We start from the raw sequence: 57,671 nt of genomic DNA on the forward strand, positions 1-57,671 counted from the left end.
TTGGGATTTGTACTCGTTTCTTTAATTTATTTTTATCCTGTATTACAAGGAAAACAGATTTTTCAATCGGATATTGCACAATATGCCGGAATGGCCAAGGAACAAAATGATTTCAGAGCAACTGAACATTCTGAACCATATTGGACAAATTCGGCTTTTGGCGGAATGCCAACGTATCAATTAGGAGCTAATTATCCGCATGATTATGTAGGTCAGATAGATGATGCTTTACGATTTTTACCTCGTCCGGCAGATTATCTGTTTCTATATTTCTTAGGGTTTTATGGTTTGTTATTGGTTTTGAGAATCGACCCGCTTAAGGCTTTTATCGGAGCATTAGCTTTTGGGTTCTCTACTTATTTAATTATTATTCTAGGAGTTGGGCATAATGCCAAAGCGCATGCTATTGCGTATATGCCACTGGTTATCGCCGGATTTATACTCGTATTCCAGAAAAAATACATTCTCGGAGGTTTGCTCACCATGTTTGCGGTAGCGTTAGAAATTAATGCTAACCACTTCCAGATGACGTATTATTTATTGATATTCTTATTGATTCTTTCAGGATATTATACTTTCAATTTTATTAAAGAAAAAGAATATAAGCCACTTTTAATTTCATTTGGAGTTTTGGCAGTAGCCGGTATTTTTGCTTTAGGCGCAAATGCTACTAATTTATTGGCTACTAGCGAATATGCTAGTTTTAGTACCAGAGGAAAAAGTGAACTAACATTTAATCCAGATGGTTCAAAAAGTAATACAAACGGAAGCGCATTAAGTCGTGATTATATTACAGAATACAGTTACGGAATTGCTGAAAGTTTTAACTTAATTGCACCAAGATTATTTGGTGGTTCTAATAGTGAAAATGTTGGTACAGATAGTAAGATGTACGAATTCATGATTGGACAAGGTGTTCCAGAAGGTCAAGCTCAGGATTTTGTTTCGGCAATGCCAACGTATTGGGGAGATCAGCCTATTGTAGCTGCTCCAGCATATATAGGTGCTATTGTTTTCTTTTTGGCAGTTTTGGCTTTGTTTATTGATGACCGAAAAATTAAATATGTATTCTTTTCGGGAGCAATGGTTGCTTTAGTGCTTTCTTGGGGTAAAAATTTTCCGATATTAACTGATTTCTTTATCGATCATGTTCCTATGTATGATAAGTTTAGAGCAGTTTCTTCTATACAGGTTATTTTAGAATTATGTTTCCCTGTTCTTGCAATTATAGGATTACAATCTTTCTTTAAACTAAAAGACATTGACCCAAAACTACAGCAAAAAGGATTGGTGCAAACAGGAGTATTTAGTATTGGAGTTTTACTAATATTAGTTTTCTGCAAGAGTATGTTTAATTTTTCAGGAGGTAGCGATAGTTATTTCTTAGAGAATTACGGACCTGATTTTGTAGATGCATTAAAAGAAGACAGAAGAACATTATACTCAGCAGATTTGTTGCGTTCTGGATTCTTTATAGTAGTTACTTTTGGAGTATTATGGTTCTTTATTAAGAATAAATTATCTCAAAATGCAGCATTAATTATTGTGAGTGTTTTTATGATTTTTGATTTGTTCTTTGTTGATAAAAAATATGTTTCAGCCAAAGATTTTGTAAGCGGAAGAGAAGTTGCAGTTCCTTTTCAGGAAACACCTTCGGATGTACAAATTTTAAAAGACACTACACATTATAGAGTTTTTGAAGTAAATGGTAACTTATCAAGTGCTAGAGCTTCTTATTTCCATAAATCAATTGGTGGATATCATGCTGCAAAACCAAGAAGAATGCAACAGTTATTTGACTATCAGATAGCCAAAAATAATATGGAAGTATTGGATATGTTAAATATAAAATACATTATCCAAACAAATAAAGAAGGACAAGAATTCCCGACAATAAACCCAAATACTAACGGTAATGCTTGGTTTGTAAAAGATGTAAAATTGGTAAATACTGCCGATGCCGAAATGAAACTTTTGGATCACTTAGATACTAAGAATGTAGCAGTGTTTAATATTCATGATCATGGTTCTAAATTTAAAAGTGCTCGATTAAAGAAAAAATGGGATGCAAGCGGAACTATAAAATTAGACGTTTATAAACCAAATTATATTAAATATACATCGGATAACTTAAATGATGGTTTAGCAGTATTCTCTGAGATTTATTACGAAAAAGGATGGAATGCTTACATTGATGGTAAACTTACAAATCATTTTCCTGTAGATTACGTGTTAAGAGCTCTTGAGGTTCCTGAAGGAAAACATAAAATAGAATTTAAATTTGAGCCAGAAGTTGTTAAAACTGGTAGTATGATTACACTTGCTAGTTCAATAGGTGTGCTAGTTCTTTTGATCGGAGGAATTTATTTTGAAAGAAAAAAATCGATTGGCGTTAAGTAATCAGATTTTGATTTTAGCTTGACAATAATGATTTTAAAAATTCTTAAAGTATTTCTTCTTGTATTCCTGGATGTAGCAATACTCATTTTCTGTGGTATTTATATGATGGGATATGATGACTTTTATGAAGAGAGTCAAGGAGAATATTTTAGTCTTTCAAGTATGGAAACTAAATATAAGATCGTTTGGATTTTTTATAATTTTTGGATTGTTTTAAATTGGCTTATTTTATTCTATATTTTATTTAGAATATTTAAGAAAACTATTTCGAAATAATTTTTATGAAATTGTATTTTTTCTATTAACTGTTAAATTTGTAACTTTAAACATTAAACCACTTTTTTCTTGGAACAAAAGAAACTCCTAATTATAACATATTACTTTCCACCAGCTGGAGGGCCTGGCGTGCAACGTTGGTTGAAATTTGTAAAATATTTGCCCGAATTTGGTGTTCAGCCAATTGTATATGTACCAGAAAATCCAACATATCCTATTGTTGATGAAGGTTTGATGAATGAAGTTTCGGATCAGGTAATTGTTATCAAGAATAAAATTATTGAGCCTTATCAATTAGCTTCATTTTTTTCGAAAAATAAAACAAAGAAAATAGCTTCTGGAATTATCCCGAATCAGAAAAAGCAATCTTTTCTGGATAAAACATTCCTTTGGATTCGTGGTAATTTATTTATTCCTGATGCTCGTGTTTTATGGGTAAAGCCATCGGTTTCTTTTTTAGAAAAATATATTGTTGAAAATAATATTGATACGATTGTAACTTCTGGGCCACCACATAGTTTGCATCTTATTGGTTTAGAATTAAAGCAGAAATTAAACGTAAAATGGTTTGCCGATTTTCGTGATCCATGGACTACGATAGGTTATCATAAATCATTGCGTTTATCAAGTTATGCTGCTAAAAAACATAAGAAATTAGAACATCAGGTTTTAAATACTGCCGATACTATTCTTGTTACAAGTAAAACTACCAAAGCAGAATTTCAGGAAATAACAACAAAACCTATTGAAGTTATTACCAATGGTTATGATGTAGAAAATGTAGAGAAGCAAACATTAGATACCAAATTTACTTTGGCGCATATTGGTTCTTTTTTATCCGAAAGAAACCCTCTTTTTTTATGGGAATGTTTGGTTGAGTTATTGCAGGAAATCCCTGAATTCAAACAACACTTGCAGGTAAAACTAATTGGTGCAGTTAGTCAGGAAGTATTAGAAACAATCGAGAAGTTCAAACTGAATGATTACCTGAATAATTTAGGTTATGTTTCGCATAACGAAGCTATTGCTCATCAAAGAAAATCTCAGGTTTTATTGTTAATCGAAATAAACTCAGAAGATACAAAGAGTATTATTCCAGGTAAGTTGTTTGAATACATGGTTTCTAATAGACCAATAATTGCAATTGGACCTAAAGGTTCTGACTTCTCAGATATTATAACTCAGACAAATACAGGTGTGTTTTTTGACTATTCTGAAAAAATGAAATTAAAAAGTGTAATTTTGGATTTTTATAATCAATTTTTAGAAGGAAAACTACAATCAAACGGAGTTGGATTGCAGCAATATTCTAGAAAAAACCTAACAAAACAGTTAGCACAATTGATTAAATAGAATACTTTTTAAAATTTCAATAAAAAACATAAATACCTTCAATGGGCATAGTCTTAAATCAGTCTTTTAAAAATACTATTATAACATATATTGGTTTTGGTATTGGTGCAATAAACACGCTTTATTTATATCCGATTTATTTAGGCGAAACTTATTATGGTTTAACAAATTACGTTACTTCAGCGGCAAATGTTATCATGCCTTTGTTTGCTATCGGGATGCAAAATACATTAGTCAAGTTTTATTCTCAATATAAAACAGAAGAAGAGAGAGAGCAGTTTTTGTCCTTTACAGCACTATTTCCTGTTTTAATGTGTATTCCTTTGGGAATAATTGGACTTTTCTTTTTTGATGATATCACGGCTTTTGTATCAAAGAAAAATCCTGTTGTAAAAGAGTTTATCTTACTGATTCCTTTTATCGGAATTTGTATGGCTTATTTCGAGATTTTTTATGCTTGGGCAAGAGTACATATGCATTCCGTTTTTGGTAATTTTATCAAAGAAGTTGGTTTAAGATTATTTTCTACGCTTGCTTTGGTAGGATTATATTTTGATTGGATAACCTTAATTCAATTTGTATATGTGACGGCTGCAATTTATTTTATAGCTTTTATCGTAACGATGTTTTATGCTTTTAGTATTAAAAAGCCTAAGTTTCAGATTACAATACCTGCAAATGTAAAAAGTGTAATGGAATATACGTTTTACATAATCCTTTCAGGAAGTGTAGCCAATTTGCTTTTGGATGGAGATAAGCTTATGCTTAATCAGTATATGAAAATTGAGAATATTGCTTATTATTCGGTAGCAACATATATAGCCTTGGTAATCTCGGTTCCAAGTCGTGCCATGCATCAAATTGTATATCCTATTACTGCAAAGTTAATGCACGATGATAAACACGATGAGTTGAATGATTTGTACAAAAAGACATCTATTAACTTACAGATCGTTGGTGGATTTGTGATGTTGTGTATTTTCGTAAATATTAATCAGTTATACGAAATCGTTCCTGAGGAATATAGAGGAGGAGTTCCTGTTGTTTTTATGATTGGATTGTCTAAATATTTTGATCTTATTTTAGGGAATAATAATGCTATTATTTTTAATACAAAATATTACCGAACGGTATTGTTCTTAGGATTAGGTTTAGTTGTTTTAACCTTTGTTTTGAATATAATTTTTATACCGATTTATGGTATTACAGGTTCTGCATTTGCAACGTTGCTATCTATTACAGCATACAGTTTGGCAAAATTACTTTTTGTAGTTAAGAAACTTCATTTGTATCCTTTTACTAAACAAAACTTGTATTCATTACTGGTTACAACGGTATTGTTTCTATTGTTTTACTTTTGGGAATTTCCAGTCTATCCGTTAATCGGAATTGCTTTAAAATCTGCTATTGTGACGGTTTTTTATGTGTATTTAAACTATAAATTTGCCATCTCTAAAGAGATAAATCAAGTAATAAATAAGTTTATAGGCAAGCTTGGAATTAAAATTTAGTAAGAAATAAGGTCACGAACTAAAAGTGATGCATTTTGTTTTTATATTTGTTATAGCCGCTTGTGGTTTTATTACATACAAATATGAAAAAGAGAGTAATTGTTTTTCTGTTTATTTCGTTGCTATTAGTTTCACAAGTTAGTTTTGCTCAAAAGGCAAAAAAACAACCTGAAAAAGAAATCGTTCAAAGTAATACTGTCGATACGATTGCTAAAAATAATTTAAAAGGATATCCCGTAACGCCTTTTAAAGACACCCTTTTTTATGTTTATAATAAAGTAGGTTCATTTTCTGCCGAGAATAGAGCCAAAGCTATTTCGGACAAAATAAAAAAGATTTATGAAGATGCTTTTTTTGTAAGCGATTCTCTAAAAATTATTCCTTCGGATATAAGTTTGGATATTGTTTACGAAAGTGATTTTGTTATAATGTCGATTCTTGAAGCGGATGCGAAATCAGAGAATATGCCTGCTGCCAATGTTGCCAAGCGTAATTTTACGGCAATAAAAAGAGCTATTCTTTTCCAGAATGAAAACTATTCTTTATTACCAAAAAGACTTGGATTTACGGCTCTGCTAATATTAATTCTTGGTCTTGTATTGTTTTTTGTAGGCAAACTTTTTAATAAAGGAAGTCTTTATGTATCCAGAAATAAAAAAAAGTATTTTACAGGATATAAATACAATGAGATAACTATTCTTAGTCCGCAAAAGCAACACTTTTTGGCATTACGATTAATAGGAGCTATAAAGGTTTTCGTTTTGTTATTAATTGTGTATTTATCTTTACCAATACTCTTTAGTATTTTTCCTGCTACCGAAGGTTATACAACAACTTTATTACGATGGATTCTTACGCCTGCAAAATTGGCTGTAATGGGTTTTCTGGCATTTCTTCCTAATTTGTTTACAATACTTGTAATTGCATTTATTTTTAGATACACCTTAAAAGGGATTAAGTTTTTTGTAGATGAGATTAGTAAAGGGAACATAAAAATAGATGGTTTTTATAGTGATTGGGCAAAACCAACCTTTAATATCATCCGCTTTTTAATGTATGCTTTTATGTTGGTTATTATTTTTCCGTACTTACCAGGTTCAGATTCACCTATATTTAAAGGAGTTTCAGTTTTTGTGGGAATCTTATTTTCATTAGGATCGTCTAATGCAATTGCTAATATGGTTGCAGGACTTGTAATAACCTATATGCGCCCTTTTAAAATAGGAGATTTTATAAAAATAGGAGATGTAAGCGGAGAAGTAATTGAAAAAACGGCTTTGGTTACGCGTGTAAGAACACCAAAATTTGAGGATATTACAATACCAAATTCAACTGTTTTATCGAGTACATCGACTAATTATTCGGCAAATACAAAAGAAGATGCAAGAGGATTGGTTATGCATTCTACAGTTACAATTGGATACGATGTGCCTTGGAGAGATGTTCATAAAGCATTAATTAATGCAGCTACAAAAACAGATTTTATAGAAACTACTCCGGCTCCGTTTGTTTTGCAAACAAGTTTGGATGATTTTTATGTTGCCTATGAAATTAATGCTTATACCAAAGAACCTCAGAAACAACCTCAAATTTATTCATCCTTACATCAAAATATTCAGGATAGTTTTAACGAAGCTGGTATCGAAATTATGTCGCCACATTATAAAGCGCTGCGTGATGGAAATAAAACGACAATACCCGAAGACTATTTAGGTAATAATTACGAAACTCCTACGTTTAATATAAATGGTAAGTTATAATTTGTTTAAAAGGAATTAGATAGCTAAAAAAAAGTGAATTGCCTTATGCGCAATGAAACTTTTAATAAGGGACTCTATCTTGTGGAATTAATATTTTTTAGTGTTTTATGATGAAAAATTAATTGTAATATCACTAAAAGTGGGTATTGTGTAGTTTCTGATTGTGAGCTAATTTTGCTTTCTAAATTCCCCAAATAAATTATTAAAGTAAATAGCTAAAATAATTTTAATTAACGATTATGAAAAGCCCACAGTTTACACAAGAAGAAAGTCTACAAGTATTTTCGAATATAATTTCAAATAAAATACATAACGGTTTTATCTTAGAAGAAAGAAACGATGAAATGCTTTTTGCGGTTTTATCAAAAGGGGAGAGAGTAGTTGATCATAGTTTTAATTTCCTGATTTGTTGCTTAACATTCGGATTATGGTCTATTGCATGGTTATATTTAACCATAGAATCATCTAAAAACAAAAAGATATTAGTTGCCATCGATGAAGATGGAATTCCTTTTGAAGATAAATGTTACTACGAATAATTTAAGATTACAGTTTGTCTTTTAGATAAATACCTGTTACAGATTTTTTTACTTTAACGATTTCTTCCGGAGTTCCTTCGGCCAATAGTTCTCCACCATTTTCTCCACCTTCTGGACCTAAATCTATTATCCAGTCGGCACATTTTATAAGGTCAAGATTGTGTTCAATAACAATTATAGAATGACCTTTGTCTATCAATGCATCAAATGAAGCCAATAATTTCTTGATATCATGAAAATGAAGTCCAGTTGTAGGTTCATCAAAAACAAATAAAGCTTTATCTTTTGTCGCTCCTTTTACCAAGAACGAGGCTAGTTTTATACGTTGTGCTTCACCACCAGAAAGAGTCGAAGACGATTGTCCTAATTGTACATATCCTAAACCAACATCTTGTAGAGGTTGCAATTTTTGAGTAATCTTAGTTTGGCTGTTTTTAGAAAAGAAACTAATAGCATCATCAATTGTCATGGTTAAGATGTCATTGATGTTTTTGTCATCAAAAGTAATTTCTAATACTTCTTTCTTGAAGCGTTTTCCGCCGCAAGTTTCGCATGGTAACTGTACATCTGCCATAAAAACCATCTCGACGTTAATAGAGCCTTCACCTTTACAAGTTTCGCATCTTCCACCATCTACGTTAAAAGAAAAATGTTTGGCTTGGTAACCTCTTATTTTTGAAAGTTTTTCTTTGGCATATAATTCTCGAATATCATCGTAAGCCTTAATGTAGGTTACAGGATTAGAACGCGAACTTCTTCCGATAGGATTTTGATCGACATATTCGATATGTTTTATTTGCGAGAAAGAACCTTTTATTTCGGTAAATTGACCTGCTTTTTCGGCTGCATTATCTAGTTTTTTCTGAATTGCAGGGAACAAAATCTTTTTAACAAGCGTACTTTTTCCGCTACCAGAAACTCCCGTAATTACAGTTAAAACATCTAATGGGAAAGTAACATCTATATTCTTAAGGTTGTTTTCGCGAGCACCAATAACCTGTACGAAATTTTTAGATTTACGGCGTTGTTTAGGAACAGTAATTTCTAAATCGCCATTTAAATATTTAGCCGTTAGAGAAGTTGATTTTAATATTTCGTCATACGTTCCCTGAGCCACTAATTCTCCTCCAAAAGTTCCTGCTTCAGGACCAATATCGATGATCATATCGGCAGCTTTCATGATGTCTTCATCATGTTCTACAACAATTACCGTATTACCTAAATCACGAAGAGAAAGTAATACTTTTATCAATCGTTCAGAATCCTTAGGGTGCAAACCAATACTAGGCTCATCTAGAATATACATAGATCCAACCAAACTACTTCCTAGCGAAGTTGCCAGATTGATACGCTGAGATTCTCCACCAGAAAGAGTCGAGGAATTTCGGTTTAAAGTAAGATAAGATAATCCGACTTCCGTTAAAAAGGATAATCTATTATTAATTTCGACCAATAAACGTTTTGCAATTTGTTTTTCGTAAACGTTAAGATCTATTTCGTTGAAAAAAGTAACTAAATGCTGAATTGGTAAATCGACTAAATCTGAAACCGTTTTGCCATTTATTTTTACATAAGAAGCTTCTATTCGTAAACGTTTTCCTTTACAAACATGGCATTTTGTTTTTCCGCGGTAACGCGAAAGCATTACTCTGTTTTGAATTTTATAATTTTTCTCTTCTAGTTCTTTGAAGAAATCATTTAAACCTTCAAAATATTGATTTCCTTTCCAGATTAACTCTTTTTGTTCCTCGCTTAATTGAAAGTAAGGTTTGTGTATAGGGAAATCGAATTTATGAGAATTATTTACCAACTGATCACGAAACCAACTCATGCTTTCGCCACGCCATGGGAAAATAGCATTCTCGTAAATAGATAAAGAAGTATTAGGAACGACTAAATCGGCATCGATACCAATAATATTTCCATATCCTTCGCAAGCAGGGCAAGCCCCGTATGGATTATTGAAACTGAATAAATGCGGATTTGGTTCTAAGAATGTGATTCCGTCTAACTCAAAATTATTAGAATAGCTGAATCTTTTATTGGTGTTTAATTCCTGTAAAAAACAAATTCCTTTTCCTTCAAAAAATGCAGTTTGAACAGCATCCGAAAGACGGTTGAAAAACTCTTCTTCGTCTTTTACAACGATTCTATCAATAATCAATAATATATCCTGATCCTTTTTCGCGTCAAGCGAAGAAGCAAATTCATCAAGACGAACCATTTCGTTATCGATTAATATACGAGCAAAACCTTGTTGTAATAAAACATTAAGTTTTTCTTCTAGTTTTCTTCCTTTTTCAAGATGAATAGGAGCTAGAAGTAACCATTTGCTATCTAAATCGAAGCTTTTTACTTCGGTAACAACATCGGTAACTGTATTTTTTTTGACTTCTTGACCAGAAATAGGAGAGTATGTACGACCAATTCTTGCAAAAAGTAACTTTACATAATCGTAAATCTCTGTAGATGTTCCTACAGTCGAGCGCGCATTGGTAGTATTTACTTTTTGCTCAATAGCAATTGCAGGAGCAATTCCTTTTATGTATTCGACTTTTGGTTTATCTAATCGACCTAAAAACTGACGTGCATACGATGACAAACTCTCGACATAACGACGTTGTCCTTCAGCATACAAAGTATCAAAAGCCAAACTTGATTTTCCAGAACCCGAAAGTCCCGTGATAACAACAAGTTTGTTTCTTGGAATGGCAACATCTACATTTTTTAAATTATGTACCTGAGCACCTTTAATGATGATATTTTTCTTTGGGTCGAGTGTAGAAAGGTCAATTTGCATACAAAAAATCAATTTCCACAAAAGTAATCAATTTTCATTTGAGTTATGTTAAGGATAGGGACTCAATTTGTTTAAAATAATGTGATAATTATTGTTTTAGAGTTTAAATAAGTGCAATAAAATACTATTTGTATTTTTATTTCATTTTTTGCCAAAATAGTGTTTTATCAGTTAATAATGATTTATTTTAGTGCAGTTTTAATACTAAATTAATACCACAGATACCATTGAAATCGAAATTTTACCTTTTGTTCGTTTTTTTATATTGTAGTGTTTATTCTCAGGAATTACCGCCTATAATTAAGTATCCTCCCAGCGTTTACGGAGCAGGTAATCAGAGTTGGATGATTTCGCAAGATCAAAAACATTCTTTATTTTTTGCTAATAATGAAGGTCTTTTAGAATTTAATGGAACCAATTGGGAGTTATATCCATCTCCTAACGAAACGATTATTCGATCTGTAAAAGTTATCGATGATAAAGTTTATACTGGTTTTTATATGAATTTTGGTTTTTGGACAAGACAACCAAATGGAAAATTAAAATATACTTCGCTTAGTGATTCTATAAAAAATAAAATTCTTGACGACGAACAGTTTTGGAATATCTTAAAATACGATCAATGGATTCTGTTTCAATCCTTAAACAGAATTTATATTTATGATACTAAAACTAAAAAGTTTCAGATAATAGCGCCCAAAAATGGTGTTGTTAAGTCATTTAGAACGAATACTTCGATTTACTTTCAGACAATGAAAGAAGGCCTTTTTGAAATAGAAAGTGGCAAAAAAGTCTTGATTTCGGATAATCCAATTTTAAAAAATAATACCATAGTAAATATTTTCTCTGTTGATGAAGGTTTGCTAATTCAGACGCAATTAAGCGGATTTTATAAGCTAATCGGGGATAGTTTAACCAAAGTTCATACAGAGATAGATAATGAATTAGAAGCTAGTTTTGTTTATAGTAGTCAGCTGCTTTCGGATGGTAGTTTTGCACTTGGAACGGTATCTGATGGGATTTTTATAATCTCGAAAGAAGGCAAGCTCAAGTATCATATTTCTCAAAATAAAGGACTGAGTAATAATACCGCTTTGTCATTGTTTGAGGATGATGATAAAAATCTTTGGGTAGGATTAGATAACGGTATAAACTGTATTAATCTTCAGTCGCCCATTCATAGTTTTACCGATGATACTGGGATTCTGGGAACGGTTTATGCCTCGGCAACCCACAACGGAATTTTATATATAGGAACAAATCAAGGGTTATTTTATAAAAAGTACCAAAGCACCGAAGAGTTTAAGTTTATAAGCGGAACCAAAGGTCAGGTTTGGTCTTTGTTTACCTATGACGGAACTTTATTTTGTGGACACGATTCGGGAACATTTGTTATAGAGAATAATATTGCTAAAAAGATATTCTCGGCGTCTGGAACTTGGAAATTTGAAACAATCGCGAGTCATAGTAATTTATTGATGCAAGGTAATTATTATGGTATTTCGATTCTGGAAAAGCTTAATAATCAGTGGGGATTTAGAAATAAAATAATAGGATTTGATTATTCGTCACGCTATTTTGAAATTACTAAGAATCTGGAGATATATGTAAGTCATGAGTACAAAGGTATTTTTAGGTTACAACTAGATAATGAACTAACAAAAGTTAAAACATTTTTTGCGTATGCATCGCCCAAGAAAGGGAAAAATGCGAGTTTAATTAAGTTTAATAATTCTATTTATTATGCTTACAAAGGAGGGATTTTTAAGCTTAATAATGCAACAAAACAGTTTGAGAAAGACAAACTGCTAAGTTCTGTTTTTGAGAAAGACGAATATACTTCGGGGAAATTAATTGTAGATAATTCGAATAGAATATGGTTGTTTTCTAAAAACTACATTCATTATTTTTCGGCAAGTAAACTAGGAAGTGAGCTTAAGCAAAATGTTATTCCGATTCCTGCATCGTTAACCAACTCCATGTTAGGATTTGAGAATATTACACAGTTATCCAAATCAGATTACCTCATCGGTACAACAGATGGTTATTATACGTTGAATATTGATGATTTGAGTTTTAAAAATTATGTAGTTTCTATTGCTGCCATTACTACAAATAAACTTAATGAACGAATTGCCAATGAATCTATTCTTGAAGAAGGAAGTTTTAAATCTGACGAGAATAATATAACTTTTAATTATACGGTTCCTGAATACAATAAATACATTAACTCAGAATACCAATATTTACTAGAAGGTTTTCAGGATGATTGGAGCGAATGGAGTGTAAAACCAGCGGTGAATTTTAAAAACCTTCCGCCAGGAAATTATACATTTAAGGTAAGGGCAAAATTTGCCAATAAAGTATTAGAAAATACAGCAACATATTCGTTTACGATATTAAAACCCTGGTATCTTACCAATGTAGCTTATTTTATTTATTTGTTATTAGCATTAATCGTAGCTTATTTTATAAATAAAGCCTACAGGAATTATTACCATAAACAGAAAGAAAAACTAATAGAAGAAAACAACTTGTTATTAGAGATTAAAGAGCTTGAAAATGAGCAACAATTAATGAAGTTGCGAAACGAGCAATTAACTCAGGATGTAGATAGTAAAAACAGAGAATTGGCAGTTTCTACAATGAGTTTAAATAGCAAAAACGAATTGCTGGCTTTTATAAAAGAAGATCTAAAGAAAACATCGGAAGACGGGGATAAAAATATAAAATCGGTAATTACGACCATCAATAAAAATATCACCGAAGATGATTCCTGGAACGTGTTTAAAGAAGCATTTGACAATGCTGATAAAGATTTCCTGAAAAGGATAAAACAACTTCACCCTTTATTAACTCCAAATGATTTACGACTTTGTGCATACCTGAGATTGAATCTGTCGTCAAAAGAAATTGCTCCATTACTAAATATCTCGGTAAGAAGCGTGGAGATAAAACGTTACCGTTTGCGTAAAAAAATGGATTTGCAGCATGAACAAGGCTTAGTCGAGTATATTCTTGCTGTATAGGAAGCTACTAAACAGAAAATTTCACCTATACATCACCACAACATTAACGTTATTGTTGTGGTTTTTTTATGATTTACATTAATATTTTAACATAATTTAACATTGCTGATTTACTATTAATACTGGTAATTTTTTATGTTATATTAAAAATAAATAGTCTTTTTTGTGATTGTATGTTTTTTGTAAAGGTTGTTTTTGAATTATTATCAGTGAATCCGAATAAATTTATCTTTCAATAAAAACTAACTAATTATGAAATCTAGATTATTACTAATGGTATTGTTACTGTTTACATCTTTTGCGTTTTCGCAAGCCTTTGATGTAAAGGGAACTGTACTCGATGGCTCAGGTTTATCATTGCCTGGCGTAAATGTAAAGGTTAAAAGTTCGTCACAAAGTACAACCACCGATTTTGACGGATCTTTTAAGTTATTAGGTATCCCAAAAGGAACCACAATTGTTTTAAGTTATATTGGTTTTCGAACACAAGAAATTGTGGTTTCGAGCAGTATAATTACTGTAAAGATGAGTGATGATGCCAGATCGCTTGATGAAGTTGTTGTATTAGGATACAGCAGCAAAAAGAAAAGAGATGTAACAGGAGCAGTTTCTATTGTATCTAGTAAAACTATCGAAGATTTACATCCTATTAAAGTAGAGCAAGCCTTGCAAGGAACCGTTGCAGGTGTTAGTGTTACTGCGCAATCGGGTTCTCCGGGAGCAGCTATGGATATACATATTAGAGGTGTTGCCACCAATGGGAATAATGCTGCAACTGTATTTATAGATGGATATCAGGGTGATTTAAGTATTTTAAATCCTAGTGATATCGAGTCGATTACGGTTCTTAAAGATGCGCAAGCAGCAATTTATGGAGTATTAGGAGCTAACGGAATTGTTTTAGTAACTACAAAAACGGGTAAAAAGAATTCTAAAACCAAAGTTTCTTTTAATTCCTCTTTTGGTACACAGGAAACAACCAAAAAAATGTCGGTATTAAATGCTACAGAATATGCATTACTACTAAACGAAAGTTATGCCAATGGCGGACAAACATTGCCTTATCCTAATGTTTCGGGTTTAGGAAAAGGAACAGATTGGCAAGATGAAATTTTTAATCCAGCTCCTATAATTAATAATGATATATCAATATCAGGAGGTTCGGATAAAATCACATATACATTTAGCGGATCAGATTTAAGCCAACAAGGTATTATTGGAGGTTCTAAATCTGACTTTAAAAGAAATACAGCAAGATTGTCTTTAGGAGTCGATTTATCTAGTAAAATAAAACTACAAACCAATATAATTTATACTTACCTAGATAGAGATTCATTAAATGAAAACGGATTGGGTTCTGTGCTTTTTAATGCTATAAATACACCTTCGACTTTACCAGTTCGTGACCAAAACGGGAATTATACATTAGTTCCTAGTACACCAGGTTACGGAGTCGAAATTATTAATCCGCTTGCACAAATAGAGAATACATACAATGATTATAAATTAAAAAAACTGAACGGAAGTGTTAGTCTTACTTATGATGTAACCAAAGAGTTTAAACTTACATCACGTATCGGGTTTAATACAGGAAATAGTATTAGGAAAAACTTTTCAAAGCAAATAAGTTATGGAGGAAAAGTGTTTGATATTTCCCGAAGCAGTGTTACTCAAAACACAGTAAACGATAATGATTATACTTATGATTTTTTGGCAGAGTATAAAAAGACACTTTTTGACAGTCATAACATCAAAGCAATTTTTGTATCAACAAGTTATAAAACTTGGGGATCAGGACTTGGAGCAACAGGTTATGATGTACCTAATAATTCATGGCAATATGCCGATATAAATCTGGCTAAAGGAACAAGCCCGGCTGGAGGTCGTGATGTTTCGTCTTACAACTACGATGAAAGAAGAATCTCTTATGTTGGAATTTTAGAATATGATTTTAAAGGGAAATACCTTTTTAGCGGAGTAATCAGAAGAGATGCTTCGACCAAATTTGGACCAGATAACAGAGTAGCATTCTTTCCGTCATTTACTGGGGGATGGGTAGTCTCAGAAGAGTCATTTTTAAAAGATAACAGTTTCATTAATTTCTTAAAACTAAGAGTAAGTTATGGAGTTTTAGGAAACGACTTAATCCCTAATAATGGTTATGCAGGATTGTTAGATGGAGAAGCGACTTACGTATATAATGGAGCTTTAGTAAACGGAACCGCAATTGGGGCGTTACCAAATTCAAAATTGCAATGGGAAGAAGCCAAAAAGTTTGATGTGGGATTAGATTTTCGATTATTTAATGAAAAAATAGACTTTACAGCAGATTACTTTATAGATACACGAGATAACTTATTAATCCCAAGAATTCCAGTATCGGCAATAACAGGAGTTTACGCTCCGGGAGCTTCTCCGCCTACTATGAATGCAGGTTCGGTAAGAAATAAAGGATTTGAGTTTGCTATTAATTACAAAGACAAAATATCTGATAGTTTTAATTTTAATATCGGATACAATATAACAACGATCAATAATGAAGTTTTAGAAGTAGCAAATAGTACAGGTTATACCGATGCAGGAAGTTTTGGAGTAGGGCAACCGCTACCTCCGTCAAGAATGGAAAAAGGACAGCCAATAGGTTATTTTTATGGATATAAAACTGATGGAATCTTCCAGAACCAAGCCGAGATTGCAGCGCATCCATCGCAAGCAGCTTTAGGTTCGGTTACAACAGCTCCAGGAGATATTCGCTATATAGATTTAAATAATGATGGCGTAATAGATAGTAGAGACAGAACCAACATTGGAGATCCAATTGCAAGTGTAATCATGGGATTAAATTTGACTTTTAATTACAAAAACCTTGACTTTCTTGCTTATTCTTATGCATCTATAGGAAATGATATGGTTAGAAATTACGAACGTACACTTACAGATGTAAATAAATCTAATTATGTTTTAGGAAGATGGACAGGCGAGGGAACAAGCAATACAGTTCCTAGAGTAACAACCGGAGCTACAAACAACACCCTCTTTTCAGACTATTATGTAGAAGATGCTTCTTTTTTAAGAATCCAAAACGTGCAATTAGGCTATACATTAAACAAAGCATTCTCGGATAAAATCGGAATCTCAAAACTACGCTTGTATATGGGAGTAAACAATTTGTACACATTTACCAAGTACAGAGGTTTTGACCCAGCAGCTTTATCAGGACCATTAAATGCTGATAATGTTTCGCAATCGTCAGTGGGATCAGGAATCGATAACGGATTTTATCCAACACCAAGGATTTATACAATGGGATTAAATCTAAATTTTTAAAATTAAGAAAATGAAAAAGTATATTATAAATATAGGATTAGGAATCGTGCTTTTGGGAGCAATAAGTATTTCTTGTACAGATAGTTTTGTCGAGCGTGATCCAGTATATTCAATAGATTCTGAAAATTATTTTAATTCAGAATCAGATTATTACAATGCCTTAATTGGAGCCTACGATTTATTACAATCCTCTTATGTAAATGTTTTGTTGGGCGAGATAGCCTCAGATAATACATTTTCGGGAGGAGAAAGTGCCAGTGATGTAATAGGATTCCAGCAAGTAGATGATATGACACACACAGCTGTAAATAGTAATATAAAAGATGTTTGGAACTGGATGTTTGCGGGAGTTAATAGAGCAAGTTACATTTTAGAGTTTAAAGACAAAACAGACTTCCCAGGGAAAAATCAAATATTGGCCGAAGCTCATTTTTTAAGAGCCTATTATCATTTTGAATTAGTAAAATGGTTCGGGGCTATTCCGCTAAACGGAGACAAGAGATTTAAATTAAATGATGAGAAAACAATTCCGCGTTCATCAGTTCCAGAAGTTTATGCTTCTATAGAAGCCGATTTGCTTTACGCAGTCTCTAATTTAAACCCGAATGCTCCAGAGGTAGGAAGAGCGACTAAAGGTGCAGCACAAGCACTATTAGGAAAAGTGTACTTGTATCAAAACAAATATTTGGATGCATCCAAAGTTTTAGATAAAGTAATCGAATCAGGTAAATATTCATTAGTGACAGATTATAATACAATCTTTGAAAATGCAGGAGAAAACGGAAGAGAATCTGTGTTTGAAGTACAATATAGCGATGCCGAAGGAGCAAATTTTGGATGTTTACAATGTAGCGAAGGTAACGTAGCAGTAGGATTTAACGGAGTAAGAAACTATGTAGGACCATTTTTTGACTCAGGATATAGTTTTAATATACCAACTCCAAAAATTGCAGATGCATTTGAGGTAGGCGATAAACGTAAAGATGTTGCTATCCTGGATATTGTTGCTTGGGCTGCAGCCAATAATGCCACTTATGGAGTAGGATATAAACACACAGGATATTTTAACCGTAAATATTTACCACGCCAAGGAGATGCTAATATTGGGGATCAAAACCTAACAAATCCTAATAATTATAGAGCAATACGTTATGCCGATGTTTTGTTAATGGCAGCAGAAGCTTATAACAGAGGAGGATTAGACGATGCCAAAGCAAGAACATACTTAAACGAAGTAAGAAGACGTGCATTTGGAGATACAAATCATGATATATCGGCTTCAGGACCAGCCTTAACAGATTTTATCTGGTCAGAAAGAAGATTTGAATTTGTTGGAGAAGGACTTCGCTTTTTCGATTTAGTACGTACAGGAAAAGCAGCACAAGAAATTGTAGGTTTTAAGGTTGGAAAAAATGAAATATTTCCAGTTCCTATCGAAGAGATTCAATTCTCAAACGGAAACTGGCAGCAAAATCCTCAATATTAAAAAATAGTATCATGAAAAAATTACATTTTATTATAAGTCTGTTCGTTTTAGCAATCGCAATAGGTTGTTCTAATGACAGTAGTGGCAGCGATGTCGATATAGATTCGGTAGGAGCGCCAGTAAATATATCGGCACTTACAACAATTGCACAAGATAATTCAGGAAAAGTTACTTTTTTGCCAAAAGGCGAAGGAGTTACACAATATGAAATTTATTTTGGGCACGGAGCCACGCAGCCCGTTATTGTAAATCCAGGAGCTACAACTACACATACATATCCCGAAGGAATATATCAGGCAAAAATTGTAGCAATGGGAATTAATGGAAAAAAGACAGAAATAACGCAAACACTTACAGTTTCGTTTTTGGCACCAACAAATTTACAGGTAACATTAGCGCATGTAGTTGGCGATAATTTATCGGCATCTGTAAGCGCAAAAGCCAATTTTGAAACCTTCTTTCAAGTTTATTTTGGCGAAGCCTCAAATGAAGTTCCTGTTGATTTTATGGAAGGAGAAACAATTAAGCACACTTATGCAAACGTTGGGACTTATGAAGTAAAAGTTGTCGCTTTAAGCGGAGGAGTAGCAACGACTACGCATACAGAATCTATTACAATTTCGAACCCAATTTTGCTACCAGTTGATTTTGAATCGGCTACATTAAATTATGCATTTAATAATTTTGGAGGAGCACTTACCGCTGTAGCCAATAATCCTAGTGTAGATGCCAGTAATGTAAGTGCAAAAGTGGCTAAATTAACCAAAACAGCGGGCGCAGAAGTTTGGGCAGGTTCTTTCTTAGAACTAGGGGAACCAATTGATTTCTCGACATTGAAAAAAATCAGAATTAAAGCTTGGTCTCCAAAAGCAGGAATTGTGGTTAAAATGAAATTAGAGAATTTAACCAATCCAGATATTAATACCGAAGTAGATGTTACTAATGCAGTGGCAAATGGTTGGGAAGAACTTACATTCGACTTTTCGGCTGTAGATAATGCCAATAAATACCAACGAGTAGTTCTTTTCTTCGATTTTGGTAATGCAGGAACAGGAGCCGATTATTACTATGATGATATTCAGTTAACCTCCGGAGGAGAATCTCTAGTGCTGCCATTAACATTCGAATCGGCTACATTAAGTTATGCTTACGGAAATTTTGGAGGAGCTAGCTCAGCAGTCATTACAAATCCAGATAAATCGGGGATAAATACATCAGCAACGGTTAGTGCTTTAACAAAAGGAAACGGATCCGAAGTTTGGGCAGGTTCATCATTAGCATTAGATACTCCGATAAATTTCTCCACATTTAAAAAACTAAAAATGAAAGTTTGGTCACCACAGGCTGGAATTATTGTGAAATTTAAATTAGAGAATCTGGCAGACTCGAATATAAATAAAGAGATAGATGCTACCACGACAGTTGCAAATGGTTGGGAAGAACTCACATTTGATTTTGCAGGGATTGTAAATGCCAATAATTATCAGAGAATTGTAGTATTCTTTGATTTTGGAAATAGCGGCACAGGCAAAACATACTATTTTGATGATATAAAACAATCCAACTAAAAATATAAGGAATCATGAGTAAAAAAATAATTATAAATATCGTGTGCATACTCACCATGCTTCTTATGGTAGGTTGCCAGGAAGATGATTTAAAATTTGGAGAACTACAAGCGCCAACAAACCTTGTAATTACTGCCGAAATTGTAGGTAAAACGGATGCAGATCCTAACGGAGACGGCTCGGGATTGGTAAAACTTGTCGCTACTGCAAATGATGCAATCTCATACAAGTACGCCTTTAGCGACGGTACATCGTTAAACTCGCCAACAGGTAAAACCGAAAAGCGATTTACTAAAACAGGATTAAATACCTATACAGTAACTGTAATAGCAACAGGAACAGGAGGAATACAATCAAGCACCTCGATAGAGGTTACCGTACAAAGTGATTTTAGTGATCCCGATGCAGTAACGTTCTTAACAGGCGGAACTTCTAAAAAATGGTATTGGTCAGCTTCAGAACCAGGTCATCTAGGTGTTGGACAAAATGATGGCGACGCAACCAAGAATTATTATGCCAACTATTATACAGCAGGACCATTTGAGAAAGCAGCTTCACCAGTAAGTAGTTGTTTATATGATAATGTATTGACTTTTTCGCTAGACGGAGAACAAATAAAATACCAGCTGGATAACGGAGGAGCAACATTCTTTAATGCAGCTTTTGCAAGCGTAGCAGGCGGAAGCTCGCCAGACGATGCATGTTTAGCATACAACTCAAGCGGAACAAAAATAGTATCATTAAGTCCTTCAGAATCGGTTATTATGGGCAATCCAGACCATTTAACACAAACAAGAGGAACAACAATGAATTTCTCTGATGGAGGATTTATGGGGTATTATATAGGTCAGAACTCATACGAGATAATCTCCATAACAGCAAACAGAATGGTTGTAAGAGCAGTTATGGGAGGTAATCCGGCATTAGCATGGTATCATATATTTACCACAACAAAACCTACTCAGGCGCCTCCTACTGATTATACCACCTTAGTTTGGTCGGATGAATTTAATACCGATGGAGCACCAAATCCTGCAAATTGGGTAAATGAGTTAGGGACTGGCGACAGCGGTTGGGGAAATAATGAAAAACAAAATTATACCAACAGTCCAAACAATGTAATAGTGCAAGGCGGAAGTTTAAAGATAACTGCCAAAAAAGAAACTTCAGGCGGAATGGCATATTCCTCGGCACGATTAAAAACAGATGGTAAATTTAAATTCACCTATGGTAAAGTTGAGGTAAAAGCCAAGTTGCCAATAGGAGGAGGGACTTGGCCAGCAATCTGGATGTTAGGACAAAATTATGCAACAAACTCATGGCCCGCTTGCGGAGAAATAGATATTATGGAGCATGTAGGCAATAGCCAAAACCTAATTCATAGCACATTGCATTATCCAGGACATTCAGGCGGAGATGGAAACACAGGTTCAACAACTATTGCAACAGCATCATCAGAGTTTCATGTTTACAAGGCAGTTTGGAGCCCGGAATCAATTAAGTTTTATGTAGATAATGCCTTGTTTCATTCTTTTGCCAATGATGCAACAACACCATTTAATAAAGATTTCTTTCTGATACTAAATTTTGCAATGGGAGGAAACTTTGGCGGAGTCATAGATCCAGCATTTACACAATCTACAATGGAGATAGATTATGTAAGAGTATATCAATAATATAAAAGTTAAAGTTAGTCGGAATAAGGAGGTTAGCGGCACATTTGCTAGCCTTCTTATTTTTAATGATAAATAAAAGAAATAAAATGAAGAGAATTTTAATCCTATTATTAATAGGTAATTTAAGTTTTGCACAACAAGCAAAAAGGAAACTGGTTTGGGAAGAAAATTTTAACGGAAAAACCCTAAACGAAACCGTTTGGAATTACGAACTCGGAGACGGTTGTCCTGATTTATGTGGTTGGGGTAATAACGAAAGACAAATTTATACCAAGACAAACCATCAATTAAAAGATGGAAACTTAATTATTAATGCAAGAAAAGACGGAAACGTATATACATCTACACGTATTACAACCAAAGGTAAAAAAGAGTTTAAATACGGACGCATCGAAGCCAGAGCCAAATTACCAGTTGGTCATGGCCTATGGCCAGCATTCTGGATGTTAGGAGCAAATATAGATCAGGTAAACTGGCCAAAATGTGGCGAAATAGATATCTTAGAATATATAGGCAGAGATCCACACATGGTTTATACCACTTTGCACACCCAAGATAGCCACGGGAATACAATTAATACCAAGAAAACTGCATTTCCAGATATCGAAAAAGGATTCCATGTATTCGCAATAGAGTGGACAAAAGACAAAATCGACTTTTTTGTAGACAAAGATTTAGTGTACACATTCGAACCAAAAGATAAAAATGAAGATGTTTGGCCTTTTGATAAGCCATTTTATATATTAGTTAATTTGGCAATAGGAGGAAATTTTGGAGGACCCGAAGTAGACGATACTGTTTTTCCACAAGATTTTATTGTCGATTATATTCGGGTATATCAGTAATTAAAGATTGCAAAAAAAAGAAGGTTAAATCGTAATTACTTTATTTTGTGAGATTTAAGCTTCTTTTTTAACTGTTGTAACCAAAATGTTAATTTATTGTTTCTTGGTCTTTTTTTAGAAATCATTGACTTTATTTTAATGTTTCTCAGTTTTTTGTGTTAATTATTCTTAATTTAATTTGCTTTATAAAATATTTATTTGTTAAATTTGAACACTTAATTAACACTTTAAAAATCAGAAGCCTATACATTAAAATTACTTTTTAGAAAATTACTCCAATTCAAAACTAAAACTAAAAGGTAGTATTATGGCTAATCTGCAAATTCCTGACGCTCTATTGGTGAAGAACTATGTTGAAGGTAACGAAAGTGCCTTGTCAACATTAATAAAAAGACATGAATCTAAGATTTATGGATTCATATATTCAAAAATAGCAGACAGAGATATATCAAATGATATTTTCCAAGATACATTTATAAAAGTAATCAAGACATTAAAAAGCAATTCTTATAACGAAGAAGGCAAATTCCTTCCTTGGGTAATGCGTATATCACACAACTTAATTGTGGATCATTATCGAAAAAATAAGAAAATGCCAATGTATAGAGAAACCGAAGAGTTTTCGATATTCTCCATCATGTCCGATGATTCCTTAACGATAGAGAACAAAATGATTATGGATCAAGTTGAGGTCGATTTAAAAAAATTAATCGAAGAACTTCCAGATGATCAAAAAGAAGTACTCGTAATGCGTATGTATCAAGACATGAGCTTTAAAGAAATATCCGAAATAACCGGTGTAAGTATTAATACAGCATTAGGTAGAATGAGATATGCATTGATGAATATTCGAAAAATTATAGAAAAACATCAAATTATTTTAACTAATTAATATACTAAATTGAGCAATAGGTCGTTGTTATATAAAATAAACATTTATTAGCATGGCAAAAATTTACTCAAAAAAAGTGATGATTAGTAAAAATCTAAAACCAAACAAAGAAGTAGTTTCTTTTTTATTGAGCTATTCACAAGCCTTAACAGTAGTGAAAATCGAAGATAAAAGTTTTGAGATTATAGCTAATTAAACAGCCCACAGCAACTGTCGGATGTTTTGAAAGTAAATGAAATTAATCAAATTGGTCGTTTGATTAAAAAATCACTAAGGGCAATATGCAATTAGTGATTTTTTTGTTTTTTAGAAGACTGATTTTCGTAATACTCATCAATAACCGATTTTCTTCCAATAGTCTTTGTGATAATATCTTTATCAAGATCCCATCCTCGAGCAGGCGAATATTCACGACCGTACCAAATAATTTCAAGATGCAAATCATTCCAAACCTCCTCAGGAAAAAGACGTTTAGCATCCTTTTCAGTTTGAGTTACATTTTTTCCGTTAGATAAATTCCATCTATACATCAACCTATGAATGTGAGTATCTACAGGAAATGCAGGAACACCAAAAGCTTGCGACATAACAACACTTGCTGTTTTATGCCCAACAGCAGGCAATTCCTCCAGATATTCATAACTCTGAGGAACCTCTCCGCCATGTTTATCAATCAGGATATGTGATAAACCATAAATACCTTTAGCCTTCATAGGCGATAAACCACAAGGACGAATAATATTCTGAATTTCTTCAACCGACATTTTAATCATATCATACGGATTATCAGCCTTTGCAAACAATATAGGCGTGATCTGGTTCACGCGAACATCGGTACACTGAGCCGACAATAAAACAGCAATTAATAAAGTATAAGGGTCTTTATGATCTAGAGGGACAGGGATAGTAGGATATAATTCTTTTAACGTATTTATAACAAAAGTTACCCGTTCTTGTTTATTCATTTCCGTAAATTTAATCCCGTAAAAATAGTACAAATTTTATCATGAGCCTAATCCAGCTTTCCGTTACAACACCTCATCGAGGCAGTAACATTTTTAAGTATTCGCAAGAGCTTCCGCTGGTCGCTTTGCCAATACATAAAATGTAAACCACCACAATTCCGGGGTTTTCACTACAATCTGGGCTAACAAATCAAGAATTATGGCAGATGAGTTAGGAATTATAAGTCATGAATTATTTAAATTTGCTATCAAAATTCTAAGCGAGTCTAAAACTCTAAGAAGTCTAAGAAGTCTAAGAAAGTCTAAGAAAGTCTAAGAAGTCTAAAATTCTAAGTCAGTCTAAAAAAAACAAAAATCTAAAATAAAATGACAACATTACAAATAGGAGATAAAGCACCAAATTTTTCAGGAATAGATCAGGACGGAAATACACATAAACTAGCCGATTATGCAGGCAAGAAATTAGTAGTATTCTTTTATCCAAAAGCAAATACACCAGGATGTACAGCCGAAGCTTGCGATTTAAGAGATAACTACGAACGTTTTCAAGCAAACAATTATGCTCTTTTGGGAGTTAGTGCCGATGCACAAAAAGCACAAGCCAAATTCAAAGAAAAATACGATTTCCCTTTCCCGTTATTGGCAGATGAAGATAAATCAGTAATTCAAGCCTTTGGAGTTTGGGGACCTAAAAAATTCATGGGCCGTGAATACGACGGAATCCACAGAACAACTTTTGTTATCAATGAAAAAGGAATTATCGAAGATATAATCTCAAAAGTAAAGACCAAAGAACACGCCGATCAAATCTTAAAGTAGCGATTACTATTTCGGTTTTTAAACTCAGTTTTCATAAGATCTTTGTCAAGGTTCAAAACTTTGACAAAGATTACCATTCGTTTTTTATTTGTTGAGGTTTAGCAGTTTTTTACAAACTTGACATTTTTACTTGAGTAAATAAATAGCAATACAACATAACATAGAGTAGATACTCTCATTCTTGTCATCCTGAGCGGAGTCGAAGGGACTTAGCTTGACAATATTGCGATAATTTTGTACATAAACAAAACCTCAGTTACTTAGTATCTCAAATCCTCCCAAAACAAAAAAAGCACCAGTTATAAAACTGATGCTTTCCTATTTAAAACCTTTGAACCTTTATTTCTCAGAACCTTAGTTCCTCAGAAAACTAATTAGACTCTTTTAAAACTTTATTCGGTTCATAACCAAATAAGTGATGTTCTTTTATAATTTCGGCAATACCTACAGGAAGCATTGGTTCCCATCCAGGTTTTCCTTGACTAATCATTTTTAATACCTCTCTCGAGAATACTTCTAATGTATGAGGATCGAAATCGGCTACATCGACAACTTTACCATTGAATTTAAAGAATTTGTACAATTCTTTCATTCTAGGATGTACTTTTAAATTAGTCGAATTCATGATAGTACCATCTTCATCAATCATAGGATATAAGAATACTTTCATATCGCGGTAGAATAATTTTCCGAAAGCTTCAAGAATTCCTCCACTTAAATGGCGGTAGTATTTCTCATCAAAGATGTCGACTAAATTGTTAACACCCATTGCTAATCCCATTCGGGCTTTAGTATAATTCGCAAAATACTCAACAACTTTATAATATTCCTGGAAGTTCGAAATCATTACAGTTTGTCCTAACGAACAAAGTAATTCGGCTCTATCCATAAAATCGCGTTCATCGATTTCTCCATCAGAACGAAGATTAGATAAAGTGATTTCAAAAATTACCAGCGTATTGTCTTTTTCGACTTTATTTTCTTCGAGAAACATTTTTAATGATTTCTCATACATATCCATATTAACCTTCGTTACAGGACGAAAACTCCCGCGTAAGGCAAGAATATTCTTTTTGTATAAAATGGCAGCAGGAAGGATATTTTTACCTTCAGGATTGAACATTACGGCATCAGTCATTCCGTTTTTTACCAATTGTAAGCTAATCAATCGATTATCTACATCGGCAAAACGTGGACCAGAAAAGTTAATAGTATCAATTTCTAGTTGATCTTTATCTAAATGATCATATAAATAACGAAGTAATCTTTTAGGATCATTGTATTTATAAAATGCTCCATAAATTAAGTTTACCCCAAGAATACCTAATGTTTCTTGTTGTAATCGAGCATCAGTTTCTTTAAAACGAATGTGAAGTATAATTTCATTATAAGCTTCATCAGGTTCAATTTGGTATCTTATTCCTACCCAACCGTGACCTTTAAATTGTTTTGCAAAATCTATTGTTGCAACAGTATTAGCGTAGCTAAAGAAAAGTTTTGTAGGGTGTTTTTCTCTGCTTAAACGTTCTTCAATTATTTGCCCTTCAAGAGTTAACATTTTCTTTAATCTCTCTTCAGTTACATAGCGGCCATCACTTTCAATTCCGTAAATGGCATCACTAAAATCTTTGTCGTAAGCAGACATCGCCTTCGCAATTGTTCCAGACGAACCACCAGATCTAAAAAAATGTCTTACCGTTTCTTGCCCCGCACCAATCTCTGCAAAGGTTCCGTAAATATTTTCGTTTAGATTTATGCGTAGTGCTTTGTCTTTTATGGATGGTATCTGAGCGATGACTTTGTCACCTTTAAGTTTTATTTCTATACCCATTTTATTTTAAATATGGCTGATTTGTTACAAAGTTAGTAAATTAGGCTTCTAATGAAAGATAATTAATCCTATTTTTGTAAAAAAATAAAGTACAATTGAAGGTATATTTTTTAGGCACAGGCACATCACAAGGCATTCCGATAATAGGGGTAGATCATCCTGTATGCAAAAGTACTGACGCTAAGGATAAAAGGCTTCGAGTATCGATTTGGATTAGTTGGGATGACCACTCTTATGTTATAGATTGTGGTCCTGATTTCAGGCAACAAATGTTATCTTGTAACTGTCAGAAATTAGATGCAATTTTATTTACACATGAGCATGCAGATCACACTGCAGGTTTGGACGATATACGTCCGTACAATTTCAGACAAGGCGAAATGCCAATTTATGCACACGAGCGTGTTATTGGTAACTTAAAAAAACGTTTTGATTATGTTTTTGAAACCGTAAATAAATATCCAGGAGCACCATCAGTAAAAACAATCGAGGTCGTTAATGATAAACCATTTGCTGTGGGTGATAAAATGGCAATTCCGGTAAATGTTATGCACGGAGATTTACAGGTTTTTGGGTATCGAATAGATGATTTTGCTTATTTAACAGATGTAAAAACTATTGAAGAAGTCGAAATCAAGAAACTAAAAAACTTAAAAGTATTAGTGATAAATGCATTACGTGTTGAGCCACACGATACACATTTTAATTTGCAGGAAGCCCTAGATTTTATAACTTTGGTTCAGCCAGAAAAGGCTTATTTAACACATATTAGTCATGTATTAGGATTTCATGAAGAGGTACAAAAAATGCTGCCTAAAAATGTTTTTCTAGCCTATGATAATTTAGAAATCACAACTTAATTACATTTAAAAATGAAAAAATCCCTATTGCTTTACCTTTTTATCATTGCGATACTTATGAATATATTTACCTATATGTTTTATAGTAAAGAAGTAAAGTTTGAACAGGAACGTTATGTTAAAACAACTAAAAAGCTTAGAGATAGCCTTAATTTAGTAGAAACTAAATTAAACGAAGCCAATTACTTTTCATTAGAGAATAATCAAAACGCCCAAAATTACTTTGATTCAGCAGATGCTTCTAAAACTATTCAGTACGAGAAACTAATTCCTATTGTTACTGAGAAATTAATGGATCTAAATGCGAATCCAAAAGGGAATCCATATACAGGACAAGACCAAATAGGCGCCAATAAATTTATCATCAATAAAGTTAAGATTTTAAATCACAGATGGATTATTGCAGACTTTAGTGATGGAGAAATATGGGGAGAAGTCTTGTTAAAATACTTTGTTAATAATGATGAAAGTATTACTTTTGAAGTAAATCAATCATTATTATACCAAAAATAGTATTCCTAACACAGTGTAATAATTGTAACAACTAATAAATAGAACATATGAAAAAAGTATTTTTATTTTCGATTATTATAGGTCTTACATTTTCTTGTGCTAAAAAAGTTTCTCAGGAAGAAACAAAACCTATTAAAGAAGAAGTTAAACCCGAGCGTATTGTAGGAGGAGATTCAGATGCACATGGATGTAAAGGATCTGCTGGTTATACTTGGTCGGTTGTTAAAAATGAATGTGTACGATTGTTTGAAGTAGGTACAAAGTTAGAGCACGCCAAAGATGGTAAAACGTATTCGACAGTTGCTTATGTTATTTTTGAAAACGACGGAAACAAAGCCGAACTTTTTCTTGATACTGAAGATGGAACAATTATTTTAGAGCGCAAAGCCGAAGGAGAACCTTGGATTAAAGGAGATTTAGAATTAATCCCTTGGAAAGGTTATGTACTTAAAAAAGCTGGAAAGATTATTTATACAGGAGAGTAAAATTTGCAGTATCTAGTTGCAGTTTACAGATTATAAAAAAGACAAAACAAGAAAGGCGAGAAGTAATTCTCGCCTTTCTTATTTTTATGTAGATCTGTTGCTTTTCTGCTTCAGATAAAGATTTTAAAACCTTGCGACCTTTGCGTATCCCGACGCTTCGGGATTGCGCGCTTTGCGGTTAAATTTTCTCAGTCTAAATATTCTGTTTTATAAAATCGGTTGTTACTACTTGAGCAAATTCTTCGTTTAAACTGGCAAGAGCAGTTTCGTGAATTGTCTCGGCACTAAATTCCTGTCCATTCAATCCCTTTTTATTAAAAGTGGCAGTTGCATCAGAAATTAGAAAGGTATTATAACCAAAATTCCCAGCCATTCTTGTAGTTGTCGAAACACAATGATCAGTTGTTAAACCTACAATAACAAGCGTATCGATTTTATCATCATCAAGTTGTTCTTTTAAATTGGTGCCAATAAAAGCACTATTTACATTCTTCTGAATTACGTTTTCTCCTAAATAAGGTTTTACAATATCTTTAAATGCATTTCCAGGATTGGTTTCATGGAGCAATGAATTGGGATTAGAGGAACAATGCTGAATATGGAAAATAGGTAATTTATTAGCTCGCCAGATTTCGAGAAGCTCACTTGCATTTTTTTCAGCATTTGGATTATTGCGTTCTCCGCCCCAATATTCTATATTATCAAAACCTTTCTGGATATCAATTAGTATTAATGCGGGATTGTCAAGTTTAGATATTTTCATTTTTATAGTTTAGTTGATGTTGTAAAAAAGTAAAAAGTGAGATGAAAATCAAATTTTCACACAATAAAGTCAACACTGTTTTTATCATTTTTTAGTTCAAAAGGAGATTGTTATGCGTTATTTTCCTTTTTGAAGTTCTTCCAGTTTTTGTTTCGTTTCGGCACTTTCCTTGTTGATGGATAACGCTTTTTTGTAATTGCTTATTGCATTAGTTTTATCATTCACTTGTTTATAATAATCTCCTAGAGAATCATATACGTTAGCGCTTTCTGGATAGTTTTTTACATTTAGTTTGAAAAAATACTCAGCTTGAGCTAAGTTCTTTCTGCCTAGGGCCATATATCCACATTGATTAATAGGAGCTTCGGGAGGTGGTATTTTATACCCCATTTTTTCGGAAACATTTTGATAATGTTTTTCAATTTTTGTAGGTAATGCCATCCCTGTTTCCATTAAATCAGTAATAGTCAAGTTCAGATTATAGAAATCAAAAATGAATCTAAGTGCGTCATATTCGGCAATAAACGGAACAGAACCATGACTGTCTTTATCATAATATTTGTATTCAAAGTGTAATTGGTTTTGTTTGTTCTTTTTTAAATCATTGGCTAAATCTAATATTGAACGAATGTGTCTTGTAACTTGAGTAGTATCTTTCTTTACTCTAAGAGTGTCCATTCCGGCTTCCATCGTGTTTGCAATACCTAAAAATAAACTAGTGTTTTTGAATTTTTTCTCAGCAAATGTTTTTTTGCTTTGCTCTAAAAATTTCTGTTTGTCCCACCACATACTTGGGTCGATAGCAACATAAGAATTAAATAAATTAGTATGATTTGCAAGTGTATTTATAACTGTTAAACCGCCAAAAGAATGACCAATTAGCATTTTGTATGGAGCAGTAGGATAGTTGGTTTCAACGTATGGTATTAATTCTTTTTCAATAAATGCAATAAAATTTTCATTTCCGCCACTAGTTTTACTCGCTTCACTAGTCATCATTGGTAAATCAGATTCGATATGAGTAGGAGTTAAATCACGGGCTCTGTCAGTATTGAGTATTCCCACTACAATCATTTTTGGACAAATTGTGTTACCGTTCATGGTACTTAATTGCTCCGTCATACCAACAATAGAAGTGAAATGTACGTTTCCATCTAATAAATAAAGAACGGGATAATTCTCAGTTTTGGGTGCGCCTTTGGTATAACCATCTGGGACATATATCCAAACTTTTCGATCTTCATTAAGTATTTTAGAATGAATGGTTTCAATCGTACCAATAGTAATTTTGTTATCCGATTGTGCTTTTGCGAAAAAAGAAGTGCCAATAAAAAGCAGTGAAAATAATAGTTGTTTCATGGTTAGTTAAATCAGGTTTATCGAGTTAGTCTTATACTTTGTTATTTGTTACAAAGTATAATAGTTTAAAGATAAGATGATTTATTATTATATGTAAAAAGTGAGAAGTAAAATGTAAAAAAAAGCAAGAAGGTGAAATGTGTGTTGTAAAAAGGAAATGTAAAAAGTGAGTTTAAATTCCTATTCTTGAATTGCCTCCTGCTTTAGTTCGATGTCATTAAGTTAAGCTTTTTTGAACTGATCATGGTTAATTATTTTCTCGCAAAGTCGCAAAAGCGCAAAGATTTTATGATTAAACTTGGCGACTTTGCGAGAGATTTATTCAGTACAGTATTAAAAGTTTTTTTCTTAACTTAATGACATTGTGCTTTAGTTGGAGGTTTAAGAATTGTTTATAAATGTGGCTTTAGTCAAAATAACGGGGCATTTTGACTAAAGTCAATATATTATTACTCCAGCTAAGGCTCGAGACAATTCAAAATATCAAAACTGATATTAAAGAAAAAATAGAAGATATAACTTCATTAATAAATTTAGAATCCCTAAAATGAATAATATCTTCCAGTATTTTTTAGAAGTTTGGAAGTTCGGATTTTCAGTGTTTTTTATAAAAAGACCACTGGCAATTAATACTATTGGTAAAATAAAACCAATTAAACTTTCTATTCCCATAATTGTGTTTTTTGTTATTGTTTTAGAACCTGAATTAAGTAAAAAAATCTTATTTCGAGTTTAGCTAATTTTTAAAATTAAATAAATTTTTACAGTATTTGATAGAATTTAAAAATTACAACTGAAATATTTTCAAAAAAGAGATACTGTCATAAAAATGATTATATAGATCCAAAAGTTATATAGTATTGTAAAACTAAAACCATAAAAAAAACTTTTTGAATATGAATCTTTACATATGGATGATTTTTTAAAGATAAGCCTTAAAGCTCTAAAAAAAATCCAATAAAGCATTGCAATAAAAGTTAGAATAGAAATCCATATTATTGCTCCAAAAGCCCAAAATAAATAACTGATTATAATTGCCATAAAAAACCATAAAATCAGACCGATAAGAGCTCCTAAAATGCCTTCGCCAACATCAGGAGCAGAAGATAAACTTCCTTCTGCAGCTAAGTCTCTTAAAAAATCTAATTTTTTTGATTCAAAACGATCAGTTATTTTGCCTAAATTATCTTTTATTTTTACTCCTCTATACAATCCAATTGAAATAAATAAGAAAAAAGCTAAGGATAAAATTGTTGTAGATAGTAATGAATTTTCAAAAACAGAATTATGATTTCCAAGGCCAAAAAGCCAAACAGATAGGATTGTTAAGCTTATGACAATAAGAGTAATTATAAAGATGTTCTTGGAATTAAGAATTTTATAATTACTCTTTGATTTATATTTGATTGTTTTTTTCAACTTAAAAAAGTGACTGAATACTGTAAACTATTGTGCTAACCAATTCTTAAAATCAAAGAAATTTTGGGGAGCAACTCCATGTCCAACTGGATATTCTTTATAAGAAACAGGAATATTTAGATTTTCTAGAATTGCAGGTGTTTTTCTAGCCCAATCAATAGGGATTACCTGATCTACAGTTCCGTGTGAAGCAAATATCTTTAAGTTTTTAAAGTCGTTTTTCTCGTAACCATCTTTAATGATTTCATCATTAAAATAACCACTCATTGCAACTACTCTCTGGATTTTTTCAGGATAAGAAAGCGCTGTTGCATAACTTAAAATAGATCCTTGGCTAAAGCCAATTAAAGTTATATTGTTTGAGTCGATTGGATAATTTGCAGTTAACTCATCAATGAAATTTGCAATTAAATCACGTGATGTTTTAGCTTGTTCGTTATCAGAGAATTTGTTTTGATCTGCATCAAAATTAATGGCGTACCATGCATAACTGCCATATTGTAAGTCATAAGGAGCTCTAGCCGAAATAACATAATAATTATCAGGAAGTTCGCTGGCAAAAGAAAATAAATCTTCTTCGTTGCTGCCATATCCGTGAAGTAATAGTAATAGTGGGTTTTTGTCTAAGATAACTTTTGGTTCTCTTATTTTATATTCTAAAGATAAATTCATTCTTTTAATGGTAAATTGTGAGTTGTAAATTGTGAAATGCAGTTGTCGGCTCTTAGTTTATATCTGAATTTAAAAATCAAAGACTAACCGATGCTTTTAAACCATTTTTGAAAAAGTGCACCTACTAATGGTATTGGTTTTGTTTGCCCTTGTATAGCGCTGAAAATCCCGTATGTCCATAAAATAGAGATACAAATCCACATTGGGAAAGTAATCATAAAGCTGTCAAAGTTGCTTATGATAAGTCCGAAGGAGATAAAAGTTAATGATAACCCTAACGCCTGACGTATATGAAAAGAAGCAAAGCTATTTTTATTTTCAGAGTTCATCGACATAGCGATTAAAACACCAATTATTAATATATAGCTGGTTATAGCAGGAGTTTTTCCTTCTTCGATTGAGTTGTTCATTCTTGTGTTTTATAGTTGTTTTTAACAATTTGTTTTAAACCATTAAGAGATTAAGAAAAATTAAGTTGACTTTTCTTAATTCTTTAATGATTATCTTTTTTGCATCAAATTGTTCAGATTAAAAAGGTTTTTCGACCATTGAGAAATTAGGTATATTAATTAAACTTAATTTTTCTTAATCTCTTAATGGTAAAATTTTAATTTTTTATTATTTTTCTAATACCAATTGATTCTGATTCACGATTCCGTAAACTGAACCTTTTAATTGTGTTCCTAAAAAGGCAGAATTTTTAGATTTAGATAAGATATTTCCTTTTGCGAAAATACTTTCTCCATTAGGATTAAACAACGTGATATTTGCTTTAGAACCTTCGGTAATTGTGTCGTTTTTAATACCAAAAACTGACTTTCCTAGAGTTAGTTTTTCGATTACAGTTTCTAGAGGTAATACAGTTAGCAAAGCACCAAAAGCACTTTCTAGACCAATTGTTCCGTTTTTCGCCATATCAAATTCCATTTTTTTGAATTCAATATCAATCGGGTTATGATCAGATGTAATCATATCGATAGTTCCGTCTAGAACACCATTAAGCAATGCTTGTCTGTCAGTTTCAGTTCGTAATGGAGGCGTAACTTTAAAACGGGTATCAAAACCTTCTAATTTTTCATCGGTTAAAACCAAATGATGTACAGCAACACTAGTTGTTACGTTTAGTCCTTTTGCTTTAGCATCTTTAATTAATTGAACCGATTTAGCAGTCGAGATAGTTGGAATATGAAGTTTTCCTCCTGTATATTCTAATAAAAATAAGTTGCGAACGATTTGTAATTCTTCAGCAAGATCTGGGATTCCTTTTAATCCTAATTTTGTTGAAACGATTCCTTCATTGGCAACACCATTTCCTTTTATATTTTGATCTTGCGAGTAAGCAATTACCAAACCATCAAAATCTTGTACATATTGCAATGCAATCTTTAGCAAGTTGGCATTGTCAAGGCTTTTATTATAATCACCAAAAGCTACCGCTCCTGTTTTTTTCATGTCAAATAGTTCAGCCATATCCTTTCCTTCGCTAGCTTTGGTTAAAGCTCCTATTGGGAAAAGTTCTGTAGCAAAACCATTGGCTTTGTTTTTTACAAAATTAACTTGTGATTGGTTATCAATAATCGGGTAGGAGTTAGGTTGTAAAGCAATGGCGGTAAATCCACTTTTTGCAGCTACATTTAATCCGTTTGAGATTGTTTCGCGATCTTCATAACCTGGTTCTCCAAGCGAAACGCTACTGTCAAACCATCCTTGCGAAATATGTAAATTGTCGAGTTTTATCTCTTCGGCATTTTCAGTATTAGGAAGCGAAGTTCCTATTTTTTCGATTAAACCATCTTTAATTAAAATATCTGCAGTCTTATTATGAAACGGACTTTTAGAATCTATAATTTTTGCTTCACGGATGATTATTTTCATATGTAGATAAATTTATTTTAATTGTAACAATTAAGTTTTAAAATAGTAAAGCTTAATTTATTTGAACCATTAAGGAATTAAGTTGATAAAGGAAAAACTTAATTTTCTTAATGTCTTAGTTGTAAAAAAATTACTTCACAAACCTGATAATTGCCATTTCTAATGCTAAAAATAACAGTGCAAAGATAACAAACCATTTCCAAATTTGATTGTCAGTTCGTTCAGTTTGTAAGGTGTTAAAAATAGTCGAAATCGTATCGGCAGTTTTGTAATCAGAAACTAGATTTGAATTGACTTGACTTAAATCGCTTTCGCTTCGTTTGTAATTAAAACTTACGTTCTCTAATGCTTCTTTTTTATTGTAAATAGTATAATTACCAGCTTTTTCAGGATAATCGTTGAAAACGATTTTTACTTTATTATTTAAAATCTGTTGAATAGGAATAAACTGTTCGTCAGTTCCTCGTACTTCCAGAATTGCATCTTTAGATAATAAAGCTTCAACAAAATAAGGCTGATTATTACCAATTGTTATTGCTACTATTCCAGATTTCTGATTGCTTTGTGCCATTTTATAAAAAACAGGAACAATTAATGGTGATTGCTGAAAGTTAGAATTAATACTATTTATAGGTGCTGAAAAAACGGAAACTGCCGAAACTTGATTTTGTATCGAAGTTAAAAATGCACTTTGATCTTCATAGGACAAAGCCGATGAATAAGAACTTGTAATAGGGAACGAACTCTTTGTTTTTGGATATTGAAAATTCTTGATTTTATTTTCGAAAACACCCGAGAATATAGGATGATCAAAGTTGATTTTGGTAATCAGTTTTTCTTTGTTTTCAAGTGAACTCATTTGCACTTTACCAAAATTTGATAAAAACGAATTCATATTGGCTACAGCCATTTTTTCTGATGGAATAATAATAACGTTTCCACCTTTGGATACAAATGATTTTAAAGTGGTTTGTAATGCTTGAGGAATTTCTTCTAGCTCATTCAAGACAATTGCGTCTTGTTTATCCAGACTATTGTAATCAAGCGAACGTATATCAAAATTATGATAGTTGAATTCTTCAGATGTATAAATTCGAGATAAGAAATTGCTTTTTGCAGGATCTCCAATACTAATAACATTGGTTTTTTTAGGGTCAGAAATACTAAAATACAATCTATTGTCGTATTCTAAACCATTGTCTTCAATAGCTACATAGCCATGAAAAGCTTGTTTAGGAATAGTAAAATTGACTTTTTTCTTTTTAGTGTCAAAGTTTACAATGGTTTTAGCTATTAGTTTGCTGTTGTTGAATAAAGACATAGAAATAGGTTTGAAATCATCACCATAACCAGATAAATTAATACCTATATCATAAAAGTTATCCAAAGTTTGATTGATAAAAACGCTATCAATCGCCACATTATTTTTTTGCTCTGCTTTTGGAATTATAAAATACGGAGCATCTTCAGTGTTTATATTTTTTAATTGTTTTTCGTCCAGTCCTACTGCATCTGTAATAATGATAATGTCTTTTTTAAAGGCCGATTTGCGAGCTTTTACTTTTGCCATTATATTGTCCAGTTCAAAAGGAGTTGCGCTATAATTTAGACTTTGCAATGAGTTACGAACTGATTTTATGTCGGTATTCCAATAATTATCAGTGTTAGTCAATAAAGAAAATTGAGTATTTTCGGGCGTATTCTCTAATAATTCCTGAACGGCACGTTTTAGTAGTTCGCCTTTTTTACCTTTTGCTTGCATACTAAACGAGTTATCTAGAATGATATACATTTCGTTATTGGCATTTTTACTGTCTTTGGCGGTAAAAAAAGGTTGAGCAAAGGCAAGAATAAGGCAAGTAAGCAACAATAATCGAGAAGCTAGTAATAGCCATTTCTTGATTTTAGAACTTTTTCGGGTTTGAATAGAGAGTTTTGCTAAAAGTCGAACATTGGTAAAATAGGACTTTTTAAAACGGCGTAATTGAAATAAATGAACCAAAATAGGAACAATCAATAAGAACAGAAAGTATAAAATTTCGGGATGTTTAAAATGCATTCTAAAGTTTAGTTTATTTCACTACGTTTTATTTTTCGCGAAGATGCTGGTCAAAAATACAAATTTGTTTAGAGTTAAAGGTTTTAAAGATTATTTTTTATTGAAAATAAGTATGTTGCTCAGTTTTTATCTAATCAAAAAAAGCAAAATCTCCCACATTTATATTACCTATTAGGTGGTTAGTAAATTCTTTTTTTGCAATATAAAAATATCCTTCAAGATGAGGCGTTTTGTCTCCTTTTTTTATAATAGAATTATCTTTGTCAACTTCTATAACTATAGTATTACTTTCATTATTTAAAAAAGTGCAATATTTCAATAACTTATCATCATTTACCCAAGTATAAATAATTATATTTTTAGAAAATACTTTGCTTTTAGTTATAATTGGTTTGCCATAATCTGAGATTAATAGATGAATGAATTTGTTTGAATTTTCTAAGCTAATTTCATCAATTAATCCACTCACTAAGATTAGTTTATTGTCTAATGTAGTCAGTACGTTTATAGCTTGAAAAGGAAATTTTTCATACACTGCTACGGTATCTATAGAAGAGTAATTCTTTTTAGTATATACAATCCATTTTGAAGTTTTGTTTTTTGTAAAATTAGAATTATCAAGCGTACCATCATCGTTAATAAATAGTGTGTCTTTCTTAATTAATTGCGTATGTAAATCAATCCCTAAATTATTATTTATAGGGATTTCATAATATTCGGGATTATTTTTCAACTTATATTTTTCAGGAAAAAAAACGGGAATGTTCAAATCAAATATTTTATTTTTAAGATTTAAAGGCTTTTCTCCAAATATTTCTGGTTGTTGAGCATTGCAACTAGAAATAATCATAAGTAATAATAAAACTGAAAGTTGTTTCATTTGTAATGTTTTGATTTAAAATAAAAAAGAAGAATATTCTTAATTAAAAACAAAAGTACAATTTAATTTTTGAGATTCCATTTGTTATAAAAAAAACAACCTCTATTGATAATATTGAGTATTTTAGCATACTCAAAAAACATTTTTATACTATGAAAAGAACATATATACTACTTTTAGTGGCTTTTGCTGTTACAAATTTAAAGGCGCAAAACAAAGTTAATTTATTAGTAGGAACTTACACTAATAGTTGTGATAGCAAAGGTATTTATGTGTATGAATTTGATACCAATTCGGGTGAATCTAAATTAAAAAACACTTCAGAAAGTACCGTAAGTCCAAGCTATTTATCGGTTTCTGCAGATAATAAATTTATTTATGCTGTTAACGAAAGTGGAGCAGAAAGTACAGTTAGTGCTTTTGGATATGTACCTGCATCAGGAAAGGTTACTTTTTTGAACAAGCAAAAAGCAATGGGGGCAGATCCTTGTTACTTAATTAATGATGGAGAAAATGTAATTACAGCTAATTATTCTGGAGGAAACATCTCAGTATTTAAAAAGACTGCCGAAGGAATTTCGGAAGCAAAACAAGTGATTCAACATACAGGAAAAGGAGTTAACTCACAAAGACAAGAAGGTGCTCACGTGCATATGGTTTATTTTTCGCCAGACAAAAAATATGTTTTATCGAATGATTTAGGTCTTGATAAAGTTTTTATCTACAATTACAATCCAACTTCAAAAGATAAAGTTCTTACCTTAAAAGGAAGTGTTGATGTAAAAGCAGGAAGCGGCCCAAGACATTTAACGTTTAGCAAAGACGGGAAGTTTGTGTATTTAATTCAGGAATTAGATGCTACCTTAACTACGTTTAGTTATGATAAAGATGGAAGTTTGAAATTAATCGCTGAAACAAATATTCTTGCTAAAGATTTTAAGGGAGGAACAGGAGCAGCAGCTATCAAAATTTCGCCTGACGGTAAATTTTTATATGTGTCTGATCGTGTAGATGCTAATAATATTTCAGTTTATAAAATTCTTAAAAATGGAAAAATTGAATTAGTAGAACAAGTAAGTACCTTAGGAAAAGGGCCAAGAGATTTTTCTATAGATCCTACAGGGAAATTCCTTTTGGTAGGACATCAATACACCAATAATATTGTAGTTTTTAAAAGAGATAAAGCAACAGGAAAACTTACAGATACAGGAAAGAGAATTGAGTTGTGTGCGCCAGTTGGTTTAGTTTTTACGAAGATTTAGTTTATTAAAGGTTCAAAGGTTCAGAGTTACAAAGGCTAAAAGGTTTCTCTGTCTTGTGCGTAAAATATAAAAAGAAAAAAATCCAATAAAAAAATTCCAAATTCCAAGCGTAACAGCATTGGAATTTGGAATTTTTAATTTTTGGAATTTAAGAAAATCTATTTGTTCTTATCTTTTCTTTTCTTATCTCTTGTTTTTAGCATGTTTCTGTTAACAGATCCGTGCGTTTTCTTTTTAGTTTTAGAAGGGCCTCCCAAGTTGATTTTCTTGTTCTTTTTGGCTTTATCATGAAAAGCTCCATCACCATCAAGTTTTTGTTTTTTCATCAAGAACTTAACGGGTTGTCTGTCTTTTTCAGGCTCAATTAGTTTAATAGAAACTTCTACTTCTTCAGGGAAATCGGCAATCTCAAGTTCTCTGTTCATTAAAACTTCTACTTCTACTTTAAACTCCTCTTCACGTGGCGTGATAAAGCTTATTGCAGTTCCTGTTGCATCGGCACGACCAGTTCTACCAATTCTGTGCATATACAATTCAGGGAATTCAGGAAGTTCAAAGTTTATAACGTGAGTAATATTAGAGATATCTAAACCTCTCGCCATAATATCGGTAGTTATAAGTCCGCGTAACGTTCCTTCTTGAAAAGAAGCCATTGTGCTCAAACGATAATTTTGTGATTTATTAGAGTGAATTACTCCAAACTGACCTTCAAAATCTTCTTCGATACGGTCATGAAGCATATCCGAAATCTTCTTATTGTTTACAAATACCAAGACACGACTCATGTCTTCGTTAGTTTGTAATAAGTGTTTCAGTAAGTTTACTTTGGTATTAAAGTTAGGAACGTTGTACGTAATTTGTTCAATGTTCTCTAATGGTGTTCCAGATGCTGCAAGGGTAACTTCTTCAGGGAAATCAAAAAAGTCATTTAAAACCGCATCAACTTCATCTGTCATCGTTGCAGAAAACAATATGTTCTGACGTTTGGTTTTCATCATTGCCAAAAGTGCTGTTAATTGCGTACGGAAACCAAGATTAAGCATTTCGTCAAACTCATCAATAACTAGTTTTTGAGTTTCATCAAAACGAACAACTGCATCTAAGGCTAAATCCATAGTTCGTCCTGGTGTTCCCACCAAAATATCGATTCCTTCGTAAACAGCTTTCTTTTGTGTATTGATATTTACACCACCAAAAATACCTAATGTTTTAACCGACATGTATTTGGTTAACTTTTCAACTTCTTCTACAACCTGAACTACTAATTCACGTGTTGGAACAAGGATTACAATTTTTGGTGTATTGGTTGGAGTAAACTTGTATAGTTTTAATAAAGGCAATAAATAGGCAAATGTTTTACCTGTACCGGTTTGTGCAATTCCCATCATATCACGACCGGACATAATTACAGAAAAAGATTTTTCCTGGATAGGAGTAGGCGTAACGAAGCCTAATTCATCGATTGCTTTTTGTACGGATTTAGGAAGATTGAATGTCTCGAAAGTGCTCATTTGCATTAAATTTTGTGCAAAGGTACATTAAAATGATGGTTAGTTCACTAGAATCTTGGAATCATCTGTTGATTTAGTGATATAACAATCTAATTATCAATCTTAAAAGCCTTCAAAAACGCCTAGTCCAAATAATGCAAAATCGTATTTTACTGGGTCAAGTGGATCCATTTTGCGGAGATTTAAATCTAGTTCTGCCAGTGCTTTACTATCGTTTTGCTTTCGCGAAAGCAGTTCTAGTTTACGAGCGACATTTCCAGAATGTACATCAAGCGGACAAGAAAGTTTAGCAGGCGAAATATTTTTCCATATTCCTAAATCTACTCCTTTTGTATCTTGGCGAACCATCCATCTTAGGTACATATTAATGCGTTTGGCTGCCGAATTGTTTAAAGGGTCTGAAATGTGTTTTTGAGTTCTTTGTAAATGATCGATTTCAAAGAATGCTTTTTTAAATTCGTGAATACTTTTTTGTAAACTATCTTTTTCCTGATTTTTAGAGAAAATAGCTTCTAAGCCGCCATGATTTTTATAAATGTGTTGCAATCCTTTTATAAAGCTGCCAAAGTCTTTTCCGTTGAAGGTGCGGTGTACAAAATTTTCTAATCTTGCTATGTCTTCATCGCTGTGGCTCATGATAAAATCGTAGGGCGTGTTACCCATTAATTCCATCATTTGGTGTGAGTTTTTAATAATCATTTTGCGATTTCCCCATGCAATTGTTGCACTCAGGAAACCAGCAATCTCAATGTCTTCTTTTTGCGAAAATAAATGCGGAATTTGCACCGGATCACTTTCTATAAAATCCTGATTGTTATATTGAATGACTTTTTCGTCAAGAAAATCTTTAAGCTCAGTTTGATTCATTTGATATGTTTTTGGCGTAAAAGCCGTCTTTTAAATTAGTTGTTCGCATTTGAGGTTTTATCTTGTAATAAGCCTCAAAATATTTAATCTGTTCTTTATTAACACAAGGTATTGCGCCATCTCCAGTTCCCCAGAAAAAAGAATTATCTACAGGAGAATTGTATCGTAAATTGCCATTTATGATAGGTTTATATTCGGTATCAAATTTGGAGTTTTTATATGGATAAACGATGTTGCTTATAGAAAAAGTACTATTGCTCGTTAAAAAAGTATTTGTTGTAAATACTTTTAAATTAATTGGAAAGATTACAATAAATGCCAGTATTGATAATGATATATAAAGAACAAGAATAATCCTGTTTCGATTATTAAGAATAAGACTCGCCATTAGAAATGAAAATAGCAATATGAAATTCATGAAGAATCTATATTGTGGTGAAGATAATAAGAGCAATATTATTTGAAAAACAAAAACGCCATATAAAACCCAAAATGTTTTTTTATTGAAAAATTTAAAGATAAAAAAAGGCATGATTATAAGTAATAATACAATCAATTTATTAAATAAGCCATGTAATGCGGGTCTTGAAATCCATGTTTTAAAGATTTCGAATACACTCATAGTATCGAATTCATTCTGTGTAATCGAAAAAGCTGCCCGTTTAGTTTCATCATAATAAAAATGCACCATTGATACAGGAATTTGAAAATCAAAATGGAATATATTTAGTGTTATAGGGAATAAAGGATATCCGCTAATAATGGTGTTTTTTATTAAAAATAAAGAGAAAACAAGTATTCCAATGCTTAAGGGTTTTGCTATTCTTGGAATTAAAATTTTGTAGTGTTTTATAAATAATAACAGCGGAATCAAGATAAGTGCAATTGCTGTTGTTTTAATATATATCGCAAAAACAACTAGAATAAAAACGGTATTAAATGTCCCAATATTAAGATTTTTATAGCTGCTTAAGAAGCTGAAAAAGATAATCAGAGATAAGATATAAATAGGCAAATCGGGAGAAGGAGAACTAATAAAAGAAAAAAAGAAAAGATTTGCCAAAGGCAACAAACCAATAATAAGGTAATTGATTCCTTTATTTTTGAAATAAGAATTAAGATGTAAAATGGCATAAATATTTCCTAGTAAAAGACAAAATCCGCTTAAATCATTAAACTTATCATACAAGAACGAAAAATTAAATGCACTTTGGGTAATATGCCAACCACTTGTTTGGGCAAGAAAAAGATGCAAATTGGCAAGACCTTTTACAAAACCATATTCATTAATCCATTTAATGGTTTGTATGTAATAAGATTCATTATCTATTATGTAAGGAATTGATGCACATTGAGCTAAAATTAAAAGAGTTATACTAATTAAAGCTATTTTTAAGGATCTATCTAAAGATCGTAATTCTTTAAAAAATGAGGTATAAATAACTTTAATTTCATTTTTTAACTTTAGGCAGATTCCAATATTTGCTATTAAAAGAAAAAGATGGAACTCAATATTTATCCTGTCAAAAATAGCCCAAATACTCGCAAGAATAGTTGCTGTAAAAAGGCCTAGAATAGAGAGAATTATAAAGTTTGAATTCTTTAATCGTAGAATCTTATCAGTTCCTAAACCAAGATTTATGGTTGTGAAAAGAATATAAATCCAGCTTAAAAGAATTAAAATCATTTTAGGATATTATTTGCCCATCCACCATTACTAGTTTTCTGTCGGCCATATTAGCAAGTTCTTCGTTATGAGTTACGATAACAAAAGTTTGTCCAAATTCGTCACGAAGCTGGAAGAATAATTGATGTAAATTCTCTGCAGAATGAGTATCTAAATTCCCTGAAGGTTCATCGGCAAAAATAACATCGGGTTTATTGATTAGAGCTCTGGCAACTGCAACACGTTGTTGTTCTCCACCCGAAAGTTCATTTGGTTTATGATGTATTCTGTGAGATAAACCTAGATATTCTAAAAGTTTTTTGGCTTCTTTTTCTATTTCGCTTTTAGATTTATTGGATATAAATGCGGGAATACAAACGTTTTCTAATGCTGTAAATTCAGGCAATAATTGGTGAAACTGAAAGATGAAACCTAAATTAAGATTTCTAAATTCAGACAATGTTTTGTCTTTTTTACTTTTCTCTTTAAAATATCTAAAGTAATAAATAAATAGAGATACTATTGGTAAAAATATTGATACTAAGGTAACTGTTCCAAGCAAATCATCTCCTATTTTTGATCTAAAAAATAATAAGTATATGGCTAAAACTACAGCGTAAATCCCTCCTATCCAAGTAACAATTCGAAGCCTTTTTTCTTGTTTCGAATTATCATTTTCTACATCCTGAAGTGCTAAAATATTTTCTCCATTTATAGTTAGAGAGGATTCCTTATTTCTTTCAGGTTTGTCTAATGTTCCTAAAATTTGTAAAAGTGTTGTTTTTCCTGCTCCAGAAGCTCCAACGATAGAAACAATTTCTCCTTTTTTTATATGCAAATCAACTCCTTTTAAAACTTCAAGTTGATCATAGAATTTATGTATATTTTTTGCCTTTATCATTACGAAACTGTTTTTACAAAGAAACAAAGATTCTACCGATATAAAAATGTGTTGTAACAGAATTTTAGGAACATTTTTTGGTAAAAGTAAATTGTAAAAAAAGGAAAGAGGATTCTAAAAAAGAAAATCTCTTTTTTGATGAAGATTATTTTAGGAATGAAATTTGATTAATGGTTACGGAATGATAAGTTTATTCGAAAAAAATAAATAGACAATCTGTTCAAAATGAATTATATTTGAAGTAACTCAGGTTTTAATATATATTAAAATGGAAGAAAAAACACTTGTGAAAGACGAGAGAACAAAAAAACTTTTATTAGGATTGCTTTTTGATGCAATCGGAATGGTAAGTTTTACAATTCCTTTTTTAGGGGAATTTGCCGATGTTATTTGGGCGCCACTAGCTGGTTTCTTAATGACTTATATGTATAAAGGTCGAGTAGGGAAGGTGGCAGGAATCTTAACTTTTGTCGAAGAGATACTTCCGTTTACAGATATTATCCCATCATTTACCCTAACATGGGTTTATACTTATTTTATCCAAAAGAAAGATAAGCATATTGATAACGATATTATTCTTTAAACAAGAATCCTAGTCCCATATTTTTAAGCATTTTTTTCTCGAAGTTCCAAAAAAAACGGAATTGCCCAAAAATAGCTCCTATTGCTACAAGTAATACTTGGTAGATAGGGAAAATAATTATTAAGCGGATAAGGGTAAACCAAAAGCCAAAATCTTCTTTTGTAATTCCTAACCAAACGCAAAAAGGTTTTGATAACCATGCCGAAGTAGAACCGGTTATAGCAAATACAATAAATATGATAGTGAGTTGAAAATTAGAAGTAATACCCCAACGTTGTTTTAATTTATTCATTTCTATTTATAATGAATACAAATATAGTAACATTATCTTGATGGGACATATCCAGCTAGCTTTTGTTTGTAAGTATTTTGAAAATAAATCATGTAGTTGTAAATTAAGTAATTTACCTCGTATCCATAATTAATTGTAGGGTCGTAATCAATTCTCATTTCATACAAATTGGGACTGAAACGTTGTGGTTGTAAAACCCTGTTATTCCATTCACGTACATATTGTTGGTTTTTATTTTCAAGATAGGCTTGTGAATAATAATTTCGAGGTAATGCTGTAGAAGCTAGCCAAGTACTAAAACCGTTGTCTATTATAATTACTTCATATTCTAAATCGTCGTTTGCAATACGAACTGTATCGTTTACCGATGTAGCAGGTTGTTTTGTAACAGCCATACTTGTTTTTTGAGTAGAACACGCAACGATAACAAATAGAATAAGCAATATATAGATACTATTTTTCATGGCCTAAAAATGAGATATAAATTTACAAAAAAATCAGCGAAGGCTTTTCTTATTTAACAGTTTTTTCAAGGGAGGTTCTGAGGAGCTAAGGTTCAAAGGTTTTCTGTAGAGACGCACCGCAGTGCGTCTAAAAGGTTCAAAGAGACAAAGGTTTTTTAGGAAGGTACTGAGGTACTAAGGTTCAAAGGTTCAAAGATTTCTTGTTGGGGTGTAATTGCATATCTTTTTAGGTTCAAAGGTTTTCTGTAGAGACACACCGCAGTGCGTCTAAAAGGTTCAAAGAGACAAAGGTTTTTAGTTGGGATGCATAATTTTTAGGTTCAAAGGTTTTCTGTAGAGACGCATCGCAGTGCGTCTAAAAGATTCAAAGAGACAAAGGTTTCTTGTTGGGGTGTAATTGCATATCTTTTTAGGTTCAAAGGTTTTCTGTAGAGACGCACTGTAGTGCGTTTAAAACCTTCAGAGACACAAAGTTTTTTGCAATAGGCGTATCTATTAAGAATGAAAATTTCAAGAAACATACCCACAAAAAAAGCTGCTTACATAATTGTAAACAGCTTTTGATTATTTTTTAACTTAGAATCTTAGAATTTAGAAACTTTAAACGTACTGAGTTGCGTCTCTACAGAAAACCTTTGTGCCTTTGAGCCTTAGTACCTCAGTACCTTCCTAAAAAACCTATTTCCCGAATAATTTACCTAGTAAACCACCTATGCCACCGCTTTTGTTTCCTAATGCCATAGCATCGCTAACATCTACTTTCCCATCACCATTTTGGTCTAAGCCAAATTGAGTTCCATATTTAGAAATTGCATCCATAATACCCGAAGCTTGTCCTCCGTTACCAGAAATAGCAGTAATAATATCTGAAATTTGAAAGCTACTATCGTTTGAGTCTTTTGCTTTCCCTACAAGAGAACCTAAAATTTGCGGAATCATACCTGCAGCAACACCACTAGATGCTTCACTACTTAATCCAAATTTTTCTCCAAGATTACCAGACAACTGTTGTGTTATTTGTTGTACAACAGGGTTCGAACTGTCAATAGGTGATTTTCCGCTAAATAAACTGGCGAGTTGTTCTGCGCCACCTTCCGAAGCAATTTTTTGCAATCCTGCAAAAATAGAATTACTAGTTTCACTTATTACAGCTTCATTGTGTTCATTAGGAACAGCGGGGTTGTTTACGACTGCACTGCCTCCGTATTGTTGCACTAATTGGGTTAATTGTTCAAACATGATGTTTACATTTAGATTAGACGACAAATTTAATAAAAAGAAAGGGATTTACTACAATGCGCAGTAAATCCCTTTAAAGTTAAACTATTTTTTAATTACTTAACTCAACAAAGTAATAATTTGTGAAGCTAGTTCAGTACCAATTCTGTCTTGTGCCTCTCCAGTTGCGGCTCCAATGTGTGGAGTCAAAGAGATTTTTGAGTGCATTAAAATAGCCATTTCTGGTTTTGGTTCGCTTTCAAAAACGTCTAAACCAGCAAACGATACTTTTCCGCTATCCAATGCTTTTACTAGCGCCACTTCGTCGATAACACCTCCGCGAGCACAATTTACGATTCCAACACCATCTTTCATGATTTCAAATTCTTTCTCTCCAATGATGTAACCATTTTGAGCAGGAACGTGTAAAGTGATGAAATCAGCTTCTTTAAATAAAGATTCTAATGATTGAGACTCTATTGTTGTCGTGATAGATTGACCGTCAAAGAATTCAACTTTAACGTCTACTTTAGGAATAAAACTATCAGCAGCAATAACTTTCATACCTAAACCAAGAGCCATTTTTGCAGTAGCTTGACCAATACGACCAATACCAACGATACCAAGAGTTTTACCTCTTAATTCAGTACCATTTGCGTACGCTTTTTTCAAACCATCAAAGTTTGTGTCACCTTCTAAAGGCATATTTCTGTTAGAATCGTGTAAAAAACGAACTCCATTAAATAAGTGTCCGAAAACTAATTCAGCCACAGATTCAGATGAAGAAGCTGGAGTATTAATTACATGAATTCCTTTGCTTTTTGCATAGTCAACATCAATGTTATCCATACCAACACCACCACGACCAATAATTTTTAATCCTGGGCAAGCATCGATTATATCTTTACGTACTTTGGTAGCACTACGTACCAAAACTACATCTACGTTGTTTTCGTTTACAAAATTAGCTACTTGTTCCTGAGCCACTTTTGTAGTTATAACTTCAAATCCACCTTTTTCTAAAGCTAGAATTCCACTTTTAGAAATTCCGTCATTTGCTAATACTTTCATTTTAGTTTATGTGTTTTTTTATTGGTTAATCGTTTTATCGTTAAATTGTTTAACCGATGAGCCAAATATTATGATTTTTTCTTTTTTGATTTAGGAGCTAATCCCGCTATCCGTTACAATCTTTTATTTTTTAAAGAAAAAAATAAAAGGATTTCCACTTCTATCGGGGCTAGGAATCCGGTATTCAATTACTGTTTTTTGTGTAAAAGGATATTTCGATTAAACAGTTAACCAAATTAACGATTAACCGAAGAAAGCGATTAAACTTTAGCTTCCAAAGCTTTCATTACATCTACCAGTACCTGAACGCTTTCTATAGGCATTGCATTGTATATAGATGCTCTGTAACCACCAACCGAACGGTGACCTGGTAAACCAGAAATGTTAGCTTCTTTCCACATAGCATCAAATGTTGCAGTATGGTCAGGATTGTTTAATAAGAAAGTAACGTTCATGTTAGAACGATCCTCTACAACTGCAGCACCTTTAAATAAAGGGTTTCTATCAATTTCTGCATAAAGTAGCGCCGCTTTTGCGTCGTTTAATTTCTCAACGGCTGCAACACCACCTTTTTCTTTAATCCATTGTAATGTTAATAATGAAACATAAATTGCAAAAACAGGAGGAGTATTATACATACTTTCTGCTTTAATATGTTTGGCATAATCTAACATGCTAGGAATTGTTCTACCGTTTTTCTCTAAGATTTCTTCTTTAATAACTACCAAAGTAGTTCCTGCAGGACCCATATTTTTTTGAGCTCCAGCATAAATTAAATCAAATTGTGAGTAATCTAAACTGCGAGAAAATATATCCGAACTCATATCGCAAACTACTGGTACACTAGTTGTTGGGAATTCTTTCATTTGAGTTCCAAAAATGGTATTGTTACTCGTACAGTGAAAATAATCTGCATCGGCAGGTATTTCGTAACCTTTTGGAATATGGTTGTAATTTTCTTCTTTAGATGAAGCTACAGTAATAGTTTCTCCAAAAAGTTTTGCTTCTTTTATAGCGGCAGTTGCCCAAGTTCCAGAATCTAAATAAGCTGCTTTACCATTCTCTTTCATTAAGTTATAAGGAGCCATTAAGAATGCTGTACTTGCACCACCTTGTAAAAACAGGGCTTGATATCCTTTTCCTTGAAGTCCTAATAATTCTAAAGCAAGAGAACGAGCTTCTTCCATTACAGCAACGAAATCTTTACTTCGGTGCGAAATTTCTAAAATTGATAATCCTGAGTCATTAAAATTTAAAATAGCTTTTGATGCTTTCTCAAAAACTTCTTGAGGTAAGATACTTGGTCCTGCGCTGTAGTTGTGTTTTTTCATGGTGTAGTTAAATTCCAATATTTTTTAGAAACGCAAATTTCGGTAATAGCGCCCGAAAAATCGTTAAATTATTCGCAATAATTATCAGATTTTAACTTATGTTATTAACAAAAACGATATAGTATCTATATTGTCTGCATAATCCCACAAATCAGGAGTTTGCGTTTTTCCAAATAAAATGCTGTTTTCTATCAGGTTATCGCTTACAATGCATTGAATTTGCTCATTCTCAGCTTGTAATCGTTGTTTTAAATCTTCAATATTATTGTAGGTTTCATAAAAAACACTCGAAATAGGTGAGGCGTGGCTTGTATCTTCTTTTAAAGTTAAGAAGCCATTATCTAGTAATTTAAAATTACTCATTAAGAAAACTGCCTTATTATAATCGTAATTGTTGGCATATTTTTCATAATGAATAACATCCTGATATTCGAAAATTGCTTCAAAAAAAGCATCAAATTTATATCCTTCAGGAACAAATAGTTTAGAAACATTTCGGCATCCTAAACCAAAATATCTAAATATATCTTCACCCAAAGCAATAAGTTGTTCTTTAGTTTCTTTTCCGTTTAAAACGGCAATAGAGTTTCTGCTTTTTCGAATAATCGAAGGTTTATCTTTAAAATAGTATTCAAAATAACGTGCCGTATTATTACTTCCTGTAGCAATTACAGTATCAAAATTTTCTAGTTTTCCTTCCACGAAAGTGATTTTATTAGCAAAATCAGGATTGATAGCAATAAGATATTTCGCCAAGAAAGGAAGTAAATGTTGATCATTAGAAGATGTTTTTACCAAGACATTATGTCCAGTAATTAAAACAGATAGAAAATCATGAAAACCAACTAGCGGAATGTTTCCAGCTAGTATTAAGGCTACGTTTTTACCTTCTTTAACAGAGTCAAAAGAATAAGCAGAAAGCCATTTATTAAGGTTCTCTTCTGTTAAAGCATTGGCCCATGATTGGATAGAAAAAAAAACTTGTTCAGGAGTGTACCAACCGTTATGTGATTGAGACAAGTGAATCAGTTTTATGAAATCATCAAAAAACAAGTCATTACTTAAAACATTATTGTGTTTTTTACAATCATTTTCTGAAAATTGGCTCAAAAATTTGCCCAGTTCTATAAAAGATTGTTTTTTTTCGTTTTGTAACATAAGTAATTTGTATATGAATAGTTTTGATTGTAATTTTGCACAAAAATAAGGATAAATAAGTCGAAAGTCAAAAGTCATTAAGTCAAAACGCTAAAATGATCTTTTTTGTTTTTTTTGACTTTGATAACTTTAAGGCTTTTAACTTTAAGACTAAAAAACAATGGCAATAATTATAACCGACGAATGTATCAATTGTGGTGCTTGTGAACCAGAGTGCCCAAATACAGCAATCTATGAAGGTGCTGATGATTGGAGATACAAGGATGGAACAGCTTTAAAAGGAAAAGTAATTTTGCCAGACGGTACAGAAGTTGACGCAGATGATGCTCAGACTCCTATTTCTGACGAAGTTTATTATATCGTTCCTGGTAAATGTACTGAATGTAAAGGTTTTCATGATGAACCACAATGTGCGGCAGTATGTCCTGTAGATTGTTGTGTACCAGATGATAATCATGTAGAAGATGAAGAGACGCTATTAAACAGACAAGCGTTTTTACATAACGAATAAATACTTAAGTCTTTTTAGATTTTAAACATAAAGAAAATCCTGAGTTTACGCTCAGGATTTTTTTGTATATAACCTTTTTTTTGTATTGTATTGGTTTTTAATGTTTTATTTGTAGTTTTATAGCGGTTAATTTTTTTAACAAAGCCTATGAAGAGACTTATACTTTTATTTATTGTGTTTTTTAACGTGAGTATTTTTGCACAAAGCAAAGAATATTCTATAATCGTAAAAGATATAGAAACGCAGTTGCCGATAGAAAATGCAATGGTAGTTATAATGAAAACTAAGCAAGTTTTATTGAGTAACGAAGAAGGTAAGGTTACTTTTATGTTAACAGGAGCTTCAAATGTTCAGACTTCCGAGACAAATTATGAGAGCTTAACAACTCGTTGGATAGCTTTAAAAGAGAATGAATTTGTAGTTTATTTAAAGAACAAGAAGAATAAGTTAACTGAGATTGTTGTGTCTAAAGAATCTCCGCAAAAAATACTTCAAAAAATTGTCTCTAATTCGGTAGAAAAACTAACAATGCCATATCGATTAAAAGTATATGTACGAGAGTATTTTATGCTTGATGATAAATATTCGTATTATAATGACGGACTTGTAAATTTTCAGTTCTCAGGAAATCGCAAAAAAGCAACAACAACATTATTGGTAGAGCAAAATCGATCTTATGGTTTACTAGAAGCAGATGTAAGTGCTGATTTAAAAGGGTATAATTTGAATAATATCATGGAGAATTATTCTAATTTGGATTATTTTGAGCCTATTTTAGATTCAAAAGCAAAAAAAGAATATGATTTTATAGTAAAAGGATTTCCTGGTAATAAAGACTATTATGTAATGAGTATTACTCCACTAGATAAGTCTAAGAAGGAGATGGATAGTTTTGAAGTTATTTATGACCATAAAAAAAAGATAATTATTGAGTTTACGTGTGCTTTGATTCCTGCAAAGCCAGTTGAAACGGAAGAAAAACCAGATGTAGGTTCTAAAAATATTACGAGATCATTCATAAAAGTAAAATACAGAATAGATGGGTCGGATTATTATTTATTGAGTTCTAACGAAGAAATAGCTTATAATCTTATTTTAAAAGACAAAGTCAAGAATATTCAAGTTCGGAATAGTTTTATAACGACCAATTTCAATAAACAAAAATTCACTTATAACGAAAGCGATGTTTTTAAAGAGAAAACACTCTTTAATAAAAAGAATAAAATCCTGACCAATTATTGGGATGTTTCGGGATTTACCGCCACCGATAAAGAAAAAGAAATAATAAGTTCTTTAGATTATAAGATGTGAATTGTGAGAAGTGAAATGTAATCTTTATATAAAAAAATCCTGAGTTTGACGCTCAGGATTTTTTTGTTTTGTCAGGCTGAGTCCATTCGACTTCGCTCAGGCTGATAAAAGAAAGGCATTGTATTAAAACGTAAATCCAAGTCTTGCATAGTAATACGCTCCGCTGAAACCCATTTGTACAGCATCCCAATATCCACCAGCTTCAGTGTTTCCTTGTTCATCTTGTTTTGTTGGGTAAACATTAAATAAATTGTTACTACCAACACTTAATTTTAATGATTTTGTAAGCTGGTATCCTACAGTTAAATCTGTTACAATTCTTGGGTAATACGTATCATCTTCATCACCATAATCTACTAAAACTACTTTGCTGAAATGAGTAAAAGCTAAACCAGCATCAAATTTATGACGAGCATAATTTAAGTTCAATCCAAATTTATTTTTAGGAGCCGAAGCTAATAAAAATGCTCTATCACGTCTTCCGAAAAAAGTTTCTTCAGGTAAGCTGCCATTTTTTATATTGTCAATTTTCATGTTATTGATGTTTCCTACCAGTGTTGCACTAAATAGCGATTCTCCAAATTTTTTCTTCCATGCAAGAACCAAATCCAATCCAGTTGTTTTAGTATCTACGCCGTTTACAAAAAATTGAGCTTCAGATACACCAATGTTTAATGCAGTTGCATCAAAATAACCCGTAAGTACGATACGATTTTTTACTTTTATAAAATACCCATCGACAGTTGCAGTAAAATCACCAAAAGTTGCAGTGAAACCCAAAGAAGCGTTCAACGCTTTTTCTTCATCTAGTTTTTGGATACCAAAAGCGCGGGTAATTGGGCTGTTATTTGGCGCAAGCAATACTTCTGTTGCTCCACCAGCATTAAAGTTTGTAAAATGAAGATTATAATATATTTGTGCCAATGATGGAGCGCGGAATCCCGTGCTTACAGAACCTCTAAAATTGATATTTTTGCTCGCTTTTAATCGCATAGCAAGTTTACCATTTAAAGTGCTTCCAAAATCGCTATAATTTTCAAAACGAACAGCACCACTAATTAAGAAAGCATCCGTAATATCTAGTTCGGCATCCGTATATAAAGATAAATTAGTACGACCTTTATCAACCGTATTAAGCGGGCTGTATCCAGGGAAACCTTGAGAACCTCCTGGTCTTGGATTACCAGAAATAGGGTCAATTGGAGCATTTTGGTTTGCGGGATCTCTTATCGGGATTCCGTTTGTATCATAAGTAGCGTAAGAACCTTCATCGCCAGCAAAAATGGTGAAATTTTCAGTACGATATTCAGCTCCAAAAGCTAAGTTTAATCCATCAAGTACAGAATCGTAATTTTTAGAGAAATCAAAATTAGTTGTGTTTTGTGTTAGCGTATGACCTCCAGCATCAAACTCAGTTGGAGAAGCAGCTTCAAGAGAAGCATTTATAGTTCCTTTTATATAATAGTGAAAAAGGTTTTTCCCGTACGTATTACTAATATCTATTTTCCATCCACCAGTAGTTACAGTTCTAAATCCAGCCGATAATGAGTTGTCAATAATATTCGATGTAATTCTTGGTGTGTATCCGCCAGGATATATAGATTCTACGACTCTCTCGCCATCATTACGAGTAAAGGCATAAGCATCAGTATCTCTGTAGTTTCTTCCTCCAAAGGCGTAGAACTCCGTTTTATCCGAAATCGGGATAGCAATATTTGCAAAAAGATTAAAACTCTGAATTGCAGCATCTCCAAAGCCTTTTCTAAAATCGTAAGCAGGACGAAGCGTTTTATTCTTATTGATATACTCGGTAGTAAGATTAACATAGCCGCCTTTCTCTCCAATGGCAACACCATAATTGGCAGCAACTTTTACGGAACCTCCGTCAAAATCTTGATTTTTTCCATACGAGTTTCCATTTCCGTTTTTATCCAAACGATATCCCTTAGTGTTAGGAGTTCCAGGAAGAAAATCACCTTTGGCTTTAGTATTAAAAACTCCGTAAGTAACCGAGCCATTAAGTTCGTTTATATTATCGTTTAGTACGATATTAATAACTCCCGCAATAGCATCAGAACCATATTGAGCCGCCGCGCCATCTCTTAAAATCTCAATTCTTTTTATAGATGAAGCAGGAATAGCATTTAAATCCGTTCCAGTATTTCCGCGTCCGCGAGTTCCAAATAAATTTACGAGCGAAGATTGGTGTCTTCTTTTTCCATTAATTAAAACCAAAGTCTGATCAGGGCCTAAACCACGTAAAGAAGCAGGGTCAACGTGATCTGCTCCGTCAGATCCAGATTGTTTGTTAGCATTAAAAGATGGGGCTATGTATTGCAGTAATTGGTTAATTTCCAGTTTTCCGCTTTGCGTAGTAACATCTTTTATGTTAATGATATCAATAGGTACAGCAGAGTTTACAACTGTCCTTTTGGTGTTTCTTGAGCCTACAATTACAACATCTTTTAAGGTTTGTCCACCGTTTTCGTTCATAGTAATATCGATAATGCCACTTGTAGCATTTTTTTCGGTATTTGTGTACCCAACATAACTAAAAACTAAGACTGCGCCTTCTTTAACCTTAATAATGTAACCGCCTTGTATGTCGGTAGATACTCCGTTATTAGTTCCTTTTTCCATAATGTTTACCCCCGGAAGCGCTACGCCATTATGGTCTTTTACGACGCCACTAATTTCTTTTTGAGCAAAAAGAAATGTAATATTTAGTATAAATACTAATACTGTAAATTTTTTCATAATTAATTGAGTTTGATTTTGTTGTTTGGTTAGATGTTTAGCTAAAAGTAATTCTTTTTAACAAAATATTAATATAATGTTTAATTTTTTTTAAGGGTTTGTTTAAAAGTGTATTAATACGCAGTTTTTGTTCGGCAACGAAGTATTAAATCTTATATTTGCAAACTTTTAAAAGCGAGAACATAAATTTCAGCAGAATTGAAGCGCTGCAAATAAAAATAAATAGAAACTACATATGAAAGCAGGAATTGTAGGATTGCCAAATGTTGGAAAATCAACATTATTTAATTGTTTATCAAATGCAAAGGCACAAAGTGCAAACTTTCCGTTTTGTACAATCGAGCCAAATATTGGTGTTGTAAACGTACCAGATCCAAGAATTGAAAAATTAGAAGAATTGGTAAAACCAGAACGCGTGCAAATGGCAACTGTAGATATCGTAGATATTGCAGGTTTGGTAAAAGGAGCAAGTAAAGGTGAAGGACTAGGAAATCAATTTTTAGGAAACATCAGAGAGTGTAATGCGATTATTCACGTTTTACGTTGTTTTGATAATGATAATATTGTTCACGTAGATGGGAATGTAAACCCAATTCGTGACAAAGAAACAATTGACATTGAGTTGCAATTGAAAGATTTAGAAACTGTTGAAAAACGTTTAGAGAAAGTAAATCGTGCAGCTAAAACTGGAAATAAAGAAGCTCAGACAGAAAAAGCACTTTTAGACAGAATTAGAGAGTCATTATTACAAGCTAAATCAGCTCGTACTATTACGCCTCAAGGTAATGATGAAGAGGTTTTAATGGAATCTTTTCAGTTAATTACTGCAAAACCAGTATTGTATGTTTGTAATGTTGACGAAAGTTCTGCTGTAAACGGAAACAAATACGTAGATCAGGTTCGTGAGTTGGTAAAAGATGAAGATGCAGAAGTTATTATCCTTTCAGTAGGAGCAGAAGCAGATATTACCGAATTAGAAAGCTACGAAGAGCGTCAGGTTTTTCTAGAAGATATGGGCTTGAAAGAGCCAGGAGCATCAGTTTTAATTCGTGCTGCTTATAAATTATTAAAACAACAAACTTATTTTACAGCAGGAGTAAAAGAAGTTCGTGCCTGGACAATCAATATCGGAGCTACTGCGCCACAAGCTGCGGGAGTTATCCATACCGATTTCGAAAAAGGATTTATCCGTGCTGAAGTAATTTCATACGAAGATTTCGTTCATTACGGTTCAGAGGCAAAAGCTAAAGAAGCAGGGAAATTCAAAGTAGAAGGAAAAGAATATATCGTAAAAGATGGAGATGTAATGCACTTCCGTTTTAACGTATAATTTTTCTTTAGAAAAAAGAATCAAGATTAAAGAGAATAGACAAAGCTGCTGAAGAAATTCAGCAGCTTTTTTTTTGTTTAAATTTTTATTTTTAAAGGTAATAAAGAGGTTAATCTGCTTTTATCTGTAAAATCTGCGTGAAAATATTTTTTGTGCTCATTTTGGTTTTTTTTTAACATTTGGCTTGAATTTTGGTTAATCTAATTAAAAAACAACTTATGAAAAAAATCGCTCTAATTTTAGGAATATTAATTGTTCTAGCATCTTGTAGAAAAGCTGATGCAGCGCCTGCCGATGCCTTTGCTTTATATTTTGAAGCTCCACAACCAGTTAATGATTCCGAACTAGATCGATTTCCTACTAAGTTTAAGGGGGTGTATATGAATACAGATTCTACATTTTTAAGAATTAATGAAAATACTGTACAATACGAATGGCATTATAATCTTATGATTCACAAACGAGAATTAGATTCTTTAATAAGGAGGTATGATATTGTAGATGGAAAATTAATAATAAAAGATACAAATCAAAAATATGATATGATTTATAAAGGTGATTCGATACAATTGGAAGAGAAAAATATTGATACACTATTTAGATTTTCATATTATAATAAGGCAAAACGAATCGATGGTAAATTGGTTTTAAGCAAGCGTGATTCTATTTTTTGGACTGTAAGGATTTTATCAATAGAGAATAACGTATTAAGAATTAATAATGTTCTTTTAATGGAGGATTTGAGGAGATTAGATTCTATTACAGCTATTAAATCGCAAAAGCTAGATTCAACTTCTTTTGTGGTTAAACCAACTCGCAGAGAATTTAAAAGCGTGTTGAAATTAAAGAATTTTGGATATCAGCAAGAATTCAAAAAAGTTTCAAAATAGCTTGGTTTTAAATGTATAAAAAAGGAAAACTGTTGAAGATATTCAGCAGTTTTTTTTGTTTTTACCATTAAGGGATTAAGAGAAGTTAAGTCTTAATAAAACTCAATGTCTTAATGGTTTTAAATTTTAATTTCTCAGAACCTATTTCCAGCTTTTCGTTTCAAGATTTTTCGGTAAAACCTTTTTTGTAATACTATAAAAAGAGCTTCCGCTGGTCGCTTTTTTACAGTAACAAAAAAGTGGTTTTCCTCTCAAAATGCTTTCCACTACAATCTGGGGTAGTCATGGATAAAGTATAACATTTACAGGAAATATGAGAATAATTTTATTTTTTTAATTGCTTATATTTGAGAGAAATAATTAATTAAAGTATTGTGAAAAGTCAAAGTATAATATCCAAATCATGGTATTTGTTAAAAACTACAGTGTTAGAGTTTAACGATGATAATGCAATAAAGTTAAGTGCAGCATTGGCTTATTATACCATTTTTGCGTTACCACCTTTGTTAATTATAATTATTACCATTTGTGGTGTTTTCTTTGGAGAAGATGCTGTTGCAGGCGAGCTTTATGGTCAAATAAACGG

Annotated in this window: 45 protein-coding genes and 2 pseudogenes (2 of these 47 cut by a window edge); 24 read left to right on the forward strand and 23 right to left on the reverse strand. The window is 32.3% G+C overall.

The genetic code is table 11. The features are described 5' to 3' along the window. The 5 genes from OA93_RS07960 to OA93_RS07985 all read left to right on the forward strand — a co-directional run. Positions 1 to 2,400, forward strand: the 3' portion of a protein-coding gene (locus tag OA93_RS07960; protein WP_039112621.1) for a YfhO family protein. 42 nt of this gene lie to the left of the window's left edge; the window shows 2,400 of its 2,442 coding nt (coding positions 43-2,442); its start codon lies beyond the left edge, outside the window; the stop codon is at positions 2,398 to 2,400. 345 nt (positions 2,401 to 2,745) lie between these two features. After that, positions 2,746 to 4,029, forward strand: a complete 1,284-nt coding sequence (locus OA93_RS07970; RefSeq protein WP_039112623.1) for a glycosyltransferase family 4 protein — start codon at positions 2,746 to 2,748, stop codon at positions 4,027 to 4,029. 41 nt (positions 4,030 to 4,070) lie between these two features. Continuing rightward, the gene (locus OA93_RS07975) at positions 4,071 to 5,540 is read left to right on the forward strand and encodes an oligosaccharide flippase family protein (protein ID WP_039112624.1); all 1,470 of its coding nucleotides are present in this window, start codon (positions 4,071 to 4,073) and stop codon (positions 5,538 to 5,540) included. Between the two features lie 83 nt (positions 5,541 to 5,623). Further along, entirely contained in the window at positions 5,624 to 7,300 is a 1,677-nt protein-coding gene (locus OA93_RS07980) for a mechanosensitive ion channel family protein (RefSeq protein WP_039112625.1), read from the forward strand. 239 nt (positions 7,301 to 7,539) lie between these two features. Further along, positions 7,540 to 7,839 (forward strand): hypothetical protein, encoded by a 300-nt coding sequence (locus OA93_RS07985; protein ID WP_035623094.1) that lies wholly within the window; start codon positions 7,540 to 7,542, stop codon positions 7,837 to 7,839. Between the two features lie 7 nt (positions 7,840 to 7,846). On the opposite strand, the gene uvrA is transcribed toward OA93_RS07985, so the two are convergent. Beyond that, positions 7,847 to 10,639 (reverse strand): excinuclease ABC subunit UvrA, encoded by a 2,793-nt coding sequence (gene uvrA, locus OA93_RS07990; RefSeq protein ID WP_039112626.1) that lies wholly within the window; start codon positions 10,637 to 10,639, stop codon positions 7,847 to 7,849. 248 nt (positions 10,640 to 10,887) lie between these two features. Here uvrA and OA93_RS07995 point away from each other — a divergent pair, with 248 nt between their 5' ends. The 8 genes from OA93_RS07995 (at position 10,888) to OA93_RS24995 (ending at position 23,658) form a co-directional block, all read left to right on the forward strand. Beyond that, positions 10,888 to 13,668: a triple tyrosine motif-containing protein gene (locus tag OA93_RS07995; RefSeq protein ID WP_276203396.1), complete on the forward strand. Its 2,781-nt coding sequence runs from the start codon at positions 10,888 to 10,890 to the stop codon at positions 13,666 to 13,668. Between the two features lie 252 nt (positions 13,669 to 13,920). Further along, positions 13,921 to 16,995, forward strand: a complete 3,075-nt coding sequence (locus tag OA93_RS08000) for a TonB-dependent receptor (protein WP_039112628.1) — start codon at positions 13,921 to 13,923, stop codon at positions 16,993 to 16,995. A 10-nt stretch (positions 16,996 to 17,005) separates the two neighbouring features. After that, positions 17,006 to 18,481 carry a RagB/SusD family nutrient uptake outer membrane protein gene (locus tag OA93_RS08005; RefSeq protein ID WP_039112629.1) on the forward strand — a complete coding sequence of 492 codons (1,476 nt, stop codon included), beginning with the start codon at positions 17,006 to 17,008 and terminating at the stop codon, positions 18,479 to 18,481. A gap of 11 nt (positions 18,482 to 18,492) precedes the next feature. Then, entirely contained in the window at positions 18,493 to 20,049 is a 1,557-nt protein-coding gene (locus OA93_RS24070) for a hypothetical protein (protein WP_052259407.1), read from the forward strand. Positions 20,050 to 20,063: 14 nt separating this feature from the next. Continuing rightward, positions 20,064 to 21,725 (forward strand): family 16 glycosylhydrolase, encoded by a 1,662-nt coding sequence (locus OA93_RS08015; protein WP_039112631.1) that lies wholly within the window; start codon positions 20,064 to 20,066, stop codon positions 21,723 to 21,725. 86 nt (positions 21,726 to 21,811) lie between these two features. Next, positions 21,812 to 22,570, forward strand: a complete 759-nt coding sequence (locus OA93_RS08020; RefSeq protein ID WP_039112730.1) for a glycoside hydrolase family 16 protein — start codon at positions 21,812 to 21,814, stop codon at positions 22,568 to 22,570. A gap of 307 nt (positions 22,571 to 22,877) precedes the next feature. After that, positions 22,878 to 23,462 (forward strand): sigma-70 family RNA polymerase sigma factor, encoded by a 585-nt coding sequence (locus tag OA93_RS08025; RefSeq protein WP_039112632.1) that lies wholly within the window; start codon positions 22,878 to 22,880, stop codon positions 23,460 to 23,462. Positions 23,463 to 23,514: 52 nt separating this feature from the next. Further along, the gene (locus OA93_RS24995; protein WP_165572092.1) at positions 23,515 to 23,658 is read left to right on the forward strand and encodes a hypothetical protein; all 144 of its coding nucleotides are present in this window, start codon (positions 23,515 to 23,517) and stop codon (positions 23,656 to 23,658) included. Positions 23,659 to 23,749: 91 nt separating this feature from the next. Here OA93_RS24995 and nth read toward each other — a convergent pair whose 3' ends face one another. Beyond that, on the reverse strand, positions 23,750 to 24,427 hold the full coding sequence (nth, locus tag OA93_RS08030) for an endonuclease III (protein WP_039112633.1): 678 nt from the start codon (positions 24,425 to 24,427) through the stop codon (positions 23,750 to 23,752). A gap of 366 nt (positions 24,428 to 24,793) precedes the next feature. Here nth and bcp point away from each other — a divergent pair, with 366 nt between their 5' ends. After that, positions 24,794 to 25,246 (forward strand): thioredoxin-dependent thiol peroxidase, encoded by a 453-nt coding sequence (bcp, locus tag OA93_RS08035; RefSeq protein ID WP_039112635.1) that lies wholly within the window; start codon positions 24,794 to 24,796, stop codon positions 25,244 to 25,246. A 370-nt stretch (positions 25,247 to 25,616) separates the two neighbouring features. Here bcp and OA93_RS08040 read toward each other — a convergent pair whose 3' ends face one another. Further along, positions 25,617 to 27,077, reverse strand: a complete 1,461-nt coding sequence (locus OA93_RS08040) for a TonB-dependent receptor (RefSeq protein WP_039112636.1) — start codon at positions 27,075 to 27,077, stop codon at positions 25,617 to 25,619. Between the two features lie 95 nt (positions 27,078 to 27,172). Between OA93_RS08040 and OA93_RS08045 the strand changes: the two genes are divergently transcribed. The 3 genes from OA93_RS08045 to OA93_RS08055 are packed head-to-tail and all read left to right on the forward strand — an operon-like array spanning position 27,173 to position 28,935. Beyond that, positions 27,173 to 27,937, forward strand: coding sequence for an MBL fold metallo-hydrolase (locus OA93_RS08045; protein WP_039112637.1), 765 nt, complete (start codon positions 27,173 to 27,175; stop codon positions 27,935 to 27,937). Positions 27,938 to 27,949: 12 nt separating this feature from the next. Continuing rightward, positions 27,950 to 28,450, forward strand: a complete 501-nt coding sequence (locus OA93_RS08050; protein ID WP_039112638.1) for a hypothetical protein — start codon at positions 27,950 to 27,952, stop codon at positions 28,448 to 28,450. Positions 28,451 to 28,497: 47 nt separating this feature from the next. Further along, positions 28,498 to 28,935, forward strand: a complete 438-nt coding sequence (locus OA93_RS08055; RefSeq protein WP_039112639.1) for a hypothetical protein — start codon at positions 28,498 to 28,500, stop codon at positions 28,933 to 28,935. Positions 28,936 to 29,128: 193 nt separating this feature from the next. Here the strand turns inward: OA93_RS08055 and OA93_RS08060 are convergent, their stop codons facing one another. From OA93_RS08060 to OA93_RS08100, 8 genes are all read right to left on the reverse strand, one after another. After that, entirely contained in the window at positions 29,129 to 29,698 is a 570-nt protein-coding gene (locus OA93_RS08060) for a cysteine hydrolase family protein (RefSeq protein ID WP_039112641.1), read from the reverse strand. A gap of 117 nt (positions 29,699 to 29,815) precedes the next feature. Beyond that, complete coding sequence (locus OA93_RS08065; RefSeq protein ID WP_052259408.1) at positions 29,816 to 31,057, reverse strand: alpha/beta hydrolase-fold protein; 1,242 nt, start codon at positions 31,055 to 31,057, stop codon at positions 29,816 to 29,818. 804 nt (positions 31,058 to 31,861) lie between these two features. Further along, a complete protein-coding gene (locus OA93_RS08075) occupies positions 31,862 to 32,476 on the reverse strand; it encodes a hypothetical protein (protein ID WP_039112643.1) in 615 nt (204 codons plus the stop codon). A 27-nt stretch (positions 32,477 to 32,503) separates the two neighbouring features. Continuing rightward, on the reverse strand, positions 32,504 to 33,148 hold the full coding sequence (locus OA93_RS08080) for an alpha/beta fold hydrolase (protein ID WP_039112644.1): 645 nt from the start codon (positions 33,146 to 33,148) through the stop codon (positions 32,504 to 32,506). A gap of 83 nt (positions 33,149 to 33,231) precedes the next feature. Continuing rightward, positions 33,232 to 33,558 (reverse strand): membrane protein, encoded by a 327-nt coding sequence (locus OA93_RS08085; protein ID WP_039112645.1) that lies wholly within the window; start codon positions 33,556 to 33,558, stop codon positions 33,232 to 33,234. Positions 33,559 to 33,766: 208 nt separating this feature from the next. Continuing rightward, positions 33,767 to 35,023 (reverse strand): dihydroorotase, encoded by a 1,257-nt coding sequence (locus OA93_RS08090; protein ID WP_039112646.1) that lies wholly within the window; start codon positions 35,021 to 35,023, stop codon positions 33,767 to 33,769. Positions 35,024 to 35,153: 130 nt separating this feature from the next. Next, positions 35,154 to 37,082, reverse strand: coding sequence for a BatA and WFA domain-containing protein (locus OA93_RS08095; RefSeq protein WP_039112648.1), 1,929 nt, complete (start codon positions 37,080 to 37,082; stop codon positions 35,154 to 35,156). A gap of 130 nt (positions 37,083 to 37,212) precedes the next feature. After that, positions 37,213 to 37,962: a hypothetical protein gene (locus OA93_RS08100; protein ID WP_039112649.1), complete on the reverse strand. Its 750-nt coding sequence runs from the start codon at positions 37,960 to 37,962 to the stop codon at positions 37,213 to 37,215. Positions 37,963 to 38,114: 152 nt separating this feature from the next. Here OA93_RS08100 and OA93_RS08105 point away from each other — a divergent pair, with 152 nt between their 5' ends. After that, on the forward strand, positions 38,115 to 39,224 hold the full coding sequence (locus tag OA93_RS08105; RefSeq protein ID WP_039112650.1) for a lactonase family protein: 1,110 nt from the start codon (positions 38,115 to 38,117) through the stop codon (positions 39,222 to 39,224). A gap of 158 nt (positions 39,225 to 39,382) precedes the next feature. Here the strand turns inward: OA93_RS08105 and OA93_RS08110 are convergent, their stop codons facing one another. The 5 genes and pseudogenes from OA93_RS08110 to OA93_RS25505 form a co-directional block, all read right to left on the reverse strand. Then, positions 39,383 to 40,735, reverse strand: coding sequence for a DEAD/DEAH box helicase (locus OA93_RS08110; RefSeq protein ID WP_039112651.1), 1,353 nt, complete (start codon positions 40,733 to 40,735; stop codon positions 39,383 to 39,385). Positions 40,736 to 40,837: 102 nt separating this feature from the next. Then, on the reverse strand, positions 40,838 to 41,602 hold the full coding sequence (locus tag OA93_RS08115) for a TIGR02757 family protein (protein WP_039112652.1): 765 nt from the start codon (positions 41,600 to 41,602) through the stop codon (positions 40,838 to 40,840). Next, the gene (locus OA93_RS08120) at positions 41,589 to 43,289 is read right to left on the reverse strand and encodes a hypothetical protein (protein WP_039112653.1); all 1,701 of its coding nucleotides are present in this window, start codon (positions 43,287 to 43,289) and stop codon (positions 41,589 to 41,591) included. Before OA93_RS08120 ends, OA93_RS08115 begins: the two co-directional genes overlap by 14 nt. A 1-nt stretch (position 43,290) precedes the next feature. Continuing rightward, a pseudogene (locus OA93_RS25500) lies at positions 43,291 to 43,737 on the reverse strand (ABC transporter ATP-binding protein); the annotation flags it as partial. 198 nt (positions 43,738 to 43,935) lie between these two features. After that, positions 43,936 to 44,169 (reverse strand): annotated as a pseudogene (locus tag OA93_RS25505) (ATP-binding cassette domain-containing protein); the annotation flags it as partial. Positions 44,170 to 44,437: 268 nt separating this feature from the next. Here OA93_RS25505 and OA93_RS08130 point away from each other — a divergent pair. After that, positions 44,438 to 44,752 carry a hypothetical protein gene (locus OA93_RS08130; protein WP_039112656.1) on the forward strand — a complete coding sequence of 105 codons (315 nt, stop codon included), beginning with the start codon at positions 44,438 to 44,440 and terminating at the stop codon, positions 44,750 to 44,752. On the opposite strand, the gene OA93_RS08135 is transcribed toward OA93_RS08130, so the two are convergent. From OA93_RS08135 to OA93_RS08160, 6 genes are all read right to left on the reverse strand, one after another. Then, the gene (locus tag OA93_RS08135; RefSeq protein WP_039112657.1) at positions 44,742 to 45,044 is read right to left on the reverse strand and encodes a DUF6787 family protein; all 303 of its coding nucleotides are present in this window, start codon (positions 45,042 to 45,044) and stop codon (positions 44,742 to 44,744) included. The genes OA93_RS08130 and OA93_RS08135 overlap by 11 nt on opposite strands. Positions 45,045 to 45,076: 32 nt before the next feature. Continuing rightward, positions 45,077 to 45,508, reverse strand: coding sequence for a DUF6146 family protein (locus tag OA93_RS08140; protein ID WP_039112658.1), 432 nt, complete (start codon positions 45,506 to 45,508; stop codon positions 45,077 to 45,079). A gap of 678 nt (positions 45,509 to 46,186) precedes the next feature. Further along, complete coding sequence (locus OA93_RS08145; RefSeq protein WP_039112659.1) at positions 46,187 to 46,747, reverse strand: hypothetical protein; 561 nt, start codon at positions 46,745 to 46,747, stop codon at positions 46,187 to 46,189. 99 nt (positions 46,748 to 46,846) lie between these two features. Continuing rightward, entirely contained in the window at positions 46,847 to 47,797 is a 951-nt protein-coding gene (locus OA93_RS08150) for a D-2-hydroxyacid dehydrogenase (protein ID WP_039112660.1), read from the reverse strand. A gap of 260 nt (positions 47,798 to 48,057) precedes the next feature. Next, positions 48,058 to 49,128, reverse strand: coding sequence for a 3-phosphoserine/phosphohydroxythreonine transaminase (gene serC, locus OA93_RS08155; protein ID WP_039112661.1), 1,071 nt, complete (start codon positions 49,126 to 49,128; stop codon positions 48,058 to 48,060). A gap of 96 nt (positions 49,129 to 49,224) precedes the next feature. Continuing rightward, positions 49,225 to 50,286 (reverse strand): acyl-CoA reductase, encoded by a 1,062-nt coding sequence (locus OA93_RS08160; RefSeq protein ID WP_039112732.1) that lies wholly within the window; start codon positions 50,284 to 50,286, stop codon positions 49,225 to 49,227. A 160-nt stretch (positions 50,287 to 50,446) separates the two neighbouring features. On the opposite strand from OA93_RS08160, the gene OA93_RS08165 reads away from it, so the two are divergent. Both OA93_RS08165 and OA93_RS08170 read left to right on the forward strand, forming a co-directional pair. Continuing rightward, complete coding sequence (locus OA93_RS08165; RefSeq protein WP_035624858.1) at positions 50,447 to 50,797, forward strand: 4Fe-4S dicluster domain-containing protein; 351 nt, start codon at positions 50,447 to 50,449, stop codon at positions 50,795 to 50,797. Positions 50,798 to 50,944: 147 nt separating this feature from the next. Next, positions 50,945 to 52,108, forward strand: a complete 1,164-nt coding sequence (locus OA93_RS08170) for a hypothetical protein (protein ID WP_039112663.1) — start codon at positions 50,945 to 50,947, stop codon at positions 52,106 to 52,108. A gap of 123 nt (positions 52,109 to 52,231) precedes the next feature. Here OA93_RS08170 and OA93_RS08175 read toward each other — a convergent pair whose 3' ends face one another. Further along, positions 52,232 to 54,865: a TonB-dependent receptor gene (locus tag OA93_RS08175; RefSeq protein WP_039112664.1), complete on the reverse strand. Its 2,634-nt coding sequence runs from the start codon at positions 54,863 to 54,865 to the stop codon at positions 52,232 to 52,234. A gap of 235 nt (positions 54,866 to 55,100) precedes the next feature. On the opposite strand from OA93_RS08175, the gene ychF reads away from it, so the two are divergent. The 3 genes from ychF to OA93_RS08190 all read left to right on the forward strand — a co-directional run. After that, positions 55,101 to 56,195 (forward strand): redox-regulated ATPase YchF, encoded by a 1,095-nt coding sequence (ychF, locus tag OA93_RS08180; protein WP_039112665.1) that lies wholly within the window; start codon positions 55,101 to 55,103, stop codon positions 56,193 to 56,195. 218 nt (positions 56,196 to 56,413) lie between these two features. Further along, positions 56,414 to 57,085 carry a hypothetical protein gene (locus OA93_RS08185; protein WP_039112666.1) on the forward strand — a complete coding sequence of 224 codons (672 nt, stop codon included), beginning with the start codon at positions 56,414 to 56,416 and terminating at the stop codon, positions 57,083 to 57,085. 374 nt (positions 57,086 to 57,459) lie between these two features. Further along, positions 57,460 to 57,671: the 5' end (the start) of a YihY/virulence factor BrkB family protein gene (locus OA93_RS08190; RefSeq protein ID WP_039112667.1), read on the forward strand. Its footprint extends 700 nt past the window's final position; the window shows 212 of its 912 coding nt (coding positions 1-212); its start codon is at positions 57,460 to 57,462; the stop codon falls past the right edge of the window.

Source organism: Flavobacterium sp. KMS (genome assembly GCF_000813005.1).
GTDB lineage: Bacteria > Bacteroidota > Bacteroidia > Flavobacteriales > Flavobacteriaceae > Flavobacterium.

Excerpts from the sequence above, each read along its gene's own strand:
- OA93_RS08150 (WP_039112660.1), bottom strand. The coding sequence starts at position 47,797 with ATGAAAGTATTAGCAAATGACGGAATTTCTAAAAGTGGAATTCTAGCT.
- OA93_RS08020 (WP_039112730.1), top strand. The coding sequence starts at position 21,812 with ATGAAGAGAATTTTAATCCTATTATTAATAGGTAATTTAAGTTTTGCA.
- OA93_RS08095 (WP_039112648.1), bottom strand. The coding sequence starts at position 37,082 with ATGCATTTTAAACATCCCGAAATTTTATACTTTCTGTTCTTATTGATT.
- OA93_RS24995 (WP_165572092.1), top strand. The coding sequence starts at position 23,515 with ATGGCAAAAATTTACTCAAAAAAAGTGATGATTAGTAAAAATCTAAAA.
- OA93_RS08110 (WP_039112651.1), bottom strand. The coding sequence starts at position 40,735 with ATGAGCACTTTCGAGACATTCAATCTTCCTAAATCCGTACAAAAAGCA.
- OA93_RS08135 (WP_039112657.1), bottom strand. The coding sequence starts at position 45,044 with ATGAATAAATTAAAACAACGTTGGGGTATTACTTCTAATTTTCAACTC.
- OA93_RS08100 (WP_039112649.1), bottom strand. The coding sequence starts at position 37,962 with ATGAAACAACTTTCAGTTTTATTATTACTTATGATTATTTCTAGTTGC.
- OA93_RS08105 (WP_039112650.1), top strand. The coding sequence starts at position 38,115 with ATGAAAAGAACATATATACTACTTTTAGTGGCTTTTGCTGTTACAAAT.
- bcp (WP_039112635.1), top strand. The coding sequence starts at position 24,794 with ATGACAACATTACAAATAGGAGATAAAGCACCAAATTTTTCAGGAATA.
- OA93_RS08050 (WP_039112638.1), top strand. The coding sequence starts at position 27,950 with ATGAAAAAATCCCTATTGCTTTACCTTTTTATCATTGCGATACTTATG.
- OA93_RS08000 (WP_039112628.1), top strand. The coding sequence starts at position 13,921 with ATGAAATCTAGATTATTACTAATGGTATTGTTACTGTTTACATCTTTT.
- OA93_RS08065 (WP_052259408.1), bottom strand. The coding sequence starts at position 31,057 with ATGAAACAACTATTATTTTCACTGCTTTTTATTGGCACTTCTTTTTTC.
- OA93_RS08080 (WP_039112644.1), bottom strand. The coding sequence starts at position 33,148 with ATGAATTTATCTTTAGAATATAAAATAAGAGAACCAAAAGTTATCTTA.
- OA93_RS08115 (WP_039112652.1), bottom strand. The coding sequence starts at position 41,602 with ATGAATCAAACTGAGCTTAAAGATTTTCTTGACGAAAAAGTCATTCAA.
- ychF (WP_039112665.1), top strand. The coding sequence starts at position 55,101 with ATGAAAGCAGGAATTGTAGGATTGCCAAATGTTGGAAAATCAACATTA.
- OA93_RS07975 (WP_039112624.1), top strand. The coding sequence starts at position 4,071 with ATGGGCATAGTCTTAAATCAGTCTTTTAAAAATACTATTATAACATAT.
- OA93_RS07980 (WP_039112625.1), top strand. The coding sequence starts at position 5,624 with ATGAAAAAGAGAGTAATTGTTTTTCTGTTTATTTCGTTGCTATTAGTT.
- OA93_RS08145 (WP_039112659.1), bottom strand. The coding sequence starts at position 46,747 with ATGTTTGAACAATTAACCCAATTAGTGCAACAATACGGAGGCAGTGCA.
- OA93_RS08055 (WP_039112639.1), top strand. The coding sequence starts at position 28,498 with ATGAAAAAAGTATTTTTATTTTCGATTATTATAGGTCTTACATTTTCT.
- OA93_RS08015 (WP_039112631.1), top strand. The coding sequence starts at position 20,064 with ATGAGTAAAAAAATAATTATAAATATCGTGTGCATACTCACCATGCTT.
- OA93_RS08005 (WP_039112629.1), top strand. The coding sequence starts at position 17,006 with ATGAAAAAGTATATTATAAATATAGGATTAGGAATCGTGCTTTTGGGA.
- OA93_RS08120 (WP_039112653.1), bottom strand. The coding sequence starts at position 43,289 with ATGATTTTAATTCTTTTAAGCTGGATTTATATTCTTTTCACAACCATA.
- OA93_RS08175 (WP_039112664.1), bottom strand. The coding sequence starts at position 54,865 with ATGAAAAAATTTACAGTATTAGTATTTATACTAAATATTACATTTCTT.
- OA93_RS08090 (WP_039112646.1), bottom strand. The coding sequence starts at position 35,023 with ATGAAAATAATCATCCGTGAAGCAAAAATTATAGATTCTAAAAGTCCG.
- serC (WP_039112661.1), bottom strand. The coding sequence starts at position 49,128 with ATGAAAAAACACAACTACAGCGCAGGACCAAGTATCTTACCTCAAGAA.
- OA93_RS08025 (WP_039112632.1), top strand. The coding sequence starts at position 22,878 with ATGGCTAATCTGCAAATTCCTGACGCTCTATTGGTGAAGAACTATGTT.
- OA93_RS08185 (WP_039112666.1), top strand. The coding sequence starts at position 56,414 with ATGAAAAAAATCGCTCTAATTTTAGGAATATTAATTGTTCTAGCATCT.
- OA93_RS08040 (WP_039112636.1), bottom strand. The coding sequence starts at position 27,077 with ATGGGTATAGAAATAAAACTTAAAGGTGACAAAGTCATCGCTCAGATA.
- OA93_RS08130 (WP_039112656.1), top strand. The coding sequence starts at position 44,438 with ATGGAAGAAAAAACACTTGTGAAAGACGAGAGAACAAAAAAACTTTTA.
- OA93_RS08165 (WP_035624858.1), top strand. The coding sequence starts at position 50,447 with ATGGCAATAATTATAACCGACGAATGTATCAATTGTGGTGCTTGTGAA.
- OA93_RS08140 (WP_039112658.1), bottom strand. The coding sequence starts at position 45,508 with ATGAAAAATAGTATCTATATATTGCTTATTCTATTTGTTATCGTTGCG.
- OA93_RS08170 (WP_039112663.1), top strand. The coding sequence starts at position 50,945 with ATGAAGAGACTTATACTTTTATTTATTGTGTTTTTTAACGTGAGTATT.
- OA93_RS08085 (WP_039112645.1), bottom strand. The coding sequence starts at position 33,558 with ATGAACAACTCAATCGAAGAAGGAAAAACTCCTGCTATAACCAGCTAT.
- nth (WP_039112633.1), bottom strand. The coding sequence starts at position 24,427 with ATGAATAAACAAGAACGGGTAACTTTTGTTATAAATACGTTAAAAGAA.
- OA93_RS07985 (WP_035623094.1), top strand. The coding sequence starts at position 7,540 with ATGAAAAGCCCACAGTTTACACAAGAAGAAAGTCTACAAGTATTTTCG.
- uvrA (WP_039112626.1), bottom strand. The coding sequence starts at position 10,639 with ATGCAAATTGACCTTTCTACACTCGACCCAAAGAAAAATATCATCATT.
- OA93_RS08060 (WP_039112641.1), bottom strand. The coding sequence starts at position 29,698 with ATGAAAATATCTAAACTTGACAATCCCGCATTAATACTAATTGATATC.
- OA93_RS08160 (WP_039112732.1), bottom strand. The coding sequence starts at position 50,286 with ATGTTACAAAACGAAAAAAAACAATCTTTTATAGAACTGGGCAAATTT.
- OA93_RS24070 (WP_052259407.1), top strand. The coding sequence starts at position 18,493 with ATGAAAAAATTACATTTTATTATAAGTCTGTTCGTTTTAGCAATCGCA.